This is a genomic window from Erythrobacter sp. (assembly GCF_038133525.1).
Lineage (GTDB): Bacteria > Pseudomonadota > Alphaproteobacteria > Sphingomonadales > Sphingomonadaceae > Qipengyuania.
The window spans coordinates 1-45,874 of record NZ_JAYPTL010000012.1; the positions used below are offsets into that span (position 1 = coordinate 1).

The 45,874-nt window shown below is 63.4% G+C and carries 44 protein-coding genes, 2 tRNA genes and 1 pseudogene; 37 read left to right on the forward strand and 10 right to left on the reverse strand.

Annotated features, from left to right (window positions below; genetic code table 11):
* Both AAFM29_RS04620 and AAFM29_RS04625 read right to left on the reverse strand, forming a co-directional pair.
* On the reverse strand, window positions 1–413 hold a 413-nt coding region (locus tag AAFM29_RS04620), incomplete at its 3' end, for an SDR family NAD(P)-dependent oxidoreductase (RefSeq protein ID WP_341711643.1).
* A 22-nt stretch (window positions 414–435) separates the two neighbouring features.
* Complete coding sequence (locus tag AAFM29_RS04625) at window positions 436–1,053, reverse strand: DNA-3-methyladenine glycosylase 2 family protein (RefSeq protein WP_341711644.1); 618 nt, start codon at window positions 1,051–1,053, stop codon at window positions 436–438.
* A gap of 90 nt (window positions 1,054–1,143) precedes the next feature.
* Here AAFM29_RS04625 and AAFM29_RS04630 point away from each other — a divergent pair, with 90 nt between their 5' ends.
* The 26 genes from AAFM29_RS04630 (at window position 1,144) to AAFM29_RS04755 (ending at window position 28,402) form a co-directional block, all read left to right on the forward strand.
* Window positions 1,144–1,461, forward strand: coding sequence for a 2Fe-2S iron-sulfur cluster-binding protein (locus AAFM29_RS04630; RefSeq protein ID WP_173212028.1), 318 nt, complete (start codon window positions 1,144–1,146; stop codon window positions 1,459–1,461).
* A 42-nt stretch (window positions 1,462–1,503) separates the two neighbouring features.
* The gene (locus AAFM29_RS04635; RefSeq protein WP_341711645.1) at window positions 1,504–2,520 is read left to right on the forward strand and encodes a cysteine synthase A; all 1,017 of its coding nucleotides are present in this window, start codon (window positions 1,504–1,506) and stop codon (window positions 2,518–2,520) included.
* A 32-nt stretch (window positions 2,521–2,552) separates the two neighbouring features.
* Window positions 2,553–2,906 (forward strand): hypothetical protein, encoded by a 354-nt coding sequence (locus tag AAFM29_RS04640; protein ID WP_341711646.1) that lies wholly within the window; start codon window positions 2,553–2,555, stop codon window positions 2,904–2,906.
* Between the two features lie 85 nt (window positions 2,907–2,991).
* Window positions 2,992–3,630, forward strand: coding sequence for a DUF4350 domain-containing protein (locus AAFM29_RS04645; protein WP_341711647.1), 639 nt, complete (start codon window positions 2,992–2,994; stop codon window positions 3,628–3,630).
* A gap of 344 nt (window positions 3,631–3,974) precedes the next feature.
* Window positions 3,975–4,460: a division/cell wall cluster transcriptional repressor MraZ gene (locus AAFM29_RS04650; protein ID WP_341711648.1), complete on the forward strand. Its 486-nt coding sequence runs from the start codon at window positions 3,975–3,977 to the stop codon at window positions 4,458–4,460.
* A complete protein-coding gene (gene rsmH / locus AAFM29_RS04655; RefSeq protein ID WP_341711649.1) occupies window positions 4,457–5,395 on the forward strand; it encodes a 16S rRNA (cytosine(1402)-N(4))-methyltransferase RsmH in 939 nt (312 codons plus the stop codon). The genes AAFM29_RS04650 and rsmH overlap by 4 nt, the downstream gene beginning before the upstream one ends.
* Window positions 5,392–5,901: a hypothetical protein gene (locus AAFM29_RS04660; protein WP_341711650.1), complete on the forward strand. Its 510-nt coding sequence runs from the start codon at window positions 5,392–5,394 to the stop codon at window positions 5,899–5,901. Before rsmH ends, AAFM29_RS04660 begins: the two co-directional genes overlap by 4 nt.
* A 62-nt stretch (window positions 5,902–5,963) precedes the next feature.
* Window positions 5,964–7,667, forward strand: coding sequence for a penicillin-binding protein 2 (locus AAFM29_RS04665; RefSeq protein ID WP_341711695.1), 1,704 nt, complete (start codon window positions 5,964–5,966; stop codon window positions 7,665–7,667).
* Window positions 7,664–9,139 carry a UDP-N-acetylmuramoyl-L-alanyl-D-glutamate--2,6-diaminopimelate ligase gene (locus AAFM29_RS04670; RefSeq protein ID WP_341711651.1) on the forward strand — a complete coding sequence of 492 codons (1,476 nt, stop codon included), beginning with the start codon at window positions 7,664–7,666 and terminating at the stop codon, window positions 9,137–9,139. Before AAFM29_RS04665 ends, AAFM29_RS04670 begins: the two co-directional genes overlap by 4 nt.
* Window positions 9,136–10,602: a UDP-N-acetylmuramoyl-tripeptide--D-alanyl-D-alanine ligase gene (murF, locus tag AAFM29_RS04675; protein WP_341711652.1), complete on the forward strand. Its 1,467-nt coding sequence runs from the start codon at window positions 9,136–9,138 to the stop codon at window positions 10,600–10,602. The genes AAFM29_RS04670 and murF overlap by 4 nt, the downstream gene beginning before the upstream one ends.
* 17 nt (window positions 10,603–10,619) lie before the next feature.
* Complete coding sequence (gene mraY, locus AAFM29_RS04680) at window positions 10,620–11,690, forward strand: phospho-N-acetylmuramoyl-pentapeptide-transferase (protein WP_341711653.1); 1,071 nt, start codon at window positions 10,620–10,622, stop codon at window positions 11,688–11,690.
* A complete protein-coding gene (gene murD / locus AAFM29_RS04685) occupies window positions 11,687–12,982 on the forward strand; it encodes a UDP-N-acetylmuramoyl-L-alanine--D-glutamate ligase (protein ID WP_341711654.1) in 1,296 nt (431 codons plus the stop codon). The genes mraY and murD overlap by 4 nt, the downstream gene beginning before the upstream one ends.
* Window positions 12,979–14,247 (forward strand): putative peptidoglycan glycosyltransferase FtsW, encoded by a 1,269-nt coding sequence (locus AAFM29_RS04690; protein ID WP_341711655.1) that lies wholly within the window; start codon window positions 12,979–12,981, stop codon window positions 14,245–14,247. The genes murD and AAFM29_RS04690 overlap by 4 nt, the downstream gene beginning before the upstream one ends.
* Window positions 14,244–15,440 (forward strand): undecaprenyldiphospho-muramoylpentapeptide beta-N-acetylglucosaminyltransferase, encoded by a 1,197-nt coding sequence (gene murG, locus AAFM29_RS04695; protein WP_341711656.1) that lies wholly within the window; start codon window positions 14,244–14,246, stop codon window positions 15,438–15,440. The genes AAFM29_RS04690 and murG overlap by 4 nt, the downstream gene beginning before the upstream one ends.
* A complete protein-coding gene (gene murC, locus AAFM29_RS04700) occupies window positions 15,437–16,861 on the forward strand; it encodes a UDP-N-acetylmuramate--L-alanine ligase (RefSeq protein ID WP_341711657.1) in 1,425 nt (474 codons plus the stop codon). The genes murG and murC overlap by 4 nt, the downstream gene beginning before the upstream one ends.
* Window positions 16,862–16,902: 41 nt before the next feature.
* Complete coding sequence (gene murB, locus AAFM29_RS04705; protein ID WP_341711696.1) at window positions 16,903–17,829, forward strand: UDP-N-acetylmuramate dehydrogenase; 927 nt, start codon at window positions 16,903–16,905, stop codon at window positions 17,827–17,829.
* Between the two features lie 12 nt (window positions 17,830–17,841).
* Window positions 17,842–18,816: a D-alanine--D-alanine ligase gene (locus tag AAFM29_RS04710; protein ID WP_341711658.1), complete on the forward strand. Its 975-nt coding sequence runs from the start codon at window positions 17,842–17,844 to the stop codon at window positions 18,814–18,816.
* Window positions 18,809–19,717, forward strand: coding sequence for an FtsQ-type POTRA domain-containing protein (locus tag AAFM29_RS04715; protein ID WP_341711659.1), 909 nt, complete (start codon window positions 18,809–18,811; stop codon window positions 19,715–19,717). Before AAFM29_RS04710 ends, AAFM29_RS04715 begins: the two co-directional genes overlap by 8 nt.
* Window positions 19,717–21,003: a cell division protein FtsA gene (gene ftsA, locus AAFM29_RS04720; protein ID WP_341711660.1), complete on the forward strand. Its 1,287-nt coding sequence runs from the start codon at window positions 19,717–19,719 to the stop codon at window positions 21,001–21,003. Before AAFM29_RS04715 ends, ftsA begins: the two co-directional genes overlap by 1 nt.
* Before the next feature lie 134 nt (window positions 21,004–21,137).
* Window positions 21,138–22,859, forward strand: a complete 1,722-nt coding sequence (ftsZ, locus tag AAFM29_RS04725) for a cell division protein FtsZ (RefSeq protein ID WP_341711661.1) — start codon at window positions 21,138–21,140, stop codon at window positions 22,857–22,859.
* 64 nt (window positions 22,860–22,923) lie between these two features.
* Entirely contained in the window at window positions 22,924–24,546 is a 1,623-nt protein-coding gene (locus tag AAFM29_RS04730) for a tetratricopeptide repeat protein (RefSeq protein ID WP_341711662.1), read from the forward strand.
* A 133-nt stretch (window positions 24,547–24,679) separates the two neighbouring features.
* Window positions 24,680–25,183, forward strand: coding sequence for a YbjN domain-containing protein (locus AAFM29_RS04735; protein WP_341711663.1), 504 nt, complete (start codon window positions 24,680–24,682; stop codon window positions 25,181–25,183).
* A gap of 135 nt (window positions 25,184–25,318) precedes the next feature.
* Window positions 25,319–26,059: a Bax inhibitor-1/YccA family protein gene (locus AAFM29_RS04740; protein ID WP_341711664.1), complete on the forward strand. Its 741-nt coding sequence runs from the start codon at window positions 25,319–25,321 to the stop codon at window positions 26,057–26,059.
* 168 nt (window positions 26,060–26,227) lie between these two features.
* Window positions 26,228–27,034, forward strand: a complete 807-nt coding sequence (locus AAFM29_RS04745; protein WP_341711665.1) for a hypothetical protein — start codon at window positions 26,228–26,230, stop codon at window positions 27,032–27,034.
* Between the two features lie 109 nt (window positions 27,035–27,143).
* Window positions 27,144–27,219, forward strand: a tRNA-Ala gene (locus AAFM29_RS04750).
* Between the two features lie 22 nt (window positions 27,220–27,241).
* Window positions 27,242–28,402, forward strand: coding sequence for an FAD-dependent oxidoreductase (locus tag AAFM29_RS04755; protein ID WP_341711666.1), 1,161 nt, complete (start codon window positions 27,242–27,244; stop codon window positions 28,400–28,402).
* Here AAFM29_RS04755 and AAFM29_RS04760 read toward each other — a convergent pair.
* Window positions 28,380–29,174, reverse strand: a complete 795-nt coding sequence (locus AAFM29_RS04760) for a DUF1499 domain-containing protein (RefSeq protein ID WP_341711667.1) — start codon at window positions 29,172–29,174, stop codon at window positions 28,380–28,382. The genes AAFM29_RS04755 and AAFM29_RS04760 overlap by 23 nt on opposite strands.
* 17 nt (window positions 29,175–29,191) lie before the next feature.
* Entirely contained in the window at window positions 29,192–29,659 is a 468-nt protein-coding gene (gene queF, locus AAFM29_RS04765; RefSeq protein WP_371830716.1) for a preQ(1) synthase, read from the reverse strand.
* 107 nt (window positions 29,660–29,766) lie between these two features.
* Here queF and AAFM29_RS04770 point away from each other — a divergent pair, with 107 nt between their 5' ends.
* The 9 genes from AAFM29_RS04770 to AAFM29_RS04810 all read left to right on the forward strand — a co-directional run bounded on the left by AAFM29_RS04770 (window position 29,767) and on the right by AAFM29_RS04810 (window position 37,978).
* Window positions 29,767–30,864 (forward strand): hypothetical protein, encoded by a 1,098-nt coding sequence (locus AAFM29_RS04770; protein WP_341711669.1) that lies wholly within the window; start codon window positions 29,767–29,769, stop codon window positions 30,862–30,864.
* A gap of 37 nt (window positions 30,865–30,901) precedes the next feature.
* Window positions 30,902–31,735 carry a sulfurtransferase gene (locus AAFM29_RS04775; RefSeq protein WP_341711670.1) on the forward strand — a complete coding sequence of 278 codons (834 nt, stop codon included), beginning with the start codon at window positions 30,902–30,904 and terminating at the stop codon, window positions 31,733–31,735.
* Window positions 31,736–31,737: 2 nt separating this feature from the next.
* The gene (metC, locus tag AAFM29_RS04780) at window positions 31,738–32,949 is read left to right on the forward strand and encodes a cystathionine beta-lyase (RefSeq protein ID WP_341711671.1); all 1,212 of its coding nucleotides are present in this window, start codon (window positions 31,738–31,740) and stop codon (window positions 32,947–32,949) included.
* Between the two features lie 2 nt (window positions 32,950–32,951).
* Entirely contained in the window at window positions 32,952–34,001 is a 1,050-nt protein-coding gene (locus AAFM29_RS04785) for a mechanosensitive ion channel domain-containing protein (protein ID WP_341711672.1), read from the forward strand.
* A gap of 97 nt (window positions 34,002–34,098) precedes the next feature.
* The gene (gene cobA / locus AAFM29_RS04790) at window positions 34,099–34,857 is read left to right on the forward strand and encodes a uroporphyrinogen-III C-methyltransferase (RefSeq protein WP_341711673.1); all 759 of its coding nucleotides are present in this window, start codon (window positions 34,099–34,101) and stop codon (window positions 34,855–34,857) included.
* Window positions 34,854–35,150, forward strand: coding sequence for a DUF2849 domain-containing protein (locus AAFM29_RS04795; RefSeq protein WP_341711674.1), 297 nt, complete (start codon window positions 34,854–34,856; stop codon window positions 35,148–35,150). Before cobA ends, AAFM29_RS04795 begins: the two co-directional genes overlap by 4 nt.
* Window positions 35,150–36,781 (forward strand): nitrite/sulfite reductase, encoded by a 1,632-nt coding sequence (locus tag AAFM29_RS04800; protein WP_341711675.1) that lies wholly within the window; start codon window positions 35,150–35,152, stop codon window positions 36,779–36,781. Before AAFM29_RS04795 ends, AAFM29_RS04800 begins: the two co-directional genes overlap by 1 nt.
* Window positions 36,774–37,226: a DUF934 domain-containing protein gene (locus AAFM29_RS04805; protein WP_341711676.1), complete on the forward strand. Its 453-nt coding sequence runs from the start codon at window positions 36,774–36,776 to the stop codon at window positions 37,224–37,226. The genes AAFM29_RS04800 and AAFM29_RS04805 overlap by 8 nt, the downstream gene beginning before the upstream one ends.
* Entirely contained in the window at window positions 37,223–37,978 is a 756-nt protein-coding gene (locus AAFM29_RS04810; protein WP_341711677.1) for a phosphoadenylyl-sulfate reductase, read from the forward strand. The genes AAFM29_RS04805 and AAFM29_RS04810 overlap by 4 nt, the downstream gene beginning before the upstream one ends.
* 45 nt (window positions 37,979–38,023) lie before the next feature.
* Here AAFM29_RS04810 and AAFM29_RS04815 read toward each other — a convergent pair whose 3' ends face one another.
* From AAFM29_RS04815 to obgE, 4 genes are all read right to left on the reverse strand, one after another.
* Window positions 38,024–38,434 (reverse strand): hypothetical protein, encoded by a 411-nt coding sequence (locus AAFM29_RS04815; protein ID WP_341711678.1) that lies wholly within the window; start codon window positions 38,432–38,434, stop codon window positions 38,024–38,026.
* 107 nt (window positions 38,435–38,541) lie between these two features.
* Window positions 38,542–39,453, reverse strand: a complete 912-nt coding sequence (locus tag AAFM29_RS04820) for an NAD(P)H-binding protein (RefSeq protein WP_341711679.1) — start codon at window positions 39,451–39,453, stop codon at window positions 38,542–38,544.
* The gene (gene proB / locus AAFM29_RS04825) at window positions 39,450–40,571 is read right to left on the reverse strand and encodes a glutamate 5-kinase (RefSeq protein ID WP_371830717.1); all 1,122 of its coding nucleotides are present in this window, start codon (window positions 40,569–40,571) and stop codon (window positions 39,450–39,452) included. The genes AAFM29_RS04820 and proB overlap by 4 nt, the downstream gene beginning before the upstream one ends.
* Window positions 40,572–40,646: 75 nt before the next feature.
* Complete coding sequence (obgE, locus tag AAFM29_RS04830; RefSeq protein ID WP_341711680.1) at window positions 40,647–41,702, reverse strand: GTPase ObgE; 1,056 nt, start codon at window positions 41,700–41,702, stop codon at window positions 40,647–40,649.
* A 139-nt stretch (window positions 41,703–41,841) separates the two neighbouring features.
* On the opposite strand from obgE, the gene AAFM29_RS04835 reads away from it, so the two are divergent.
* Together AAFM29_RS04835 and AAFM29_RS04840 are read left to right on the forward strand one after the other, a co-directional pair.
* Window positions 41,842–44,952, forward strand: coding sequence for a CHAT domain-containing protein (locus AAFM29_RS04835; RefSeq protein ID WP_341711681.1), 3,111 nt, complete (start codon window positions 41,842–41,844; stop codon window positions 44,950–44,952).
* Window positions 44,953–44,993: 41 nt separating this feature from the next.
* Complete coding sequence (locus tag AAFM29_RS04840) at window positions 44,994–45,254, forward strand: hypothetical protein (RefSeq protein ID WP_341711682.1); 261 nt, start codon at window positions 44,994–44,996, stop codon at window positions 45,252–45,254.
* On the opposite strand, the gene AAFM29_RS04845 is transcribed toward AAFM29_RS04840, so the two are convergent.
* Window positions 45,255–45,330 (reverse strand) — tRNA-Thr (locus AAFM29_RS04845). It abuts the gene before it with no gap.
* A gap of 24 nt (window positions 45,331–45,354) precedes the next feature.
* A pseudogene (locus AAFM29_RS04850) lies at window positions 45,355–45,874 on the reverse strand (hypothetical protein); the annotation flags it as partial.

Sequence of the window (45,874 nt, forward strand, 5' to 3'; positions counted from 1 at the left end):
GTATTGAGCAGGCAGGAATCGGGCGCGGCGGCCTTCAGATAGGGATAGACAGCCTGTGCCCCGAACAGCACGCCCTTAAGGTTGATATCGAGGCAGCGCTCGATCTCGTCGATCGAATTTTCCACCAGCGAACCGCCGATCGGGATACCAGCGTTGTTGGCGAGGACGTTGATCTGCCCACCGGCTGCGGTTGCAAAGGCATCGAGCGCTTCGTCCCATGCGGCGTGGTCGCGGACGTCGAACTTGACGGAGAAGGTGAAGCCATTGCCGATCAGCGCGAGGGTTTCATCCATCCCCTTCTGGTCGATATCACCTAGGCCGACGAAATAGCCGCGATCGCCGAAATATTTCGCGATGGCGCGGCCAATGCCCGAACCGCCGCCGGTGATGAAGATGGATTTGCGCGTGCTCATGTCTCTCTCCTGATACGCGGCCCTACAAGGCCGCGTTGTTGTATGTGTGCCAGGTGAAGATGGCCATCGCCCCGCGATAGGGGCGCCATTTCTCACCGAGGTTGCGGGTATCCTTCTCGCTTGGTCGTGCTGGCAGTGTCAGCAGTCGCCCGACCGCTTCCTGTACCGCCAGATCGCCCGCGGGCCAGATGTCCTGTCGACCCTCAGCGAACAGCAGGTAGATTTCCGCCGACCAGCGCCCGATACCCTTGATCCGGGTCAGTTCGGCGATGGCTTCCTCGTCATCCTTGGGCAGGCTTTCGAAGCACAGCTCGCCGCTGGCAACCAGTTCGCACAGACTGCGCGCATAGCCCTGCTTCTGCCGCGAGAGGCCACAGGCACGCAGTGTATCGAAATCGCGCTCTAGCAGACAGGACGGGGTAAAGTCGGGCCCCAATTCCGCTTCCAGCTTGTTCCACATCGAGGTGGCAGCAGCGACGCTGACCTGCTGGCCGACAATGGTGCGCAGCAAGGTCTTGTAGCCTGTCGGGCGAATCCGCTCTTCGGGATAGCCGCAGCGCGCGATGGCAGAGGCCACCACATCGTCCTGCGCGGCGACGGTGTCGAGGTGTTCGCGCAACTGTGCGTTTGTCAGCCCCATGGCGCTCTCACTTGCCTTCCCGTTCGCGATTGAATAGCAGCCGCTCGCATAGGGTCGGTCAGTGGCCCTTTGCAACCGAGGATATGCGCAATGCCCAAGCTGATTGTCACCACCCGTGAAGGCGAAACCAGCGAGATCGACGTCGCGGACGGCCTGACCGTGATGGAAGCGATCCGCGACAACGGCTTCGACGAGCTGCTGGCACTGTGCGGCGGCTGCTGCTCATGCGCCACCTGCCATGTTCACGTCGATCCGGCTTTTGCCGACAAGCTGCCGACCATGAGCGAGGACGAGGACGACCTGCTCGAATCAACTGATCATCGCATCGCGACGTCACGCCTGGCCTGCCAGATTCCCTTCACCGGCGATCTCGACGGGCTGAAGGTTACTATCGCGCCTGAAGATTGATGTTGTTTGCGGGTTCTGGCGCGCGCGCCTACCTCGCACGGTATGATTGACATTCCCGTACGCGAGCGCGCGCTCGATCTCATCGGCAATACGCCGCTGGTCCGTCTTGAAGGGCCGAGCGCGGAAGCCGGCTGCGACATCTTTGGCAAATGCGAATTCCTCAACCCCGGCGCTTCGGTGAAAGACCGCGCCGCGCTCTACATCATTCGTGATGCAGAAGCGCGGGGCGAGTTGAAACCCGGCGGCACGGTTGTCGAAGGCACCGCTGGCAATACCGGGATCGGCATCGCACTGGTGGCCAATGCGCTAGGCTATCGCACCATCATTGTGATGCCGGACAACCAATCGCAGGAAAAGATGGCGACGCTGCGTGCACTTGGTGCGGAACTCGTAACCGTTCCACCGACCAAATACGCCGATTGCAATCACTTCCAGCACGTCTCGCGCCGGATGGCGGGCGAGATCGAGGGTGCGATTTGGGCCGGACAGTTCGATAACACCGCCAATCGCAAGGCCCATATCGAAACCACAGCGAAAGAGCTGTGGGCGCAGCTTGAAGGCCGCATCGACGGGTTCACCTGCGTGGCCGGGACCGGCGGCACCATCGCCGGGGTCGGCATGGGCCTCAAGGAACTCGACGAGAATATCGTCATCGCGCTGACCGATCCGCACGGCGCGGCGCTCTACAACTATTACGCGCACGGTGAGCTAAAAGCCGAAGGGTCTTCGGTTGCAGAAGGCATCGGGCAAGGCCGGATCACCGCTAATCTCGAAGGCGCTCCGATCGACACCCAGTTTCGCATCTCGGACGAGGAAGGCCTTGTGTGGGTTGCGCGCTTGCTGCGCGAGGAGGGCCTGTGTCTCGGCCTTTCGAGCGGCATCAATGTCGCGGGTGCCATTGAACTGGGCAAACAACTGGTTGCCGAAGGGCGTGAAAATCCCCGCGTGGCGACGATCCTTTGTGATACTGGCTTTCGCTACCTTTCGACGCTCTACAATGGTGATTGGCTGGCGCAGAAGGGTCTTCCGGTGTTCGAATGGCTTAAGCCTGCCGATTGACCGAGACCCGGCGGGCAGCCTAGGTTTAAGGCATGGCGCATTTCTTCGACATGAGCCGCAAGCCTGCGGAACCGGAACTGGCAGATGTGTCGGGCGGAAATGCGCGGCGTGAGCGGACGATTCAGCGCCTGCAAATCGGCGTCACAGGCGTGGTGCTCATGATCTTGCTCGTCGGCCTTGCCAGTGTGATCCAGAACCGCGCGGCTGAAACCGATGCAACCGCCGTTCCCGAAGCGGCCGCGACGACTGAACCCACTGCAATCGCCACGCAAAACGACCCTTTGGTCGAAGCCGGCGTGGTACCCGATATGCCGTCTCAACCGGCGCCGGCTGCAGCCGCTGCTCCCACACCGGCGCAGAGCGATGCGGTGACGCCTGGGCAATAGGTTCGTCATAGCAGCGGCACTGGCAATGACGGGATGCCAGCCTGGTCCGGTTGCTGGGGACACCAGACCTCTCCCCGAACTTGCCATGTTCGGGACTCTCCCGATCTATTGGGGTGAGGGCGGTGACGTCACTGACTTCCTCGATCCGAATGGTGAGCAGGATTGGGTTCGCTCCTTTCTCGAGCAAGACTTCGAACTCATGCCGCTCGATGCGCTTGAAGACGATACGCTTGCCGAGAAACGCTTTCTCATCCTTGTCCAGCCGCGCCCGCTGGCGCCATCGGAAAACGTCTCGCTCGATAGGTGGGTCAGGGCAGGCGGACAGGTGCTGTTATTTGCCGACCCGATGCTTACCAGGCACAGCAGCTATTCGATTGGCGACCCTCGTCGACCGCAGGATGTTATCCTGCTTTCGCCCATCTTGACCCGGTGGGGTCTCGAACTTCGCTTCGATGATCGCCAGCCCGACGTCGAGAAATGGGTGGATGTCTCCGATGGCAGGATGCCAGTTCGGTTGGCCGGACAATTCGGATTGCTGCCGGATGGGGGCGCTGGGCGTTGTGACCTCTCTGGGGCCGGGATCATGGCGCGATGTCGGATCGGCAAGGGTCGAGCGACGCTGGTCGCCGATGCCGCTGTGCTTGATAGCGACGATGCAGGTTCAGTCTCTGCTGATCAGCGTGAATCACTGACAAAGCTGATCGACGAATCCTTTTCCCGCTGATTCCGGGGATTTTGCGGGATAGAGTCGCAAAGACGGTCGAAACGGCATCGCGACTCCGCGGAATTGCGTGACTTTCCAGTAGCCTCGTTAGGCAATTGCTAAGGATTTCGAGGCGTGCTTTAGAAAAATAATTATTTAATAACAGTATGTTACAGGATTATCCCGTAAAATCCCGCAATTTTCCCTTTCATCCCCGCTCTACCCGGGATAAATCATCAGGACATCGGACAAGGCTGTCTAAGCGTGCAGGGCCCGCAGGCACTGCAGCTCGCCCGTGCTTACGGGTGAGTGGGGGGAAGTCTTGCCCGGGGGAGGTGTTGAACGCTTAGTCGGGATTTGGGGCAGTGGCTTTCGGAGGGTACAGCGGACAGGCATATTCGCCTGCAGGCGACAAGGGTCGCTTCGTGCTGCCCCCGCTCTTCCGCAAGGCGGTGAAGGACAGCAGCGACGGCCGCGTCCTGTGCCTGATGAAGCATCCCGCCTGGAACTGCCTCGTCGGCTTCGGTCTCTCCCGCAAGGAAGAACTCCACGCGCAGATCGATCGCGAAGAAGAGATGGCTATCCGTCTCGGCAAGGAGTTCGATCGCGATACCCGTTCCAGCCAGCTTTTCGGTTTCGTCGAACTTCCCTTCGACGACAGCGGCCGTTTCGTCATGCCTGAGCACCTGCGCACCCTAGGCGGGATCGAGGGCGGACTCTATTTCCAGGGCGGCGGCCGCTTTTTTACTCTGTGGAACCCGGACGAGCTCGCCAAGATGGGCGACGACTGGGCCAGCGCCAAGGCTGCCTGCGACAGCTTTCTCGATGAAGCGAAGGCGAAGGCAAAATGACCGACGCCCCGCACATCCCCGTCCTCCTCGACGAAGTTATTGAAGCACTTGATCCGCAGCCGGGTGACGTCATCATCGACGCTACATTTGGCGCGGGTGGCTATACCCGCGCGCTGCTTGCGCGCGGCGCGACGGTACATGCATTCGACCGGGATCCCGACGCAATCGCATCGGGTCGCACATGGCGCGAGACGGAGGAAAATCCGCCGCGCCTTTTTCTCTATCCGCACCGCTTTTCCGAGATGCTCGACGTAATGACGTCTGCGGGCGTTGCGCGGGTTGACGGTGTGGTCATGGACATCGGCGTGTCATCGATGCAGCTCGATCAGGCGCATCGCGGGTTCGCCTTCTCGTCGGATGGTCCGCTGGACATGCGCATGAGCCAGGAAGGGGCGAGCGCCGCGGACTTTCTCAACAGTGCCGATGAGAAGGCGATCGCCGACGTTCTCTATACCTATGGCGAAGAGCGCCAGTCGCGCCGCGTGGCGCGCGCGATCGTTGCTGCGCGGCCGCTGTCGACGACGGGAGACCTGGCGCGCGTGGTGCGCAAGGCGCTCGGCTTCAAGTCGCATGACAAGAAAGACCCGGCCACCCGCACCTTCCAGGCCATCCGCATTCACGTGAACGGCGAGCTCGACGAACTGTCCCAAGGCCTGTCAGCTGCCGAACACTTGCTGAAGGAAGGGGGCCGCCTCGCGGTGGTCAGCTTCCACAGCCTCGAAGACCGGATCGTCAAGCGCTTCCTGCGCGAGGCATCCTCGACCCCGAGCGCTTCGCGTTACGTCCCACTGGCGGCGCAGGACGATCCGGTCTTTTTTCGAGTCAGCAAGGCAATCAAGCCGAGCGAGGCAGAGATCGCCCGCAACCCGCGCGCACGGTCGTCGGTCCTGCGTCACGCCACTCGCACAGCAACGCCGGCAAGGGAGGCCGCATGATGGTCGGAGGTTCACGCGTTCGCCAGATCGGTTGGGCCATCGTGCTGTCCGTCTGCTTCGGCCTGCTCCTTGCGCTGACCTTTCGCGTCAACGCGGTAAAGAGCGACGTGCGTTTGACCGAGCGCAAGATCATTGCCGCGCAGCGGGCGAAGTTGATGCTGGAGACTGAATTCCAGACCCGTGCCAGCCAGCAGCAGCTGGCGGACTGGAACGCGGTCGAATTCGGTTATGGCGCCCCCCGTGCGGACCAATATCTCGAAAGCGAGACTCAACTCGCCGTGCTTGGTACGCCGCGCGGGATCGATGCGCCTTCACCGGTGCGCGTCGCTCTCAACACCCCGCCACGCGAGGATCCGGGCTTATTGTCGGGCTGGATCGCTGATGACGAGACTGTAGCAGGCGCAACCGATCGCCCCGTACGGCGTGATCTTGCCGCGACCGACCTTGCCCAGCGACTGGCGCATCCCACCGGCGCGATTGTCGGGGTTGCCGAGGTGACCCGGTGAATGCTTTTTCTGGCTACGGTCCCGCGATAGCCGCGGGGCGTAGCGGGCACGGCGCAGTGAGCATGGCGGTCGCGTCGGGCCGGGTTCAGCTCGTCACCGTGCGGCAGCGGTCGTTGACCGTGGCCCGCTGGCGGGTGCTGTGGATCGCTTTTGGTTTTGCTTTCATCGCGTTGATCGCACTTCTGCGCATCGCCTATCTAGGTATGTCCGATCACGGTTTGCGCGCGACTTCGCTTGAAGAGGCGCTGCTGCCGCCACGGGGCGAAATCACCGATCGTAACGGCATACCCTTGGCGCGCGCATTCCCGGCCTACGCCCTGTGGTTCAACCCTGAGGCGATGGGCGAGGGTGGTGCTCCATTGGTCCATGCGCCACAGGAAGTTGCGGCCAAGCTGAAAGCGATTTTCCCCGATCTCGACGAGAAACGCGTGGCCGCCCAATTCGCTGCCGGGCGCCAGGGCTATATTCGCCGTCGCGTGCTGCCCGAAGAAGCCAATCTCGTGCAAGACATCGGCGAACTCGCGCTTGAGATGCCGATGGAGAATGATCGCCACTATCCCCAGGGATCGATGGGCGCCCATATCCTCGGCTACGTCGCCGCAGATGGGCGCGGGCGAGTTGGCATGGAGCAGGTGCTCGACGAGCATTTGCGTGACCCTTCCACGCGCGGAACGCCGGTAGCGCTGTCGATCGATGTGCGGGTGCAGGGCGCGCTTGAGGATGAGCTGCGTCGCGGCATGAAGCTGAATGATGCGCAGGGCGCGGCGGGCATCGTGCTTGACGTCGACACCGGTGAAGTGCTCGCGCTGGCGTCACTCCCCGAATTCGACCCCAACAAGATCGACGCGCGCGGGCAGAGCCTGATGTTCAATCGCGTCACCAACCAGGTTTATGAGCTTGGTTCTACCTTCAAACCTATCACTGTCGCTGCGGCGCTCGATGCGGGCGTGATCCGTGACCTCGGTAAGCGTTACGATGCCTCGCCGGTGCAGGTTGGGCGCTTCACCATCAAGGACAGTCACGACCTGGGATCATCGCTCAACCCCATCGAGACGCTGATCCATTCGTCCAACACTGTAAGCGCCAGGATTGCCGACGAACTGGGCCCGGAACGCCTGCGCCGCACGATGATTGATTTGGGCATGAATGAGCGGCCCTATATCGAGATTCCGGCAAGGGGTTTTCCCCTGTGGCCTGGCAAGAAATGGCCGCGCCTGACCAACATGACCGTCGGGTTTGGCCACAGCATTGCGGTGACGCCGCTGCATCTTGCCTCGGCCTATGCCGCCTTGGTGAATGGAGGAATCTGGCGCCCTGCGACCTTGCAAAAACTTGCCCCGGGCGATGCGCCGAAGGGGCGCCGGGTGTTCAAGGCTTCAACTTCCAGCCGGATGCGCCAGCTGCTGCGCACGATCGCTGTCTACGGCACGGGTCGCAATGCCAATGCTCCCGGTTACCGTGTTGGTGGTAAGACCGGTTCCGCGGAAAAGCCGGGCGCGCACGGTTACCAGAAGAGCGCGCTCGTCTCGACCTTCGCTGCTGCCTTCCCGATGGATCGCCCGCGCTATGTAGTTATCGCCATGCTCGACGAGCCGCGCGGCACGATTGCGTCTAGCTTTCAGCGAACTGCCGCATGGAACGCGGCCCCTATCGTCGGCCGGCTGGTTCCACGCATTGGCCCGCTGATGGGCGTGCGCCCCGACGATACACGCGATGTCGATATCTCCGATATCCGCCCCCTGATCCCGGAGGCGGCGAGCGAATGAACCTGCGAAAGCTATGCGAAGCGGCGGGCGTGGCCTGTGGTGAGGGCGATGCGGACGTGACCGGTTTCGCTATCGACAATCGCAAGGTTGCCCCGGGAACCGTATTCGGCGCTTTCCAGGGTGCTCAGGTCAATGGTGAGAACTTCATTCCTGCGGCCATTGAAGCGGGCGCCGTTGCTGTTGTCGCGCGCGCCGAAGCGCGGGTCGAAGGGGCTATACACATTGCCGCCGCCAATCCGCGCAAAGCGTTCGCCCGACTGGCATCGCATTTCTTCACCCCGGTACCGCCACACATTGTTGCGGTGACGGGTACCAACGGTAAAACCTCGACCGTCGAGATGACCCGTCAGATATGGCGCATGGCCGGGGAACGGGCGGCAAGCATCGGTACGCTTGGGGTGACTACGCCCGATGAAAGCGTATCGACCGGCCTGACTACGCCGGACATCGTGACCTTTCTGGCTAACCTGTCTGGTCTGGCGCGCGAAGGCGTGACGCATGTCGCCTATGAGGCGTCGAGCCATGGCCTGGCGCAGTATCGGAATGAGGGTGTGGCGGTCGAAGCAGCGGCTTTCACCAATCTCAGTCGCGACCACCTCGACTACCATGCCGATATGGAAGACTACTTCACGGCGAAAATGCGCCTGTTTGAAGAGGTTGTTTCCGACGGCGCGACGGCAGTGATCTGGATGGGTGCGGACGAGAGTGAGTGGAACGCTCGCGTCGTCGACCATGCAAGGGCACGCGGGCTACGTGTATTCACCGTTGGCGAGGCGGGCCAGGATATCCGCCTTGTTGGACGTGAGCCGACCCAGCTGGGTCAGGTGCTCACGGTTGAGCATGATGGGCAAACCAGGAAGATCACCCTGCCGCTAATCGGTGCCTACCAGGTTGCCAATGCGCTGTGCGCCGCGGGCCTTGCGCTTGCCAGCGGCACTCCGACCAACCTCGTATGGGATGGGGTCGCTCGGCTCCAGCCGGTGCGCGGTCGGCTCGAGCGGGCGGTCATCGCACCATCGGGGGCGCCGGTCTATGTTGACTATGCACATACGCCGGATGCGATTGAGGCGGCGATAGCGGCGCTGCGCCCTCACCTCACTGGGCGGCTCATCACAGTCATTGGCGCTGGCGGCGATCGCGACCATGGCAAGCGTGCTCCGATGGGTGCAGCTGCGGCAGTGGCTAGCGATGTGGTCTTTGTCACCGATGACAATCCGCGGGGCGAAGATCCTGCGGAAATCCGCCGTCAGGTGCTTGCCGGTGCGCCGGGAGCACGCGAAGTGGGCGATCGCCGCGAAGCCATCTGCGCAGCGATCGCCGAAGCCGGTACGGACGACATTGTCCTGATTGCTGGCAAGGGTCACGAAACAGGTCAGATCATCGGATCGGGAGACAACATGCGAGTGCTGCCCTTCGACGACGTCGAGGTTGCGCGCGAATGCGCGGCGAAATCTGTAGGGGGTGCGGCATGAGCGCTGCCATCTTGCGCCACCCCGCGTATGTCGATTGGCCGGCCGATCCGCGCGATCGCCTGCCGCTGACGCTGTGGTCGGCAAAGGACATCGCCGCAGCCGTCGACGGTATTGCGAGCCAGGATTTCCAGGTCGCCGGGATCGAAATGGACAGCCGTGACGTGGTCAACGGCGATCTGTTCATCGCGCTCAAGGGCGAAGCGATGGACGGCCACCGCTTCCTCGACAAGGCCTTTGCGAATGGCGCTGCGGGGGCCATCGTCGATCGCCCGGTTGATTACCCGCATATCCTGGTGAAGGACACGACCGCCGCACTCAAGGCGCTGGCCCGCGCCGCGCGCGAGCGTACTTCGGCAAAGATCATCGGCGTCACCGGCTCGGTCGGCAAGACCGGGGTCAAGGAAGCCATCTTCGCCGCGCTGGAACGTGCCAGTCGTGGGGCGGCGCATCGCTCGATCCGCAGCTATAATAACCATGTTGGCGTCCCGCTCAGCCTCGCCCGCATACCGGCGCGCAGTCGCTTCGGCATCTTCGAGATGGGGATGAACAATGCCGGTGAAATTGCAGGATTGACCGCACAGGTCCGCCCGCATGTGGCCGTCATCACCACCATCGCCCCCGCGCATATCGAGATGCTGGGGAGCATGGAGGCGATTGCCGATGCCAAGGCCGAAATCCTCCAGGGGCTCGAACCCGGCGGCACGGCGGTGATCCCCACCGACACGCCGCATTACGAACAATTGCGCGATGCCGCCGAGAAGCTCGGTGCCAGGGTCGTCAGCTTCGGCAAGGCACGCCACGCCGACATGCGCCTGCTCGATGCGATCCCAAGCGCCAATGGCGGCAGCCTGGTTACCTGCGAATTTCCCGAAGGGCGGCTGTGTTATACCGTGGCTGAACCGGGCGAGCATTGGGTCGCCAATTCGCTGGCGGTCATGGCGGCGGTTCGCGCGGCGGGTGGCGACATGGCCGCAGCCGGGCTGGCGCTTGCAGAGATGGGCGGGCTCAAGGGTCGCGGCGCCCGCCACGGCATTGATGCACCCGGCGGCAAGGCGCTGCTGATCGACGAAAGCTACAACGCCAACCCTGCCAGCATGCGCGCAACGCTTGCGCAGCTCGGGCAAACGCCCTCGACCCGTCGCATCGCGGTGCTTGGTGCGATGAAGGAATTGGGTGACTTCGGTCCGCAGTTTCACAGCGCCCTCGCGGAACCCTTGCTGGCGGCCGATGTCGACTTTGCGGTGCTGGTTGGCGACGAGATGACCGCACTCGCGCGCGAACTGGGGAAACCGCAGAGTTCCGTCCTTGGCAAGCCTATTGCCTGGGCGCATTGCCAGACCGCCGACGAGGCGATCGAACTGCTCGAAGACTTCGGCGTCGTCGCGGGCGATGCCGTGTTGGTCAAGGGCTCCAACTCGGTCGGTCTTGGCCGGCTCGTGGATCATTTCATCCGCGCCCGCTAGGCGCGAGAGAGGCCCAATTGCTGTACCTGCTCGCCGAATGGTTGAACTTCGAAGGCGTCTTCAACCTCGTGCGCTACCAGACATTCCGTGCCGGGGCGACGCTGATGACTGCGCTGGTTATCGGCCTGCTGATCGGCCCGCGCTTCATCGCCATGCTGCGCGTGCGCCAGGGCAAGGGGCAGCCAATCCGCGAAGACGGGCCGCAGTCGCATCTTGCAAAGCGTGGCACGCCGACGATGGGTGGCTTGATGATCCTCATCAGCCTGACGCTGTCGGTGCTGATCTGGATGGACTTGCGCAACCCATTCATCTGGTCTTGCCTGGCTGTGACGCTGGGCTTCGGTGTGATTGGCTTCCTCGATGATTATGACAAGGTATCGAAGGCCAGCCACAAGGGCGTGTCCGCGCGGATACGCCTGTTGCTCGAGTTTACCGTGGCGGGGATCGCAGCCTATCTGACGGTCAGCCAGATCAACACTTTCCTCTACGTCCCGTTCATCAACAATTTCGGGATCGAGCTGGGGATCCTGTACTTCGCTTTTGCGGCGATCGTGATCGTCGGTGCAGGCAATGCGGTGAATTTGACCGACGGGCTCGACGGGCTGGCAACCATGCCGGTGATCATCGCTGCGGGCACCTTCGCCATTATCGCTTACCTGGTTGGGCGCGTCGACTATTCGACCTATCTGGGCATTCCCTATGTCGAGGGTGCGGGCGAGCTGGCGATCTTCTGCGCCGCGATCATGGGGGCCGGGCTGGCCTTCCTGTGGTTCAACGCGCCGCCCGCCGCCGTCTTCATGGGTGATACCGGATCGCTGGCACTCGGCGGTGCGCTCGGCGCCATCGCCGTGGCGACGCATCATGAGGTCGTGCTTGCCATCGTCGGCGGGCTGTTCGTGTTCGAGGCGCTCAGCGTTATCATCCAGGTCTTCTGGTTCAAGCGCACCGGGCGCCGCGTGTTCCGCATGGCCCCGATCCACCATCATTTCGAACAGCTAGGCTGGTCGGAGAGCAAGGTCGTCATCCGCTTCTGGATCGTCGCCATCGTGCTCGCACTCATGGGGCTCGCGACGCTCAAGCTACGATGATCACCTCGTCCGCCTGGTCTGGAAAGAAATACGCCGTCCTCGGGCTGGCGCGCTCCGGCCGGGCGACGGTCGAAGCGCTGTTGGCGAGCGGGGCGGAGGTGCTGGCGTGGGACAGCCGCGAGGAAGCGCGCGCGGAGTTTGCGGGCCGTGTCGAACTGACTGATCCTGTCGACGCTGATCTGACTGGTTTCGCGGGCGTGGTCGTGAGTCCCGGCGTCCCGCTCAACACCCACCCGATTAAGCCCCATGCCGACAGCTTCGGCGTGCCGGTCATAGGCGATATCGAGCTCTTCGCGCAGGCGCGGGCCGAACTGCCCCAGCATAGGGTCGTCGGCATTACCGGCACCAACGGCAAGTCGACCACCACCGCGCTGGTGCACCACATCCTCAAGACCGCAGGCGTGCCGACCACCATGGGTGGCAATATCGGCCTGCCGATCCTCGAGCAGGAGCCATTGCCCAAGGGTGGGGTCTATGTGCTCGAGCTGTCGAGCTACCAGATCGATTTGACCTATTCGCTCGATTGCGATGTCGCGGTGTTGCTCAATGTGACGCCGGATCATCTCGATCGGTACGAGGGCTTTGAAGCCTATCGGGCTTCCAAGTTGCGGCTCTTCACCATGCAATCGAGCGAGGGCACGGCTGTCGACGCCAGCTCCGATCCGGCGGTGCACGAAGCAATCCTGGCTATCGAAGGTCCGGGTGAAATTACCACGCTGAACCCGGCGGCGAAGGACAGCGATTTCCTCGATCTTGGCAATGCGCAATCGCTACAAGGCCCGCATAATGCCCAGAATGCCTACGCAGCCTGGGCCGTGGCCTTCGACCTTGGAATCGACCGGCCAACCGTCAATTCCGCGCTCGCAAGCTATCGTGGCCTTCCGCACCGTATGGAACGTGTCCGCGAGCTGCGTGGCGTCTCCTACGTCAATGACAGCAAGGGCACCAACACCGCCGCATCGGCCCCCGCGCTGGCGGCGTTTGACAACATCCATTGGATCCTGGGTGGGCTTGCCAAGGAGCCGGGGCTTGGCGAGTGCGAGGCCGAGCTTGGCCATGTGAAGGCCGCCTATACCATCGGCAAGGCAGGGCCGGATTTCGCCGCGCTGCTGGAAGGCCGCGTTCCAGTTGAGCAGTGCGAGACACTCGACCGTGCGGTCTCATCCGCTGCCTCCAAGGCCCAGCCCGGCGATACCGTCCTGCTTTCGCCTGCCTGCGCCAGTTTCGACCAGTATCGCGATTTCGAGCAGCGCGGCGATCATTTCCGCGAGCTTGTGGAGGCACAGAAATGACCCCCACCATGCAGCCCTATGTCCCCGGCAAGCGCCAGCCGATGCACCTGCCAAGGCACAAGCTGTCGCGCTGGGCCGAGCTCAAGATCTGGTGGCGCGAGATCGACCGCGTGCTGCTGCTGCTGGTGCTGCTGCTGATGAGCTTCGGCACGATCGCCGTCGCCGCCGCATCGCCCGCCAGTGCGGACCGCCTCTCGACTGCAAGCGAGACGCTCGACCCGCTATACTTCTTCTATCGCCATGTTGCCTGGCAGGTGCTGGGCCTCGGGGTGATGTTCGGCGTGTCGCTGCTCAACCGCGACAATGCGCGGCGCTTCGGCGTGCTGCTTGCGGGCGGGATGTTGGGGCTGCTGTTCCTGGTCCCGATCGTCGGGCCGGAAATCAACGGTGCGCGGCGCTGGATCAACCTGGGCATGCAGTTCCAACCCTCCGAATTCCTCAAGGCGGGTTATGCAATCGCAATGGCCTGGATCCTTTCGTGGAAGGTCCGCGATCCCAACCTGCCCGTGCTGTGGATCGCCACCGCGCTGTTCGGCACCATCGCCGCGCTGATGATGCTTCAGCCCGATTTCGGCGGCACGATCCTGTTCGCGGGCGTGTGGTTCGTGATGGTGGTCCTGTCCGGCGTGGACGTGAAGCGCCTGGGCGGGGTGGTCGGCGGGGCGCTGGTCGGCCTCACGGCAACCTATTTCCTCTATGACAACGCGCGCCACCGCATCGATGCCTTCATGGGTGGCGGCACCGCCTTCGACCAGGTCGACCTTGCCAGCCGCACCTTGCTGGCAGGCGGATGGACCGGCGCAGGCTATGGGCTGGGCATCCGCAAGATGAGCCTGCCCGAAGCCCATACGGACTATATCTTCAGCGTCATCGGCGAAGAATTCGGGCTGATCGCCTGCGCGGTGATCCTGCTGCTCTATCTCGCCATCGTCGGCCGGGTGCTGATGCGGCTGGTTGATGAGGAAGACCTGTTCGCGCTGCTCGCGGGCACCGGCCTCATCGCATTGCTCGGCGGGCAGGCTTTCATCAACATGCTGGTCAACCTGCAGCTGTTCCCTTCGAAGGGCATGACTCTGCCCTTGGTCAGCTATGGCGGCTCCTCGACCATCGCGGTGTGCATGGGCGTGGGCCTGCTGATCGCGGTGACGCGGCGCAATCCGTTCCTCAAAAGCCGGACCAAGGGACTTGGCGACCTGATCGGATTCGGGCAGGCGGAATCGACGACCGAGCATTCGGGTCGCAAGCCGCGCGAGATTTTTCCATGACTGGCGCAAACCGCCATTACGTCCTAGCCGCCGGGGGTACCGGCGGCCATTTGCTGCCCGCCTTTGCGCTCGCGACCGAGCTTGACCGGCGCGGACACCATGTCGCGCTGATCACCGATGCGCGCGGTGCGGAAATTCCGGGCAAGCCCGATTTCATGCCAGCGCATGTGCTGCCCGCCGGGCGTTTCGGCAAGAACCCGCTGCACTGGGCCAAGGGAGTCTCGGCAGTTCTCGAAGGGCGGCGCATGGCGCTGCGACTATTCGAGAGTTTCGAACCGAGCGCCGTGGTCGGCTTCGGCGGCTACCCTTCCCTGCCCGCAATCCTCGCCTCGACCTCGGCCGGGATCCCGACGGTGGTGCACGAACAGAATGCCGTGCTGGGCCGGGTCAATCGCCTGCTATCGGGGCGGGTCGATGCAATCGCCACCGCCTATCCCGAAGTCGAACGGCTCGCCGCCAAGCACCGGGGCAAGGTCCATCTCGTGGGCAATCCGGTTCGCGCCGGCGTGCTGAGCCTGCGTGACGAGCCGTTCCCGGCATTTTCCGAAGACGGCCTGCTGCGCGTGCTCGTGACCGGTGGCAGCCAGGGCGCGCGGGTGCTTTCGGAAGTCGTGCCCGACGGTCTTTCCATGCTCCCACCCGCGCTGCGCCAGCGGCTGCAGGTTACCCAGCAATGCCGTGTCGAAGACCTCGACGCCGTGCGCGAGCGCTATCGCGCCCACGGCATCCCGGCTGAACTTGCAACCTATTTCGAGGACATGGCCGCACGGCTCGCCGATGCGCACCTGTTCATCGGCCGCGCAGGTGCTTCGACTATTGCCGAGCTAACGGCAGTAGGGCGCCCGGCCATCCTCATCCCGCTGCCGATCGCGACCGATGATCACCAGGCCGCCAATGCTCGCGAACTCGCCAAATCGGGCGGTGCGCGCATGATCCGGCAGGATCGCTTCACCGGCAAGGAATTGGCCAAGCAGATCATGGCTCTGGCCGACAATCCGCAGGGCCTGGCCAAGGCGGCGCATGCGGCGTGGAACTGCGGCAGGCCCAAGGCGGTCGAAGACCTTGCCGACCTTGTCGAGAGTTTCGGCGGGGCGGAGATGATGGACGTCATTCGCGTGGGCGGGAACAATGCGCGCGGCGCCTCGCAGGGCGTTGCGGCCGGGCAGGGCGCGGCGAAGGAGATTGCGGAATGAGGGGCGTTCCGACCGACATCGGCACCGTCCATTTCGTCGGTATCGGCGGCATCGGCATGTCCGGCATCGCCGAGGTCATGAAGAACCTGGGCTATGCCGTGCAGGGCTCCGACATGAAGGAGAGCGCGACGGTCGAGCGGCTGCGCAAGCAGGGCATCGCCGTGAGCATTGGCCATGCCAAGGAGAACGTCGAGGGTGCCGCCGTCGTCGTAACCTCTACCGCGGTCCGGCGGACCAATCCCGAAGTCGCTCATGCGCTCGAAAACCGTATTCCGGTAGTACGGCGCGCGGAGATGCTGGCCGAACTGATGCGGCTCAAATCGACCATTGCGGTTGCGGGCACCCACGGGAAGACCACCACCACCAGCATGATCGCGGCGCTGCTCGATGCGGGCAACGTCGACCCCACCGTGATCAACGGCGGGATCATCGAACAATACGGCTCGAACGCCCGACTGGGCGATAGTGACTGGATGGTAGTCGAAGCCGACGAAAGCGACGGCAGCTTTCTGCGGCTCGATGGGACCAGTGCGGTCGTCACCAATATCGATCCCGAACATCTCGACCACTACGGCGATTTCGAAGGCGTGAAGGATGCCTTCGTCGAGTTCATCCACAATGTGCCCTTCTATGGCGCGGCGGTGCTGTGCATCGACCATCCCGAAGTGCAGGCGGTCATCGGCAAGGTCCGCGATCGCCGCGTGGTGACCTATGGGTTTTCGCTCCAGGCCGATATCTGCGGCGTAAACGTCCGCCCCGACATGGGCGGCAACTGTTTCGATGTGATCGTCCGCCAGCGCGGCGAGGAAGATCGCCGGATCGAGAACGTGCGCCTGCCCATGCCGGGCCGACATAACGTGCAGAATGCTCTGGCGGCGATCGCTGTGGCGATCGAAATGGGCTGCAGCGACGACGTCATCCGCAATGGCTTTTCGAGCTTTGGTGGCGTTCGCCGTCGCTTCACCAAGGTTGGCGATGTGCCCATGCGCAGCGGCTCTGTGCCGATCATCGACGACTACGGCCACCATCCGGTAGAGATCAAGGCGGTGCTCGCCGCGGCGCGCGAAAGCGTGGGTGACGGGCGTGTGATCGCGGTGGTCCAACCGCATCGCTACACCCGGTTGCGCGACCTGATGGAGGAGTTCCAGACCTGCTTCAACGAAGCCGACATGGTCTTTGCCACACCGGTCTATGCCGCTGGCGAGGACCCGATAGAGGGCGTGAGTTCCGAGAGCCTTGTCGCCGGGCTCAAGTCGCGTGGCCACCGTTCCGCAGCGACCGTTGCCGATGAAGACGATCTGGCGCGCAAGCTTGCCGCCGAACTTGTGGCCGGTGACCTTGTGGTTTGCCTGGGCGCGGGGGACATTACCCGCTGGGCGAGCGAGCTTGCCGGACGGATCGAGCGGGAGCGTGCCGCGTGACCATCAGGCAAGCCGGTGATGTGTGGAACCGTGACAATGGCATGGCGCCCGACTGCGAAGTCGAAGGTGCCGTGGCCACGCCGGTTTCGACCGTCGGACTGCGTGGCAAGCTGACTCGTAACGCGCCGCTGGCGAAGCTCGTCTGGTTCAAGAGTGGCGGCAATGCCGACTGGCTGTTCGAACCCGCCGATCTCGACGACCTGCGCCTGTTTCTCGAACGGCTGGGTGGAAACCTGCCGGTCATGGCGCTGGGTCTCGGTTCGAACCTGATCGTGCGCGATGGCGGCGTGCCGGGCGTAGTCATCAGGCTGGGCAAGGCCTTTGCCGAGATCGAGGTGCGCGAAGACTGCGTGCTCGCCTGTGGCGGTGGGGCGCATGGCATCCTCGTCGCTTCGGCGGCGCGCGACGCCGGGATTGCGGGCTTGGAATTCATGCGCGGTATCCCTGGCACCGTCGGCGGCTTCGTCCGCATGAATGGCGGCGCCTATGGGCGCGAGGTCAGCGACGTGTTGGTCGATTGCGATGTGGTCCTGCCGGATGGGCGGATGTTCACGCTGCCCGCTGCCGACCTGCACTATACCTACCGCCATTCCGACCTGCCCGATGGCGCGGTGGTGGTCGGCGCGCGCTTCAAGGGCGTGCCGGGGGACCCGGCGGCAATCGGCGCCGAAATGGATCGGATCGCCGCTGCGCGCGAGGCATCGCAGCCGCTGCGCACCAAGACTGGTGGGTCGACCTTCAAGAACCCTCCGGGGCAGAAGGCGTGGGAACTGGTTGATGCCGCCGGCTGTCGCGGCTTCCGCATGGGCGGTGCACAGGTCAGCGAGAAGCACACCAATTTCCTCATCAACACAGGCGATGCGACGAGCGCCGACATTGAGGGGCTGGGCGAGGAAGTGAAGCGCCGGGTCTACGCTAATTCTGGCGTCGAACTCGAATGGGAAATTCAACGCGTGGGGCGACCTTAGGAAAGACATGCAATGACCGATCTCCCCAAGCTCCATATTGCCGTCCTCATGGGCGGATGGGCCAATGAACGGCCCGTCAGTCTCATGTCGGGCGAAGGCGTCGCCAAGGCGTTGGAGGCGCGTGGGCATCGCGTGACGCGGATCGACATGGACCGGCAAGTGGCTGCGCGGATCGCCGAAGTGGCCCCTGACGTGGTCTTCAACGCGCTGCATGGCGTGCCGGGCGAAGATGGCACCGTGCAGGGAATGCTCGACCTGATGGGTGTGCCCTATACCCATTCTGGCCTGGCGACCTCGGTCATCGCGATCGACAAGCAGCTGACGAAGAATGCGCTGGTTCCGCATGGCATTCCGATGCCCGGCGGGCGGATCGTGAAGAGCGCGGATCTCCATCAGGGCGACCCGATGGCGCGGCCCTATGTGCTCAAGCCGGTCAATGAAGGCAGCTCGGTCGGCGTGGCGATCGTCACGGCGGAGGGGAATTACGGCAACCCCATCGCGCCCGACGCCAAGGGGCCGTGGCAGGAATTCGCCGAGCTGCTCGCCGAACCTTATATCAAGGGGCGCGAGATGACGGCGGCAGTGATCGATTTCCCCGAGGGGCCGCGCGCTTTGGCGGTGACCGAGCTCAAGACCAAGAGCGGATTCTACGATTTCGATGCCAAGTACACCGAAGGCATGACCGAACACGTCTGCCCGGCCGAGATCCCCGATCACATCCGCGACCTGTGCCTCGAATACGCCCTGAAGGCGCATAAGGTGCTGGGCTGCCGGGGTACCAGTCGCACCGACTTCCGCTGGGACGAAGAGCAGGGCGAAGGCGGGCTGTTCGTGCTCGAGACCAATACCCAGCCGGGCATGACCCCGCTCAGCCTGGTGCCCGAGCAGGCCCGGTATCTGGGGATCGATTACGGCGAGCTGTGCGAGATGATCGTCGCGGCTGCCTTGCGCGACCATAAGTCCAAGGTCAGGGGCGGCGATGGCTAAGGTCACCCGCAAGCAGCAGGGCGTCCGCCGTTCCGCCGCCGCGCGCAGCCGCAGCCAGACTGCGCATGCCGCACGCAAGCGCACCAGCGGGATACTCGATCAGGCCATGGCCGCCCTGCCGTTTACCGATGAACAATGGCACAGGTTCTTCCTCGCCTCGATCGCGCTGATCGGGCTGGCGATCGCCGGCACAATCGCAAACTACGCGGGCCTGCCCGAGATCGCCCGCGATGAAATGGCCAAATCGGCCTCGCGCGTCGGCTTCGAGGTGAAGAAGGTGCGCGTATCGGGTGTCGAGCGGATGAACGAGCAGCTCGTTTACGAGCGCGTGCTCGCCGAACAGGCGCGCCCCATGCCGCTGGTCGACCTGAATGTCGTGCGTGAACGATTGCTCGAACTGCCCTGGGTGGCCGATGCGCGAGTTTCGCGCCAGCTGCCTGATACGCTCAAGGTCGATATCGTCGAACGCGTGCCGCATGCGGTGCTGGCCAAGCCGGGCCGGCTGGTACTGGTCGATGGGCATGGGCACGAGCTTGAGCCGATCAGTGCGGCGAACGCCAAGGGCAAGCTGCTGATCGAAGGACCAGGTGCGCAATTGCAGGTCGAGGAACTCGGCAAGCTGCTCGACGCGGCGCCTGCGCTGAAGCCGCAGATCGCCTCCGCCGAGTGGGTCGGGAATCGCCGCTGGAACCTGACCTTCAAGACCGGGCAATTGCTGGCGTTGCCCGAAGGCGATCTGGGCGCGCCTGCGCTCGTCAAGTTCGCCCAGCTCGACGGGATGCATCGCCTGATCGGCGGCAAACCGATCGCGATCGACATGCGCGTGCCCGATCGGGCCTACCTGCGTTGCAAGGACGGGCCGTGTCCCAAGGAGATGGCGCTCAATGGGAGGCCCGAATAATGGCCGCTCCAGCCCCGCGCATCACCCGGGTATTCGGTGCGGTGAATATCGGATCCTTTCGGATTTCCGCTATGGTCATGGGCCAAGCGGAAAATGGCGACATGGTCGTCCTGGGCTCAAGCCACCGCGCGAGCGAGGGCGTCAAGCGTGGCTATATCACCGATATGCGCGCTGCCAGCCATGCGATCCGCAACGCGGTTGAGAAGGCGGAAGCCAATGCCAATACCGCCGTGTCCAGCGTCTGGATCGGCTGCGCCGGGGCGGGGCTTTCGAGCCGCATTGCCAGCGTCGAAATTGCCATTGGCGGGCGAAGGATCGAGGAAGACGATATCGAGCACCTGCTCTATGCGGCGCGCGATCACCTGCATCCCGATGGCCGCATGGTGCTTCATGCGCAGCCGGCGCACTACACACTCGACGGGGCGCATGGAGTCGCCAACCCGAAGGGCCTCCATGCCGAGGCGCTGGGGGTCGACGTGCACGTGACTCTCGCCGAAGGCGCGCCGGTGCGCAATCTGATCGAAGCGGTGCAGGGTGCGCATCTCGATGTAGAGGGCGTGGTCGCCAGTCCGTTGGCCGCTGCCTACGCCTGCCTCTCGACCGAAGAGCGCGACCTTGGCGTAGCGGTGGTGGAGATCGGCGCACAGGTCACTAATGTTTCGGTCCATGCCGCGGGGATGCTGCTGGGCTTGCGCTCGATCCCGGTCGGCTCGAACGACATCACCGATGCCATCGCGTCGTCCTTGGGCATTCGCCGGAGCCAGGCAGAGCGGCTCAAATGTGTTTCGGGATCGGCGATTGCCACGCCGACCGATCACCGCGAGATGGTACCAGTGAATGCCCCGGGTGAGGAACCTGGTGGCCGCTTGGCGCGCGGCGCGGACGAGCATGATCGCATTCCGCGCGCCGAACTGGTGGCGATCGTCACCGACCGGCTGGGCGTGATGAGCAGCGAAGTCGGCAAGGCACTCAAGGCGCTCGGCTTTGGCGGATCGCAGGGTGGGCAAGTGGTGCTAACCGGAGGCGGCGCCGAATTGCATGGCATTGCTGAATTCATGCAGGGTGCGCTTGGGCGACCGGTGCGCATCGGCAAGGCGCCGACGCTGACTGGTTTGCCTGAAGCGCATGCCACACCCGGTTTCGCCACATTGGCGGGCCTGTGCCTCTATGCGGCGGACGACCCTGTCGACATCAGGTCGGTGGGCCCTCGTTATCAGCCGACGCGGCGCTATTCCGGGCTTGGTCTGGTGAACCGTGTCGTACAGGCGGTGCGTGAGTATTTTTGAGTATTGAACCCTCGGGCTAAGCCGTCATTAGCCCTTGTGGATAAGGATGTTTCGGCTCGCGCGCAGCGATTCGCTTTGTGCGAGATGTGTGACATAGTGTTGGTCTTAGATTTCGAATTCCCGGGGGATACCCAATGAGCATCAATATCGGTCCGGCTTCCAGCGATGAGCTGCGCCCCAAGATCATGGTGATCGGGGTCGGCGGGGCGGGCGGCAACGCCATCGCCAATATGATGCAGGCCCAGATCGAAGGCGTCGAATTCATCGTAGCGAATACCGACGCGCAGGCACTGTCGACCTCGCCGTCGGAAAAGCGCATCCAGCTCGGTCCTGACATCACCGGCGGCCTGGGTGCCGGTGCCCGCCCCGAAGTGGGCAAGGCCGCGGCGGAAGAGACTGTTGAGGATATCGAGGACTCTCTCGAGGGCGTGAACATGGTCTTCATCGCCGCGGGTATGGGCGGTGGTACTGGCACAGGTGCCGCGCCAGTGATTGCTGAGGCGGCGCGTCGCAAGGGCGTGCTGACGGTCGGTGTGGTGACCAAGCCGTTCCTGTTCGAGGGGACCCGTCGCATGCGTGCGGCGGAAGCCGGCATCGAAGAGCTGCAGAAGCACGTCGATACGCTGATCGTTATTCCGAACCAAAACCTGTTCCTGGTCGCCAAGGCTGAAACGACCTTCAAGGAAGCCTTCATGTTGGCGGACGAGGTGCTGCAGCAGGGCGTCCGTTCCATCACCGATCTGATGGTCATGCCGGGTCTCATCAACCTCGACTTTGCCGACGTGCGTTCGGTGATGAGCGAGATGGGCAAGGCAATGATGGGTACCGGCGAAGGTGAGGGCGACAATCGCGCACTCGAAGCTGCCGAACGTGCCATCGCCAACCCGCTGCTCGATGGCGTCAGTATGGCCGGGGCCAAGGGCGTTATCATCTCGATTATCGGCGGCGAAGACATGAAGCTGCTCGAAGTCGATGAAGCCGCGAACCATATTCGCGAACTGGTCGATGAAGACGCGAACATTATCTGGGGTTCGGCTTTCAACCCCGACCTGGAGGGCAAGATCCGGGTTTCGGTGGTTGCCACCGGTATTGACGGCAGTGGTTCGCCGATGGCCGTTGCACCACGCGCTTTCTCGATGAGCGAGCAACGTGCACCGCAGCGTCCGATCCTCGATCTCCCGAGCGAAGATATGGCGGAGGACGAGCCCTTTGAGCTGTCTGAAGGTCTCTCGGCCGAACCCGAGTTCGATCCCCAGCCCGAGCCTGATTTCGAGGAAGCCGAGGCGCTCGACCTCACCGACGCGGTGGAAGTGCGCACTTCGGTATTGTCGGAGGACCTGGGATACGGTCTGTCGGACGACGATGATGAGGAAGAAGAGGATTACGACGATGTCGATGGCATCGTCGATCCGCTGGCGGGCCTTCGTAACGAGGAGACCGAGCGCTTCGATGGCGACTGGGAGGAAGAAGGCGACGATGCAGCCCCGCTGGACCTTTCATCCGCCATGGAACAGGGCGGCCAGGACGAACTCGAACTGGGTGCGGACCAATATGCCGAAGGCGGCAGCCCGCTGGCGAGTAAGCCGATGCGCAAGCGCCCGTTGCTAGGCGGCGACTATGGCGATGATGAGGGCTATGGCGGCGGCATGGGTAGCGGCGCGTCGACCGGTGGCGGAGCCCCAGCGGCCGGGACCCCCTCTTCGCAGGGCAGCACACTGTTCGAACGCATGGCGAACTTGTCGCGCGGCGCGAACAAGCCCGACGATGGGGAAGATGACGGTGATGGAGATGATGATGGCGAAGGCGGTGGTGCCCTCAATATTCCGCGCTTCCTGGGCCGTCAGAACAATCAGTAAGCCGCATTTTCGCGGCTAGCCCGCGCAAGCGCCGGTTCAGGCCTGCGCGGGCAGGAACGAAATCATGGGACGAGACCTGCGAAGCCTGCGCGCTGCCTTGTTGATGGCTGCGGCGTTCAGTCCGGCCGTGGTGCTGGCGCAGGCGGAAATCGTGCAGCCATTGCCGCCCGAAGGGGCGGAGCAACTCAACGATGCGCTGGGCCGGCTTGCGCGAAACCCCACCGATGTCGCTGCCTTGGTGGATGCCGGTGAAGCGGCACTCGCCGTGGGTGATATTGCTGCGGCAATCGGGTTCTTCGGCCGCGCAAATGAGCTTTCCCCGAACGACAGTCGGGTCAAGCTGGGGCTCGCAACGTCCTATGTCCGATCGCGTCGGCCCGTCGAAGCGCTTCGACTGTTTGCCGAAGCAGAGCGGTCGGGTGTAGACCGCGCTCGCATGGCAGAGGATCGCGCGCTCGCGTTCGATCTGGTTGGCGATGCGGCGAGCGCCCAGGAGCTCTACCGCCTGGCGATCGCTACTGGGGCGGGCGACGAAACACGCCGCCGCCTGGCATTGAGCCAGGCAATATCCGGTGATCGTGCGGGGTTTGAAGCGACACTGTTGCCCCTGTTGGAAAAGCAGGACCTGGCAGCCTTCCGCACGCGGGCCTTCGGCCTCGCAATCCTTGGCAATACCAAAGAAGCGATCGGTATTGCCGACGCAATGCTGCCGCCGCAAATGGCGGCGCGGGTCCGCCCATATCTCGAATACATGCCGCGGCTCACGCAAGCGCAGCAGGCGGCGGCTGGCTCGCTGGGAGTTTTCCCCCGAACGGCAAGTATCGGCACCGACGATCCGCAGATTGCCAGCTATGCAGGGACCCACGTGGCAGAGACACCCTCTGCTCCCTCTCTGGTTGCTCGATCTGCCCCTCCTCAGAGCGAAACAACCAGGGTGGATCCGCGCACTCAACAGCGCCGTCGCCGCCCGGATCGGACCGGATCCCTGGCGGTGGCCGGTCAGGAACAGCTACAGCCGCAATCCTCCGCCGTTGCCAGCGGAGTGCGGTCAGGGGCTGCATCGGCACCGCCGCCACCATCTGTACCTTCGCCACCACCCGCACTTCCACCATCTCCACCTGCTGCGGTATTTTCTCCCCAGGAGTTGATGCCGCGGCCGGCTGAAGTTGAACGCAGGGTGGAGGCAGTCCAACCAGCCGATCCGCCTGTCCGCATCCTCCAGGTGCCGCCGCCCGCTCCTGCCGCCGAGGCCAAGACGGAGGAGCCACCTTCGCTAGAGGAGGCTTTTGCCAGCTTCACGCTGGAGCCTGCGAAGGGCGCGCGCCCGGCTGCGGGCGCTGTGGACATTACCCGGATCGCAATTCCGCGCGAGGTGCCGAAGCCACCGCCACCGCCTCCTCCCCCGCCGCCGCCAGCACACCCTGCGCGGTATTGGGTGCAAGTGGCGACGGGCAAGGATCGATCGGCGCTGGCGTTCGATTGGCGACGCATCGAACGCAAGTCGGAAGGCAAGCTCAAGGGTAAGGGTCCATTCGTTACCCGCTGGGTGCAGGCCAACCGCTTGCTTGCGGGGCCATTTCCAAGCGACACGGCTGCGCGCAATTTCATGAATGATCTCAAGAAATTGGAGATCGACAGTTTCACTTTCCACAGCGCTGAAGGTGAAGTGATCGAACCGCTGAAATAGTTGCGGTCGGGCTGCTTGTGCACAGGCTATGCACAAGCGAAATCGGTTCTCCCCAGCAGTGGCGACTTGGCGGATTGCCAAGCGCACCCCAGCTTGCGCATCCAGCCGGCATGACGCGCACGGGACAGGCACGATGAGAATGGCGGGCGAGGACTACGAGGCCGAGGATGATGCGGCGCCGCTCGAAATGCTCATGGCATTGTTCGAAGCGCGGGGTTGGCCATGCGAAAGCGGCCAAGGCGAGATGGCCGGCGAAATTCCGGGTAGCTGGACCACCTACCAGGTGAAGGGCATCTGGCGCCCGGAAGATATGGTGCTTCAGATTCTCTGCTTGCCAGAGATTCGCGTACCGGACGGCAAGAAGAAGCAGGCACACGAGCTTGTCGCCAGGGTAAACGAGCAGCTCTGGCTGGGGCATTTCGACATTTGGTCGAACGGTGGCGTGGTGCTCTATCGCAATGCCACGATGCTAGGCGATGAGGGGCTGCTGAGCCTTTCCCAGGCGCAGGCGCTGGTGGAAATCGCAGTCGACGAATGCGACCGTTTCTATCCCGCATTCCAGTTCGTCCTATGGGGTGACAAGTCACCCACCGAAGCGCTTGATGCCGCCATGGTCGATGCTGCTGGCGAGGCCTGATTTGCCTAAGTTTTTCGGTTAACCCGGATTAGGCTTTGAGAGCCCAGTTTCGCTTGAAATCGTGGCCATTAGCCCCGATATTCCATTGTTGTGGAGCGGGGGCTCGACCAAAGCCGCTTAGAGGAGTGATTTGAGATGGCGAACTGGAACGACACCGAGCAGAGGCAGGGCTTCGGCTCCGTGCCGCGCGCCGGAGACGCGCTCGCAAGGCAGGAGACCTTCGACCTTGGGCTGCGCAAGCACATGCTGTCGATCTACAATTACATGGCATCGGGGGTGCTGCTCACTGGAATCGTAGCGTTGGTGATGGCCCAGTCCGGGCTGGCGCTGGCGCTTGTCGGATCGCCGCTGCTGTGGCTGGTCAAGCTTGCTCCGCTGGGATTCATCCTTGCGATAAGCTTCGGACTCAATCGCATGAGCTACGGCACGCTGCAGGTGCTGTTCTGGTCATTCGCCACGGTGATGGGCATGTCGCTGTCGACGATCTTCCTCGTTTATACGGGTGAAAGTATCGCGGCGACCTTCTTTGCCACGGCTGGCGCCTTCGCGGGACTGAGCCTTTACGGCTATACCACGAAGAAGGATCTGTCGGGCTTCGGCACCTTCCTGACCATGGGGGTGATCGGCCTGATCATTGCGATAGTGATCAACATTTTCTTGCAGTCGAGTACGTTTGCGCTGGCGATCAGCTTCATCGGCGTCCTCATATTTGCAGGGCTCACGGCCTATGACACGCAGCGCCTGAAGACCGAATATCAGTACCTGCGCGGGACCGAATTCGCCGGCAAGGCGATTATCCTGGGCGCGTTGAGCCTGTATCTCGACTTCATCAATATGTTCCTTTTCCTTCTGAACTTCATGGGTAACCGCGACTGACCATTCGGTCCGTCGCAAAGGCGACTCGCTTGATCGTGCCCGGGGCGTAACACACGCCCCGGGCATTTTCTTTACCTTCCGCAGGCGCTAAGCAGGGGTGCTTCATCCCCGGTCAAGGGTCGCGGGTGCATGTTGGAATTGGACGATATCGAGGAGGGTCGGCGCGCCATGAGCCGCGATACGAAGCCAGTCATTCGCTATGCCATTCTTGCTGCGGGTCTCGCAGTGGTGGCTGCTTGCACCGCCGCGCCCCCTCCACCGCCTCCGCCACCACCCCCACCGGCGCCGCCGCCGGCACCCGTGATCCCGCCACGGCCGCAACCGCCCGGTGGTGCGACCGCAAGCATGATCGTTCCAACGGTCGGTCCCGATGGCGTCCGCCAGACGGTCAATGCGAACTTGAGTACGGCCCAGACCACCTGGAACCTGCGGTCCGCGCTCAATGTTGCTGCGCTCAACTGCCTGAAGCCGCAGCATGCCGCGATCCTGCCGGCCTACAAGGACTTCCTGAAGACGCATGCGCGCAAGCTGTCCTCGACCAACACGGCGCTGCAGGGCGAATTCCGGAAGCGCTATGGTGCGACCTATCGCGACGTGCAGGATTCCTACATGACGCAGGTCTACAACTATTTTGCACTGCCGCCGGTGCTTAACGATTTTTGCGATACGGCGCTGTCGATCGCGACGGCTGTGCCAGTAAGTTCGAAAGAGGATCTCGATCTCTACGCTTTCGGCGCGATGCAGCGGCTAGAGGCCGTCTATGAAGGATTTTTCCGCTCCTACGAGCAATACCGGGTCAACCTCACCGCCTGGGACGCGCAGTACGGTGTAACTGCGCAAGCGATACAGCCACTCCCTGCAGGCTCGATGAGCACCACGGTTGCCACGCCGCTGCTGCCGACCTCGGGACCGCTTTTCCAATCGGGCGAAGCACTTCAGAGCAGACCTGCGAGCGCGCCCGACGGCGGGCGCTGAGGTAACCTTTCGACCGAATTTTCCCTTTGCAGGCGCGCTGCCATTCGCTAATGCGCGCGCCTGCCGCGGCCCCGGCTCAACCGGCCGATGCTGCCTGCAAACCTGGAACGGGGCCGTAGCTCAGCTGGGAGAGCGCGTCGTTCGCAATGACGAGGTCAGGGGTTCGATCCCCCTCGGCTCCACCAGGTTTCCTCCATTTGATTATGAATGTACCTCGCGACTGCCGTGCAACCATGGCAGGGCCTTGGCGTAATCATGCCTGCGGAGCCCACCTTGCTGCTGGTCGGTGCGGGACATGCGCACCTGGGCGTGATTGACGACTGGCGCCGCAAGGGCGCGCCCAAAGGCCGTACCTTGCTGGTCGAGCCGCTGGGGGCAATGCAGTATTCGGGCATGGTTCCCGGCTGGATTGCAGGTGAGTACCGCGTCAGCGAGCTATCCATCCCCCTGGCACCGCTGGTCGAGCAGGCGGGAATTATCTGGCATCAGGCCCGATTGGTGGCCATCGACCCGCAGGCGCGGGTTGCGAAATTGGATGACGGCACCGAGATCGCTTTCGACGTCTGCTCGATCGCCACAGGCGGGGCAGGGCAGGCGGCCCGCACAATGGGCGACGACTCGCGCCTGCTGGATATTCGCCCGCTAGATCGCTTCGTCAGCCGTTGGCAGGTGCTGCGCGAGGCCGAGCCTCAGCACCGTCGTGTCGCAGTAGTTGGTGGCGGCGCAGGCGGGGTTGAACTGGCGTTCGGCATGCGTAATTCCGCGCATTGGCGCGACCTGACCGTCATGCTGGTGACAGGTAGATCTGGGCTGCTTCCGTCGCATTCGCCATCGGTCCGCCGACGCGTGGCGCGCGAGCTCGCAAGACAGGACATAGCGCTGCTTGAGGAGGATGCAGCCTTCGAGAATGGCGAACTGGTCGCCGGGGAGCAATCGCTCGAACCGCTCGATCTTGTCGTTACCGCTATCGGCAGCGGCGCACCCGACTGGCCACGCGAAAGCGGGCTGTCGGTCGATGCAGATGGGTTCATCGTGGTCGATCGGTTTAACCGCGCCAGCGGTCACCCGCATATATTTGCGGTGGGCGACGTCGCGCGGCGCACCGATCGCGAAGTGGCCCATTCGGGCGTCCACGCAGTCTACAGCGGACCAGTTCTGGCGCGGAACTTGCGGCGGACCCTGTCTGGCGACGAGCCCGCGCGCAGCTACAGCCCAAGTTTCATGGACTTCTACCTGCTCAACACTTGTCGCGGCGAGGCAATTGCCAGCTATGCATCGCTTGGCGCGCAAGGGCGCGGATGGCGGGTGCTGAAGAACTGGCTAGACCGGCGTTGGATCAAGCGATTTACTCGCCCAGACGCGCGTTGATCGCCTTGCTCAGTTCGCGCAGGCGAGCCGCATTGTAGCCGAGATCCGAAACGCCCACGCGGCTGACCGATCGCATATCGATCCGTCCTTCAGTGACGCGGGCAACGACATCGTCCTTGAAACCAAAGGCAAAGGTCTCGGCAGTACCTTCGACCCGCCCAGCGTCGGGATCGCTCCGCACATCCGAAAGGCCGATATCTTCCATCGCCGCAGCCACTGCGACCAATGCATCAGCATCACTGCCCGGATAGGGGATCGGCTTGAGGTCGCCGTAATTCTCAGAGATTAGCTCGGCATGGGTCTTGGCCGCAATCGGCTGTCCCTTGGTGCGTTCCGCCCACAGCTCGATCTGACCCAGAGGAGTGGCATAATCGTCGATCGGGTTAGCTCCGAAGCTTTCGCGCATCGCCAGCGTTTCGGTGGAAAATTCGGGTGGGTTGGTGGTGTCGGTGGCGACGTCGTGGATCGGCGGCACGGCGTCACCCTGCGCGCGGACCGACAGGAGTCCGGCAAACAAGGCCACCGGGATAGCCAGCGCAGCTGCGGCCTTCCACCATTCGTCGCGAGGCCCCTTCACGAAGGCCATCATAAGCGCGATTACGGCCACCAAGGCGACCACGCCCATCAGGATCGGGCCCACGGTCACGACCATGGTGAGGAAACCGACCTTCCAGTCGATCAGGCCGAATTTCGGCCCAAACACAGCAAACAGGAAATATCCCAGCAGCGCGAGCGCCAGCCAGAGCGAAATGCGGGGTAGTCTGGCGATCATGCTGGAGTCTCCTCGTCCTATCCGCGCCCACGATAGGGTGCAACGCCCTGATCGGGAAGCCAAAGTCCTTCAGGCGGCGCACCGCTCTGCCAGAAGACATCGATGGGGATGCCCCCGCGCGGGTACCAATAGCCGCCGATGCGCAGCCAGCGTGGCTGCATCTCGTCGAACAGGCGCTTGCCGATACCGACCGTCACATCCTCGTGGAAGCCGTTGTGATTGCGGAAGGAACCGAGGAACAGCTTGAGGCTCTTCGATTCCACGATGGTTTCGCCCGGGGCATAGTCGATCACCAGATGGGCGAAATCGGGTTGGCCGGTGACCGGGCACAGCGATGTAAACTCAGGAGCCGCGAAACGGACGAGATAGAGCTCCCCCTTGCGCGGATTGGGCACGTAATCGAGCTCGGCCTCGTCGGGTGAGGTGGGATGCGGGCTGTTCGCACCCAGGAACTTCGGGCTTGGTGTGTCGGTCATGTCGCGCATCTGCCGCGAATGGCCCGCCCGCGCAAGGCAAGGGTTTGACCTCTACCCTTCAGTACCTATTCAGACCCATGCAGCGCATATGCGCGCTTTTTGAACGAGCCGAACCAATGACCCGTTCTTCATCCTGGCTGATTCTGGCACTAGCGGCGGCCATGCCTGCATCGCTGATGGCGCAGGCCGTGCAGGATTTCTCCCTCCCGCCGGCCCCAACGCCCAGCGCGAGCCCGCGCGCGCAAGGACCGATCGATGAGGAAAGCGGGCCGGTAGCTGTGCGCCCGCGCGCGATACCGACCCCGGCAGCCACGCCAACCGCGACACCCACCTCATCATCGACCCGGACGACCGCCATCCCGATCGATGAAGAGGTTTTCACAGAACCTCGGCGCGAGGCGACTGGGGCTGTGCCTCCGCAATCTCGCCCTTCGGCCGCTCAACCTCTTGTTGCGCAGCCGCCCGTTTCGGAGCCGACTGTAGATGCGGATATCGAGGAGGTCGCCGAGCTTCCGATTCAGGAACCCGAAGCTTCGGTCGCCGCACCTCCGATCGAGTCCTCGCTCGAGGCAAGTGAGGTCGGGGCGTTTGACTGGCGATTGCTGGTGGGCATCGGCTCGGCACTGCTGGCGGTGCTCGGTGGCCTGTTCATCTGGCGTCGGCACCGCGCAAAGGCCCCTCCGCCGGTGATCGAGCGCCCCATCGTGCGCACGGCGGCGGGGCCGCCGACCGTTCCCGCGGCGCAGGCGCTGTCGATCCATTGCGAGGCGGAGAAACTTACCCGCAGCGCAGTCTATGCCACGCTCAAGTATCGCCTAACCCTGGTCAATCGCACCGGCTTGCCGCTTACCGATGTCGCCATCGGCCTCGATCTCGCCTCCGCCCATGCGGGTGCGCCGATGGAAGAGCAGGTGGCGACGGCCGGTACCACGCTGGATACGAGGCACAGGCTGGCGCGGATCGCGCCGCACCAGACCGTCACGGTCGAAGGGCAGGTCCAGCTTCCGCTCGCCACCGCGCAGGTGATCCTGCAAGGCCGCCATCCCTTGCTGGTCCCGCTGCTGCGGGTGCGCGTGGATGGCCTTGGAGAGGGGGTCCTGGTCAAGACCTTCGTCGTGGGGCAAGGGAGCCCTGACGGGGGTCGCGTACAGCCTTTCCGGCTGGATGAACCCCCGCGCAGTTATGCCCCATTGGCGCATCGTGAGCTTGCCTGAGTCGACTTGATCTCAACCGCCCGCTAACCGGAAGGGGATGGACAGACTCGTTTCTACCGAATGGCTTGCCAGCGAACTGGGCGCAGCCGACCTTGTCGTGCTGGATGCCGGCATGCACTTGCCCGATGCGGGACGTGACGCGAAGGCAGAGTTCCTCGCCGGGCATATCCCCGGCGCGCGCTTTCTCGACCTTGAAAGCTTCGTCGACACGGGTTCATCCGTACCCAAGGCGCTGCCCACAGCGAAGCTGTTCGCCGAGCGCCTGGGCGCGCTGGGCATTGCGTCCGATACGCGCGTAGTGCTGTACGACGATAGCCAGGTGAAAAGCTCCGCGCGGGCCTGGTTCGTGTTCGCCCATTTTGGGTTTACCGAGGCGGCAATCCTGGACGGTGGGCTAGCCAAGTGGCGCGCAGAGGGCAGGGCGCTGGAAACGGGCATGCCGGACGTCGCGCCGACCACATTCCCCGTGCCCGATCCGCAGCGCATCGTCCGGAGTCGCGATGAGATGCTGGCCAATTGCGCGAGCTGCGCCGATCAGGTGGTCGATGCCCGCGATGCGGCACGCTTTGCCGGAGCGGAGGGCAGCGGTTCTGAAGGGCACATTCCCGGTGCGGCCAACCTGCATTTCCCGCGCCTGTTCGAAGCGGACGGGACGTGGAAATCGCCCGAAGCCATCCGGGCCGAATTCGCCACCGAGGGAATTGATCTTGCGCGACCGGTAACGACCAGCTGCAATAGTGGCGTCACCGCCTGTGTGCTGCTGTTCGGCCTGGGCCTGGCAGGCAAGGATGATGCGGCACTCTACGACGGCAGCTGGCTGGAATGGGGTGCGGACCCGACCATGCCCAAGGAACAGGGATCGGCACGCTGAGCATGGCCGGGGGAGACGACAGCAAGCAGACGCCTGCCACCCGGCTCGTCACTGGGGGGCGCTCAGGCGACTTCGCCGAAAGCGTGGTCAATCCACCTGTGTGGCGCGCCAGCACGCATCTCTATGCAGACGTTGCCGCGCTGCGCGAAGGAGTGAAGACCAACGAGGATGGTCGGTTTTTCTATGGCCGTCGCGGTGCGCCGACTCAGTGGGCGCTTTGTGACGCACTGACCGAGATTGAACCGGGCGCGGCCGGTACGGTGCTCTATCCGAGCGGGCTCGCCGCGATCGTAGGCTCGCTGATGGCGGTGCTGCGCAGCGGCGATGTGCTGCTGGTGGCGGACAACACCTATGACCCCACGCGCAATACCGCGATGGGCATCCTCAAGCGGTTCGGGGTCGAGCATCGGTTCTTCGATCCGCTCGACCTCATCACTTACGAGGCGGCATTCTGCGATCGCACCCGTGCGGTCATGCTCGAGGTCCCCGGAAGTTTGACGATGGAGGTATGCGACATCCCGACGCTTGCGCGAATCGCGCGCGACAAGGGCGCGGTGAGCCTGATCGACAATACCTGGGCGACATCGCTGGGCTTCCCTGCTCTCGAGCGCGGCTGCGATATCGCCATCACCGCGCTGACCAAGCATGTCGGCGGTCATTCGGACCTCATGCTGGGCGCGGCAAGCGCCGGCGAGCGCTGGTACCGGCCCTTGCGCATGGGCGCGCAGCAGCTCGGCCATGTGGTTTCGCCCGACGATGCCGCGCTGGCCTTGCGGGGCCTGCGGACAATGGCAGTCCGGCTCGAACGCGAAACCGCCAGCGCATTGGCCATCGCCGAATGGCTTTCCGCGCGCGAGGAAGTGGCACAGGTGCTGTGCCCCATCCTTCCCGGCTCGCCCGGCCATGAGTTGTGGCAGCGCGATTTCACCGGCGGCTGCGGCCTGTTCAGCTTCGTGCTCAAAGGGCGTGACGATGCTGCCCGTTGCCGCCTGGTCGATGCGCTGGAGCTCTTCGGTATCGGTTATAGCTGGGGCGGCTTCGAAAGCCTCGCCCTGCCATTCGATGTCGAACCCGTGCGTAGCCGCATGGCCTGGCCCAAACCGGGCTGGGGGGTTGAGGATCGCTATGCCATCCGGCTATCCATCGGCCTTGAGGACTTGAACGACCTCATCGCCGATCTTGAGCGCGGATTTGCCGCGATGGAAAAAGGATAGACGTGCAACCAACCGCCGAAGCCACCCCTAGCCCGACCCCCACACCAGTGGAGCAGGCTTGGAGTTACGCGCAAACCGCGCCTGACGAGAGTTCGGTGGCGGCTGCCGAAGGCATCAAGGAGGCGGTAAGCGCGAAGAGTTCAACTATCGGTTCGATTGTCGACACGCTGGACTCCCTGGCCTTGAGCTTGGGCGACTTCAGGGTGTCGCTATTCGACGTGCTGGTCGTGGGTACGATTATCGTCGGCGTCCTGTTCGCAGCCTGGTTCATCAGCGGGATGGCGCGCAGGCTTGTTCGCCGACTGACCCGATTTGACGATACTCAACGCGTGCTGGCGGAAAAAATTGTCAGCATAGTGGTCTGGGCTGCGGCGTTCTTCCTGGGTATTGACTTGCTGGGTATCGACCTGACGGCGCTGGCCGTCTTCTCCGGTGCCTTTGGCCTCGCCATCGGTTTCGGCCTGCAGAAGACCTTCGGTAACCTGATCGCAGGGATCATCCTATTGATGGACCGTTCTATCAAGCCGGGCGATGTGATTGCCGTTACCGATACATCGGGCCAGCAGAGCTTCGGCCAGATCCGCAGGATCGGCATCAGGGCGGTTTCGATCACCACGCGGGATCAGAAGGAATATTTGATCCCGAACGAGAACCTGATGATCAATCAGGTCGAAAACTGGTCCTATTCCTCGAAGAATGTGCGCATCCAAGTTCCGGTAGGCGTTTCCTATTCGGCCGATCTGGAGCTGGCCGAGAAGCTGATGCTCGAAGCTGCGAGGTCGGTCGAACGCGTGCTGGCGGTGCCCCCACCAACGGTCTGGCTCGACCAGTTCGGTGCGAGTTCCGTGGACTTCGTCATCCAGTGCTGGATCCGCGACCCCGAGGAGGGAGTGGGCAATGTCCGCTCCGCCGTGCTCAAGAAGCTTTGGTGGTTGTTCAAGGAGCATGAAGTGGAAATTCCTTATCCGCAGCAGGACGTGCACCTGCGCGCCAGTCCCGAACTGGAGCAGGTGCTGGCACTGTTCGCGGAAAGCCGGGTTACGAAAGAATAGGTTGCCGACCCGGAAGGGTGGATTTCAAAATTTCTGCTAGTCAAGCGGACACGCATTCTGATTGGCGTGCTGCGGCCATGCGGCCCATTTGCGCAACATGGCAAAAACCGGAACTATATACCTCGTCGGTGCGGGGCCGGGCGATCCCGACCTCCTGACAATCCGCGCCGCGCGACTGATCGAGCGCGCCCGGGTGATCGTGCACGACGGCCTCGTCGATCCAGCAATCCTCGCGCTTGCGCATCCCGAGGCGGAGCTCGTCCCGGTCGCCAAGCGCCGCGCCCGACACACCATGCCACAGGACGATATCAACGCCTTGCTGGTGCGCATTGCGCGCTCGGGCGAAGACGTCGTACGCCTCAAGGGCGGCGACCCGTTCATTTTCGGACGCGGCGGCGAAGAGGCAGAGGCGGCACGTGCTGCCGGTGTTCCTGTCGAGATCGTTCCGGGGATCAGCGCCGCCAATGGCGCAGCCGCTGCTGCACAGATCGCGCTGACGCATCGGGAAGCCTCGAGCATCGTCAGCTTCGTTGCTGGCCAATGCAAGGGTCTGGCCGAACAGGATTGGGCAGGCCTCGCCGGCAAAGGTCGCACGCTGGTGATCTACATGGGTGTGAAGACCGCGCCGCAGATCGCCGAGAAGCTAATGGAAGACGGCCTTGCCCCCGACATGCCCGTGGCGGTGATTGAGAACGGTGCGCGTCCTTCGATGCGCGTGATCCGAGGCCTGCTCGCCGGCCTGCCGGATCTTGTCGAACGCGAAGCAGTCGTAAGCCCGGCACTGATCGTCATCGGTGAAGTCACTGCGCGCGACGATGTCGCGCTTGCCGCCATCGCAAAGGAGTCCGCGCAATGAGAATCCTGACCGGAAACGACCTGCGCACCGGTGCCGTCACCTGGTGGGACGGCAATGACTGGTCGCTCCATGTTGAAGATGCCGTCGATGTGACCGGGCATGAAGACGAGATCGCCCGCCGCGAAGAAGCGGCGCGACGGGTCAACGTGCCCTATGCCATCGATGCCGAGCTTCACCAGGGCTCGCCGCGGCCATCGCATATCAAGGACCGCGTGCGCGCGCTCGGCCCGACCGTCCGCCCCGACCTGACCCTCAAGCCGGCCGATCCCGATATCGGCAACTGGGTGATCTAATGTACCAGTACGACCAATATGACCAGGCGATGGTCGACGCCCGGGTCGAGGAATTCCGCGACCAGGCCCGCCGTCGCCTCGAAGGCAAGATAACCGAAGACCAGTTCAAGCCGCTGCGGCTGATGAACGGGCTCTACCTCCAGCTGCACGCCTATATGCTGCGTGTCGCGGTGCCCTATGGCACGCTCGACAGCCGCCAGATGCACATGCTGGCAACGATCGCCGATAAATACGATCGCGGTTATGGCCATTTCACCACGCGCCAGAACATCCAGTACAATTGGATCAAGCTGGAAGAGGCGGGCGATATCCTGGCCGATCTCGCCAGTGTCGAAATGCACGCGATCCAGACCAGCGGGAATTGCATTCGCAACACCACTTCGGACCACTTCGCCGGTGCCGCCGCCGACGAAGTGGTCGATCCGCGGCCCTATGCCGAACTGATCCGTCAGTGGTCGAGTTTCCACCCCGAATTCAGCTATTTGCCGCGGAAGTTCAAGATGGCGGTGATCGCCAGCGACCGCGATCGTGCGGCGATGCGCCTGCACGACATTGGCGTGCAGATCGTCGAGAAGGACGGTGCGCTGGGCGCGGCCTTCTATGTCGGTGGCGGCATGGGTCGCACGCCGATGGTTGCACCGCTGATCCGCGATTTCGTACCGCTCGATCAGTGGGTTACCTATGCCGAGGCATGCCTTAGGGTCTACAACCGCTATGGTCGCCGCGACAACAAGTACAAGGCGCGGATCAAGATACTCGTCCACGAGCTGGGGGCTGAGGAATACACCCGCCAGGTCGAAGAAGAATTCGCGCACCTGCTGACACTGGGCATCGAACCGCCTGCTGCCGAGCTTGAACGGATCAAGACCTATTTCGAAGAGCCGCTGTTCGAAGAGGGCCTTTCACAGGAAATCGACCGTACGGACCCCGATTTCGCGCTGTGGGTCGATCGCAACACGCATCCGCACAAGGCACCGGGCTATGTCTCGGCGGTCATCAGCCTCAAGCCGGCCGGTGGCATCCCGGGCGACGCGAGTGCAGAACAGATGCACCTGATGGCCGATCTCGCGAAGGACTACAGTTTGGACGAACTGCGCGTGATGCATACGCAGAACATCGTCCTGCCGCATGTCCGCAAGGCCGATCTCCATGCGCTGTGGACCGCACTCGACGCGGCGGGGCTGGGCAGCCCGAACCTCGATACGATCGAGGATATCATCGCCTGCCCCGGCCTGGACTACTGTAGCCTCGCCAATGCCCGTTCGATTCCCGTAGCGCAAAAGATCGCCACGCGCTTTGCCGATACCGGCAAGACCGCTCGACTGGGCGAGCTCAAGCTCAAGATTTCGGGCTGCATCAATGCCTGCGGGCACCACCACGCCGGTCACATCGGCATCCTCGGCGTCGACCGTAAGGGGGTTGAAAACTACCAGCTCCTGCTCGGCGGCAGCGAGGCGGAGGATACTAGCCTGGCCAAGATCACCGGCCCCGGTTTCGATGAAGACGGTATCGTCGATGCGGTCGAAACCGTGACCACCGTTTACGAACGCGAGCGCCAGGATGGCGAACGTTTCCTCGATACATATCGCCGGATCGGCATGGATCCGTTCAAGGAGGCCCTTTATGGCTGATGCCCTCGGAACCAGTCCCGACGCCGTGCAGATTCGTTTTCGCGATGACGAACCGGTCGATCAGCCGGCGGTCACCGTCGATGCCTGCTGCGATCAGACCAACGCCACCGCCGTCCGGATCGAACCGGGTGACGATGCCCGCGAACTGATCCCTTTTCTCGACCGGCTGGCGCTGATCGAAGTGAATTTCCCGGCCTTTGGCGATGGTCGCGGCTACTCTTCCGCCCGGATCCTGCGTGAAGCTGGTTACACCGGCGAATTGCGTGCTGTCGGTGACGTTTTGGTCGATCAGATCGCCTATATGCGCCGCTGCGGTTTCGATGCCTTCGCGCCTGACCAGACGCTCGACCAGGACGATGTTGAGGCAGCCTTCGCCCGCTGGCCCGAAGTCTATCAGCCGGCTGCCGATGGACGTGCCGCCATCTGGGCCAAGAGGCACGCATGAACGAGTTGCGCGCCATCGATCGGCTCGACACCGCCCCGCGTTTCGTCGAACACGACGCTGTGCGGCTCAACCGCATGTTCCGCGGACACGAGACAGAGGAGTGGCTGCGTGCGGTGATCGAAGGCAGCCTGGCAGGCGATGTTGCGGTGGTTTCGAGCTTCGGCGCGGAAAGCGCGGTGCTGCTGCACCTCATTTCACAAGTCGATCAGACGGTGCCGGTACTGTTCCTGGAAACGGGCAAGCATTTCGCGGAAACGCTGGCCTATCGTGACGAGCTGACCGATCGGCTGGGACTTAACCTCGTCAATCTCTACCCCGAGATTTCGGACCTCGAGGCCCGCGACGAGAGCGGCCTCAGGTGGTCCTATGACCCTGACGGCTGCTGTGACCTGCGCAAGGTCAAGCCGCTGGCCAAAGCCCTGGCGGGTTTTGATGCGAGCTTTACCGGACGTAAGGCCTTCCAATCCTCGACCCGCGCAAACCTGCCGCGTTTCGAACTCGACACGTCGGATGCGCAGGGCCGGTTGAAGATCAATCCGCTGATCGACTGGTCGGCCGATGACATCACCGCCTATTTCGAGCGTTATGACCTGCCGCGCCACCCACTTGTAGCGCAGGGCTTCCCCTCGATTGGCTGCTCGCCCTGTACGCGGCCGGTGGCCGATGGTGAAGATGCACGCGCGGGGCGCTGGTCCGGCTGGGACAAGGTTGAATGCGGTATCCACAAGCCGGGCGAGGAACCATTCCTCTAAGAAGCGGGGAGGACGCGCTGAGCGCCCTCCCGCCGTGCACAAGCCTTACTCAGGCAAGCGTTCTACGGTGACCGTTTCACCGGTCTTGGTGTTGCTTGATACCCAGACGCCCTTTTCGTCGATCTTCTCAGGATAGCACTCCTCGACGGCGCCTTCTTCGTCCTTAGTCGTGCAATATTCGCCCGGCTTCTGGACCCAGGTGCCGGACTCCATCTCGGTGCCGTCCGCAGCGGTGGAGGTGTAGGTACCGTCGGCCCGCACGTCGTCGGTGAAGGACGTACCGTCTGCCTGCGTAATCTTGAACTTGCCGTAGGCCGGACCGCCGTCTGCAGCCATCACCTCGGCGGGTTCAGCATCGGCCGTGGTTTCCGCAGTGGCTTCTTCGGCAGGCGCTTCGGCTGGCTGCGAACAGGCCGAAATGACCGCAAGTGCAGCCACAAGTGCAATTTTCTTCATGGAATATCCCCTCGATCGTGAACGAACGTGCGGCCGTTACCGCCATTGCGACTCGCGATCCCGAGCGGGACCATAGGACTGTTTGGCGCGCTGCCAAATCCAATGGATTAGAGGAGGCCCTCAGCGCGGTACCACTCGGCCGTGCGGGCGAGGCCTTCTTCGCCGGGAATGCGCGGTGTCCACACGGCTGGCGGCACTCTTTTGGCGGATCGTGCGACCCAATTGGGGTGCACCATGTAGTCTACGCGATCGCGGGTCAGCCGCGCCTTGTCCTTGCGCAGCAGGCCGTCGAGATGCGCGCCGAAGGTCATCAACGATTTGGGCAGGTGCGGTGCAAAGACTCGTCGCCCGATCGCTGTGCCGATCGCGCTGGCCAGTTCCTTGTGGGACCAGCCACCCTCGCGTCCGTCATCTGGCTCGAACATCTGGCGTCGGACTAGGGCAGGCTGGGCATCGACGAGAGTGAGTAGCAGTCGCGCCAGGTCGTCGACGTGGATGATCGAGCTCGCCCCGCGCGGCGGCAGCGGCACGAAGCCGAATTTCGCCGAACGAAACATCTCAAGGTAATCGATATCGCGCGGGCCATAGACGCCGGGCGGGCGCACGATGGTCCAGTCGAGTGCACTGGTTTCAACCAGTGCCTCTGCCTGGGCCTTCGATGCCCCATAGAGTGACAGTTTGGGCTCGCGTGCTGCTAGCGAGGAAACGAAGATGAAGCGGCGGGTCTTCGTTTCCTTGACGGCTGTAATCAGGTTCTGGGTTCCAGCGACATTCGCTAACTCGAACTCCAAGGGGTCCGGGGTGTTGGTGAGGCCTGCGACATGGATCACGGCGTCAGAGCCTTGGCACAGGGCGGTCAGGGATGCGGGATCGGAAAGGCTTCCCTCTACCCAATCGATACCCTCGCGAGGTGCCTGCGCCCTGCGGGTGAGCGCGCGGATGGCGATCCCCTCGCGTTCCGCCGCGTCGAGTACCGCCTGGCCGACAAAGCCGGTGGCGCCGGTCAGCGCGATGGTCACGTGCGCACCATATGGTCGCGATGGACCACCGCCGCGCGCGGAGCATAACCGAGCCGGTCGGCCTGGAGATCCTGTTTGAGCCCGCGAATGCTGCGGCATTCGGCAGAGGTATATTCCACCAGCCCCTGGCCCAGTCGCTCGCCCTTGGGGCCGTGGATCGCAACCAGATCGCCGCGCGCGAACTCGCCCTCGATTTCCACGATGCCCGCCGCAAGCAGGCTTGCGCCTTTCTCCAATGCGATCACGCAGCCGGCGTCGACCGTCAGCACACCTGCAGGAGCCAGTCGCCCACCGAGCCAGGCCTTGCGCGCGCTGGCATCGCCCTGCGGTACGAACAAAGTGCCGATCGGGCCGTCGAGTGCGCGCGAAATGGGTGATTGGTGCGTGCCGTTGACAATCGCCAGCGCGATACCGGCGCGTTCGGCGATCCGTGCGGCCTGCAGTTTGGCGAGCATTCCGCCTGAGCCGAGCCCCGATGAGGATGCACCATTGGCCATGGCCATAACTTCAGGCGTCACGCCTTCGACCCGTTCGATCAATACGGCCCCGGCTTCGCGCGGATCGCGATCATACAGACCGTCGACGTCCGAAAGTAGCAGCACGGCCTCCGCGCCTGAGGCCTGCGCGACGCGGGCGGCGAGCCGGTCATTGTCGCCGAAGCGGATTTCCTCGGTCGCTACACTGTCGTTCTCGTTCACCACGGGAACCGCACCGGCTTCGAGCAGGCGCGTGAGCGTCGCCGATGCGTTCAGGTAGCGCCGCCGCTCCTCGAGATCCCCGATGGTCACCAGCATCTGCGCGGCGGTGATACCATGATGACCCAATGCGTCTGACCATAAGCGTGCGAGTTCTACCTGCCCCACGGAGGCCGCGGCCTGCGCATCGGCAAGGCTGCCGCGCCCGCCCTTGGCGAGGCCCAGCTTGGCTGCGCCAAGCGCGATGGCGCCGGAGGAGACGACGATCACCTCGCTCGCCTTGCGCAGATCCGCGATCTCGGCGGCGAGCGAGGCAAGCCATTCGATGCGCGGTTTACCCTGATGCACGAGCAATGCCGAGCCGACCTTGATCACAAGACGTCGCGCGCGGCGCAAGTCAGGAAGGGTGTTCAACGTGGTCACGACTTCAGCCCTAACCAATGCGCGCGCCCGGCGGAAGCCGCCTTCGCTTGGGGTGGCGCAAGCGCTTGTATCGCTTCAGATCGGCGACCAATCGGGTGCTTCGCCTTCGTCTTCGACCTCTTCGGCATGGGTTTCGGTGGCCGTCCGGTCCGGCAGGTAGCCGAGCACTGCGTCCAGCAGCTCTTCGATACCCTCGCCGGTGGCGCCAGAAACGCGGAACACCTTTTCCGCCCCGGCAGCGATCAATTCCTCGGCGAAGCCTTCGCCCAGTTCCTTGTCGGCAAGGTCGAGCTTGTTCAGCGCAACGAGCCGCGGCTTGTCGCGAAGCCCCGCTCCATAGGCCTCCAATTCGCCCTCGACGATTTGCATCGCCTCGACCGGATCAACCCCGGCGATATCGATCAGGTGGATCAGCACGCGGCAGCGTTCGATATGGCCGAGGAAGCGGTCACCGATCCCGGCGCCTTCGGCTGCGCCCTCGATCAGGCCTGGAATGTCGGCAAGCACGAACTCGCGCCCCTTGTGCGTGACTACGCCCAGCTTGGGTACCAGCGTGGTGAAGGCATAGGCGCCGACCTTGGCCTTGGCGTTCGATACCTGGTTGATGAAGGTCGACTTGCCGGCATTGGGCAGGCCGAGCAGGCCGACGTCGGCCAGCAGCTTGAGCCGCAGCCAGACCCACATTTCCTGCCCCGCTTCGCCGGGCTGGTGCTGGCGCGGCGCGCGGTTGGTGCTGGTCTTGTAGCTGGCGTTGCCGCGCCCACCCATGCCGCCTTCGAGGAAGACTACGCGCTGACCGACTTCGGTAAAGTCAGCGAGCACCTCTTCCTTGTCTTCCGATAGGACCTGGGTGCCCACGGGCACCTTGATCACCAGGTCGGGCGCGCCTGCGCCGGTTCGATCCTTGCCCATGCCATGGCCGCCGCGCGACGCCTTGAAGTGCTGCGCATAGCGAAAGTCGATCAGCGTATTGAGGCCCTGGACTGCTTCGAACACAATGTCGCCGCCCTTGCCGCCATTGCCGCCATCGGGGCCACCGTACTCTATATACTTCTCACGGCGAAAACTCACCGCGCCGGGGCCACCGCCGCCGGATTTCAGATAGATTTTGGCCTGGTCGAGGAAATGCATCGCGGCCCCCTAGTCGTTTTTGCACCGGAAGGCGAGCATTGCCGTCGGCTACCTCTGTCGCGAGGCATCTGGCCGTTTGCACTGACGTGACCGGCAGGGTAGCTGCTCGTCTGGGGGCCGGGGCATTTGGGGGGCGCCAATGAAGATCGTGATCGCGGCGGTATTGTTGGCAGCCAGCTCGGCACAGGCGCTAGCGCAGGAGGTGCCTGAACTCTCATTCAATCCCGAAGTTTGCAGTTTCGGAACAGCTTTCGACACGGCCTTTGCTGAACTGCAACGTGAGCAGGAATTGCAACTCAAGCAGCGAGGTTACCTCTACCGCCACCCCGACATGGAACGGGGTGAGGAAACGGCGGTCACTCGCCCTATGGCAGGCCGTTATGGCCCGCTGGCCGTCACCGCGATTACGATCGATTACGACGAACGCTACGTCTACCTGGCTGAGGATTCCGAGCTCGTCCTGGCGGAAGCTGAAAAGGCTGGGATCGCGCGAGATGGCGAGATGATCGAGACTGAGGCGGTGCTCGACAATGCTGCCAATATCTTCTCGACCAAGGACTACGGCTACGACGAGGCCACGGGCAAGACAGAGGGCTTCTTTGACCCGCGCGGGCGCTCAGGCATTGGCTGCGCTTACAGTTCCGCATTCAGGCTAGCCCGTGACGCGGGCATTACCCCAAAGGAGCTTGCCCAGTTCCGCCCTGACATGAAGATCTGGTCCGGTACAATGGACAAGCTCTACAAACAGGCGATCGCCGCACGCGGACGCGGGGAGTACGACGCGGGACTGGATGCGGCCCAGCAACTCGTCGGGCAGCTCGATCGCAAGAGCGCAGCAACTGGGATAGAATACGCTTGGGCATTGGACACGCTTGGGCTCGCGCTGTCCGACCTAGGGCGCAAGCGCGAGGCGCTGGCGATCTTCGAACGCGCGCGCGACCTGGCAGCCGCTCGCCTTGGCGCCCGCCATCCATTGGTGATCGGGATGCAGGCGCATTACGCCGAAACGCTCAACGAGGTGAAACCGGGCGACGAGCAGGCCTGGTGGCAGCTTTCCTTCGTGGCATACTATTACACCAAGCTGTTTGGCGAGAGTGACACGCGCGCGCTGATTGCGGCGGATGTCGAAGGCAAGGCTACCGTAGATCTGGTGCAAACCGGGCGCGAACAGATGCTCGACCTCGAGGATGCGCGGTGGTCTCTACAACGCGCACTTGACCATTCGACAAGCGTGAATGGTGAGGCCGCCCCGATTACATCCGCGCTGCGCCAAAGCCTCGCACTCGTTCTCGCGGAACAAGGCGAGATGCGTCAGGCACTCGCTATGATGCACACTTCCCTCCAGCAGCATTCCGAAAAGTTCGGGATCGAGCATCCGGTGACGTTGCAGACCTTTTCGGCAGAGGCGGATATACTGTTGCGCATCCCGTCGATGCGGAAGCGGGCGCTGATCCCGGCGCGCCTGCTGTCGTCGAAGATGCTCGAGCGGCGGGCGAAATTGGCGTCGGCCTCGCGCGATGAAGCTCAGCGCGCACGAGAAGCCGTGCAGCAACGTCGCGACTTCCACAAACTTGCGGAAGTCGCATGGTGGGTCGCCGCCGACGGCGACAAAGATCCGAACGAGATGCGCGAGGAGACTTTCCTTGCGCTGCAGGACTCGATGGAAGGCAGCGCCGATCGTGCAGTGGCGCTGACTGCCGCGCGCCGCGTGGCAGATGCTGCGGGCAAGGGGATGGGCGAACTCGCGGCTGAACGGCAGGCGCTGTCTGATGAATGGAGCCTGGTCGAGCAAGCCAGCACGCAGTTGCTGGCGGACCCTGTCGCAGGACAACAACGTGAGGCGCTGGGCAAGCGACGCAGCGAGATCGAGAAACGCATGGCGCAGGTCGATCAGCGGTTGCAGCGCGAGGCACCCGGTTATTTCGCATTTACCCGGCCGCAATCACTCAAACTAACTGAGGCGCAAGCTCTGCTCGCGCCCGACGAAGCGGTGCTGCTGGCGGTGCCGACGCATTATGGTACGCATGTGATGGCGGTTTCGCATGACAGCATCGCCTGGCATCGCTCGGCGCTCAACGAGGAGGAACTAGGCCAACACGTGACGCGATTGCTGTGGGACGTGGGTTCGAATGTCGAAGTTTCGCCGGTGCAGGCGCGCGAGTGGGAGCAGGAGGGTGAGGGCGCCTATCCCTTCGATCGGAGAACCGCCCATTTGCTCTTCAAGGAACTGATCGCGCCGCTTGATGCGATTCTCAATGGCAAGGATCACGTATTCGTGGCCGCGTCCGGAAGTCTGTCGAGCCTGCCGCTGGCGCTGCTGGTGACCGAGGAACCGCATGGAGTAGATGGCGATCCCGCCGCGCTACGAGCGACGCGTTGGTTGGCGGACGATCATGCGCTGGTGCAGATTCCCTCGCTCGCTGCGCTCAAGGCGCTGCGCGAGTCCGTCGAGGGGCGCGATGCAGCGAGCGGCGAGTTCAAGGGCTTCGGCGATCCCGTGCTGGCTGGCGAGGGCGTGCAGCGGGGCGGGAATCGCGTGGCACGCCGCAGTGGCGGCGGTACGGCCCCAGTCGGCAGCTACTTCACCGGTATCGCAGGATCGGGCGAGCCATTGCTGGCCGATGTCGATCAACTGCGCGCGCTGGCCCGCCTGCCGGGAACCGCGCTCGAGATTACTGCGCTCGGTTCTGCATTCGGGGCCGGCAGCGAGGACATATTCACCGAGGCCCGCGCCACTGAGAGCAATTTCCGCGCGCTCGACCTCTCGCGGGTCGGAATCCTTGCGTTGGCCACGCATGGCCTGGTGGCGGGCGAGGTCGATGGATATTCCGAACCGGGACTGGTCTTCACTCCGCCCGCACGTGCCCGCGCCGATGACGATGGATTACTGACCACGTCGGAAATTGCCGCACTCGACATGAATGCCGAATGGGTGATCCTGTCGGCTTGCAATACGGCGGGTGGCAGCGGGGACGAGGGTGCACCGGGGCTGTCGGGACTTGCGCGTGCCTTTTTCTACGCCGGGGCGCGAAATCTGCTCGCTTCGCACTGGCCGGTGCGTGACGACATTGCACCACGGATCACGGTCCGCACGGTGGAGTTGCGCCGGAACCATCCGCAGATGTCGCGTGCGCAGGCATTCCAGCAGGCGCTGCGCGAGGTGCGGATGGACCCGCAAGCCGACAGCGCCAGCGACACCTGGGCGCATCCGAGTGCCTGGGCACCCTTCGTGCTGGTCGGTGATCGCTGACTGCCCTTTCCCAACCGGATGAAGCGCCCTATCGCGCGGGCATGCAACTCGACGACCTCTTTCGACGTTACTTCGGCAGCGATGACCCAGCCGCGATTTCTCCCGCCGCGCTGGAGGCAGGGATCGAACATTGCCTTGTCGACTTTGGGCTCCAGAAAGACCGAGACAAGCGTTTCGCCCTATGGACATTGCTTTACATGCTGGGATCCGCGCCCGACCTCGATATCGCCTTCAAGAACGAGGAAGATCGCGAGGCCGCCCGCAACTTCATGGACCTGATGGCGGCTGGCGAAGAGGAATAGTGGTGCCGGTTAGAGGATTCGAACCCCTGGCCTGATGATTACAAATCAACTGCTCTACCAACTGAGCTAAACCGGCACGGCACAGGCGCGGGCATTTGGTTTACAACGCGCCGAAAGTCCAGCCTTCTGTTCGCGCAATCTCGGCGGTGAGGGCCTTGGGGGTCCAGTAGGCGGGATTTCCTGCAACCGTGCGCAACCAGGCGGCGGTAATCAATGAGTCGGATGAATGGTCGTCGATCGGTCCGGTTCCCGCGACAGGCGGTGAGTACAGGCGCTCGAGTGCCATATTGAGTTCTTCAAATGTGCGCAGCTTGGTCCGGGCACCACCGTCGACGCCCGAAGCGCGTGCGGCAATGCTGGTGTACATCTCGACCAGCACCGGTCCGCTTTCGGGAAGTGGGTCGATGGGCCAGACCGAAACACGATCGCGTAGTCGGTGAAGCAGGCGCATTCCGGTAAGGCTCGATTTGCCTACCTGCGCCGCGCCGACAAGGTTGAAATTGCTCACCGGGCGTACATTGCGGTCGCGTTGCGCCAGCTCTGCGACGCGAAACCGGCCCTCGCGGGAGGTTGCACCGGTTAGGTGGAAGCGATCGCCAATATGATCGCGCGAATGGCGA

Coding starts and splice junctions, on each gene's coding strand:
- ftsA (WP_341711660.1), top strand. CDS start 19,717: ATGGCCGCTCCAGCCCCGCGCATCACCCGGGTATTCGGTGCGGTGAAT.
- AAFM29_RS04645 (WP_341711647.1), top strand. CDS start 2,992: ATGTTCGGGACTCTCCCGATCTATTGGGGTGAGGGCGGTGACGTCACT.
- AAFM29_RS04805 (WP_341711676.1), top strand. CDS start 36,774: ATGGCTGATGCCCTCGGAACCAGTCCCGACGCCGTGCAGATTCGTTTT.
- AAFM29_RS04660 (WP_341711650.1), top strand. CDS start 5,392: ATGATGGTCGGAGGTTCACGCGTTCGCCAGATCGGTTGGGCCATCGTG.
- AAFM29_RS04690 (WP_341711655.1), top strand. CDS start 12,979: ATGACCCCCACCATGCAGCCCTATGTCCCCGGCAAGCGCCAGCCGATG.
- murG (WP_341711656.1), top strand. CDS start 14,244: ATGACTGGCGCAAACCGCCATTACGTCCTAGCCGCCGGGGGTACCGGC.
- cobA (WP_341711673.1), top strand. CDS start 34,099: ATGGCAAAAACCGGAACTATATACCTCGTCGGTGCGGGGCCGGGCGAT.
- murF (WP_341711652.1), top strand. CDS start 9,136: ATGAGCGCTGCCATCTTGCGCCACCCCGCGTATGTCGATTGGCCGGCC.
- AAFM29_RS04760 (WP_341711667.1), bottom strand. CDS start 29,174: ATGATCGCCAGACTACCCCGCATTTCGCTCTGGCTGGCGCTCGCGCTG.
- AAFM29_RS04625 (WP_341711644.1), bottom strand. CDS start 1,053: ATGGGGCTGACAAACGCACAGTTGCGCGAACACCTCGACACCGTCGCC.
- AAFM29_RS04800 (WP_341711675.1), top strand. CDS start 35,150: ATGTACCAGTACGACCAATATGACCAGGCGATGGTCGACGCCCGGGTC.
- AAFM29_RS04795 (WP_341711674.1), top strand. CDS start 34,854: ATGAGAATCCTGACCGGAAACGACCTGCGCACCGGTGCCGTCACCTGG.
- AAFM29_RS04715 (WP_341711659.1), top strand. CDS start 18,809: ATGGCTAAGGTCACCCGCAAGCAGCAGGGCGTCCGCCGTTCCGCCGCC.
- queF (WP_371830716.1), bottom strand. CDS start 29,659: ATGCGCGACATGACCGACACACCAAGCCCGAAGTTCCTGGGTGCGAAC.
- AAFM29_RS04665 (WP_341711695.1), top strand. CDS start 5,964: ATGGCGGTCGCGTCGGGCCGGGTTCAGCTCGTCACCGTGCGGCAGCGG.
- murB (WP_341711696.1), top strand. CDS start 16,903: ATGGCGCCCGACTGCGAAGTCGAAGGTGCCGTGGCCACGCCGGTTTCG.
- ftsZ (WP_341711661.1), top strand. CDS start 21,138: ATGAGCATCAATATCGGTCCGGCTTCCAGCGATGAGCTGCGCCCCAAG.
- AAFM29_RS04770 (WP_341711669.1), top strand. CDS start 29,767: ATGACCCGTTCTTCATCCTGGCTGATTCTGGCACTAGCGGCGGCCATG.
- AAFM29_RS04755 (WP_341711666.1), top strand. CDS start 27,242: ATGTACCTCGCGACTGCCGTGCAACCATGGCAGGGCCTTGGCGTAATC.
- rsmH (WP_341711649.1), top strand. CDS start 4,457: ATGACCGACGCCCCGCACATCCCCGTCCTCCTCGACGAAGTTATTGAA.
- murC (WP_341711657.1), top strand. CDS start 15,437: ATGAGGGGCGTTCCGACCGACATCGGCACCGTCCATTTCGTCGGTATC.
- AAFM29_RS04840 (WP_341711682.1), top strand. CDS start 44,994: ATGCAACTCGACGACCTCTTTCGACGTTACTTCGGCAGCGATGACCCA.
- AAFM29_RS04735 (WP_341711663.1), top strand. CDS start 24,680: ATGAGAATGGCGGGCGAGGACTACGAGGCCGAGGATGATGCGGCGCCG.
- AAFM29_RS04635 (WP_341711645.1), top strand. CDS start 1,504: ATGATTGACATTCCCGTACGCGAGCGCGCGCTCGATCTCATCGGCAAT.
- AAFM29_RS04775 (WP_341711670.1), top strand. CDS start 30,902: ATGGACAGACTCGTTTCTACCGAATGGCTTGCCAGCGAACTGGGCGCA.
- AAFM29_RS04730 (WP_341711662.1), top strand. CDS start 22,924: ATGGGACGAGACCTGCGAAGCCTGCGCGCTGCCTTGTTGATGGCTGCG.
- AAFM29_RS04810 (WP_341711677.1), top strand. CDS start 37,223: ATGAACGAGTTGCGCGCCATCGATCGGCTCGACACCGCCCCGCGTTTC.
- obgE (WP_341711680.1), bottom strand. CDS start 41,702: ATGCATTTCCTCGACCAGGCCAAAATCTATCTGAAATCCGGCGGCGGT.
- AAFM29_RS04740 (WP_341711664.1), top strand. CDS start 25,319: ATGGCGAACTGGAACGACACCGAGCAGAGGCAGGGCTTCGGCTCCGTG.
- AAFM29_RS04745 (WP_341711665.1), top strand. CDS start 26,228: ATGAGCCGCGATACGAAGCCAGTCATTCGCTATGCCATTCTTGCTGCG.
- AAFM29_RS04815 (WP_341711678.1), bottom strand. CDS start 38,434: ATGAAGAAAATTGCACTTGTGGCTGCACTTGCGGTCATTTCGGCCTGT.
- AAFM29_RS04630 (WP_173212028.1), top strand. CDS start 1,144: ATGCCCAAGCTGATTGTCACCACCCGTGAAGGCGAAACCAGCGAGATC.
- murD (WP_341711654.1), top strand. CDS start 11,687: ATGATCACCTCGTCCGCCTGGTCTGGAAAGAAATACGCCGTCCTCGGG.
- AAFM29_RS04640 (WP_341711646.1), top strand. CDS start 2,553: ATGGCGCATTTCTTCGACATGAGCCGCAAGCCTGCGGAACCGGAACTG.
- AAFM29_RS04835 (WP_341711681.1), top strand. CDS start 41,842: ATGAAGATCGTGATCGCGGCGGTATTGTTGGCAGCCAGCTCGGCACAG.
- AAFM29_RS04710 (WP_341711658.1), top strand. CDS start 17,842: ATGACCGATCTCCCCAAGCTCCATATTGCCGTCCTCATGGGCGGATGG.
- metC (WP_341711671.1), top strand. CDS start 31,738: ATGGCCGGGGGAGACGACAGCAAGCAGACGCCTGCCACCCGGCTCGTC.
- AAFM29_RS04670 (WP_341711651.1), top strand. CDS start 7,664: ATGAACCTGCGAAAGCTATGCGAAGCGGCGGGCGTGGCCTGTGGTGAG.